The sequence below is a fragment of the Actinomadura parmotrematis genome, assembly GCF_019458805.1.
Classification (GTDB): domain Bacteria; phylum Actinomycetota; class Actinomycetes; order Streptosporangiales; family Streptosporangiaceae; genus Spirillospora; species Spirillospora parmotrematis.
Genome location: NZ_JAIBOA010000018.1, coordinates 55313 through 110382, shown reverse-complemented (window position 1 = coordinate 110382; position 55070 = coordinate 55313). Strand labels below are relative to the sequence as shown.

General features: G+C 74.6%; 54 protein-coding genes and 3 pseudogenes (2 of these 57 running past the window's edge). 35 read left to right on the top strand and 22 right to left on the bottom strand.

Annotated elements, in window-relative coordinates; all coding sequences use genetic code 11:
- Positions 1 to 121, bottom strand: partial view of a GNAT family N-acetyltransferase gene (locus K1Y72_RS25730; protein ID WP_220169036.1) — the 5' portion only. It extends 557 nt beyond the left edge of the window; only the first 121 of its 678 coding nucleotides appear in the window; the start codon lies at positions 119 to 121; its stop codon lies beyond the left edge, outside the window.
- Positions 122 to 250: 129 nt separating this feature from the next.
- Here K1Y72_RS25730 and K1Y72_RS25725 point away from each other — a divergent pair, with 129 nt between their 5' ends.
- The 3 genes from K1Y72_RS25725 to rox all read left to right on the top strand — a co-directional run bounded on the left by K1Y72_RS25725 (position 251) and on the right by rox (position 3542).
- The gene (locus K1Y72_RS25725; RefSeq protein WP_220169035.1) at positions 251 to 808 is read left to right on the top strand and encodes an RNA polymerase sigma factor; all 558 of its coding nucleotides are present in this window, start codon (positions 251 to 253) and stop codon (positions 806 to 808) included.
- Complete coding sequence (locus tag K1Y72_RS25720; RefSeq protein WP_220169034.1) at positions 801 to 1955, top strand: hypothetical protein; 1155 nt, start codon at positions 801 to 803, stop codon at positions 1953 to 1955. Before K1Y72_RS25725 ends, K1Y72_RS25720 begins: the two co-directional genes overlap by 8 nt.
- A 153-nt stretch (positions 1956 to 2108) precedes the next feature.
- Positions 2109 to 3542 (top strand): rifampin monooxygenase, encoded by a 1434-nt coding sequence (gene rox, locus K1Y72_RS25715; protein ID WP_220169033.1) that lies wholly within the window; start codon positions 2109 to 2111, stop codon positions 3540 to 3542.
- Between the two features lie 6 nt (positions 3543 to 3548).
- Here rox and K1Y72_RS25710 read toward each other — a convergent pair whose 3' ends face one another.
- On the bottom strand, positions 3549 to 4028 hold the full coding sequence (locus K1Y72_RS25710) for a hypothetical protein (protein ID WP_220169032.1): 480 nt from the start codon (positions 4026 to 4028) through the stop codon (positions 3549 to 3551).
- A gap of 50 nt (positions 4029 to 4078) precedes the next feature.
- On the opposite strand from K1Y72_RS25710, the pseudogene K1Y72_RS25705 reads away from it, so the two are divergent.
- From K1Y72_RS25705 to K1Y72_RS25665, 9 genes and pseudogenes are all read left to right on the top strand, one after another.
- Positions 4079 to 4870 (top strand): annotated as a pseudogene (locus K1Y72_RS25705) (RNA-guided endonuclease InsQ/TnpB family protein); the annotation flags it as partial.
- Between the two features lie 58 nt (positions 4871 to 4928).
- Positions 4929 to 5210: pseudogene (locus tag K1Y72_RS25700) on the top strand (P-loop NTPase family protein); the annotation flags it as partial.
- A gap of 63 nt (positions 5211 to 5273) precedes the next feature.
- Positions 5274 to 5723 carry a hypothetical protein gene (locus K1Y72_RS25695; protein WP_220169031.1) on the top strand — a complete coding sequence of 150 codons (450 nt, stop codon included), beginning with the start codon at positions 5274 to 5276 and terminating at the stop codon, positions 5721 to 5723.
- Between the two features lie 75 nt (positions 5724 to 5798).
- Positions 5799 to 6716, top strand: coding sequence for an NAD-dependent epimerase/dehydratase family protein (locus K1Y72_RS25690; RefSeq protein ID WP_308287229.1), 918 nt, complete (start codon positions 5799 to 5801; stop codon positions 6714 to 6716).
- Entirely contained in the window at positions 6695 to 7915 is a 1221-nt protein-coding gene (locus K1Y72_RS25685; protein ID WP_308287228.1) for a glycosyltransferase, read from the top strand. The genes K1Y72_RS25690 and K1Y72_RS25685 overlap by 22 nt, the downstream gene beginning before the upstream one ends.
- Positions 7906 to 8628, top strand: coding sequence for a hypothetical protein (locus K1Y72_RS25680; protein ID WP_258573682.1), 723 nt, complete (start codon positions 7906 to 7908; stop codon positions 8626 to 8628). The genes K1Y72_RS25685 and K1Y72_RS25680 overlap by 10 nt, the downstream gene beginning before the upstream one ends.
- A complete protein-coding gene (locus tag K1Y72_RS25675) occupies positions 8625 to 8990 on the top strand; it encodes a hypothetical protein (protein WP_220169030.1) in 366 nt (121 codons plus the stop codon). The genes K1Y72_RS25680 and K1Y72_RS25675 overlap by 4 nt, the downstream gene beginning before the upstream one ends.
- Positions 8987 to 10090: a glycosyltransferase family 4 protein gene (locus K1Y72_RS25670; RefSeq protein ID WP_220169029.1), complete on the top strand. Its 1104-nt coding sequence runs from the start codon at positions 8987 to 8989 to the stop codon at positions 10088 to 10090. The genes K1Y72_RS25675 and K1Y72_RS25670 overlap by 4 nt, the downstream gene beginning before the upstream one ends.
- Entirely contained in the window at positions 10087 to 10860 is a 774-nt protein-coding gene (locus tag K1Y72_RS25665) for a hypothetical protein (RefSeq protein WP_220169028.1), read from the top strand. Before K1Y72_RS25670 ends, K1Y72_RS25665 begins: the two co-directional genes overlap by 4 nt.
- 7 nt (positions 10861 to 10867) lie before the next feature.
- Here the strand turns inward: K1Y72_RS25665 and K1Y72_RS25660 are convergent, their stop codons facing one another.
- The 3 genes from K1Y72_RS25660 to K1Y72_RS25650 all read right to left on the bottom strand — a co-directional run bounded on the left by K1Y72_RS25660 (position 10868) and on the right by K1Y72_RS25650 (position 12686).
- Entirely contained in the window at positions 10868 to 11395 is a 528-nt protein-coding gene (locus K1Y72_RS25660; RefSeq protein WP_220169027.1) for a YceI family protein, read from the bottom strand.
- Positions 11396 to 11432: 37 nt separating this feature from the next.
- On the bottom strand, positions 11433 to 12320 hold the full coding sequence (locus tag K1Y72_RS25655) for a VanW family protein (RefSeq protein ID WP_220169026.1): 888 nt from the start codon (positions 12318 to 12320) through the stop codon (positions 11433 to 11435).
- Positions 12321 to 12461: 141 nt separating this feature from the next.
- Entirely contained in the window at positions 12462 to 12686 is a 225-nt protein-coding gene (locus tag K1Y72_RS25650; RefSeq protein ID WP_220169025.1) for a DUF6158 family protein, read from the bottom strand.
- Between the two features lie 105 nt (positions 12687 to 12791).
- Between K1Y72_RS25650 and K1Y72_RS25645 the strand changes: the two genes are divergently transcribed.
- Positions 12792 to 13235: a 2,4'-dihydroxyacetophenone dioxygenase family protein gene (locus K1Y72_RS25645; RefSeq protein WP_220169024.1), complete on the top strand. Its 444-nt coding sequence runs from the start codon at positions 12792 to 12794 to the stop codon at positions 13233 to 13235.
- Entirely contained in the window at positions 13232 to 14410 is a 1179-nt protein-coding gene (locus K1Y72_RS37350) for a cytochrome P450 (RefSeq protein ID WP_220169023.1), read from the top strand. Before K1Y72_RS25645 ends, K1Y72_RS37350 begins: the two co-directional genes overlap by 4 nt.
- A 96-nt stretch (positions 14411 to 14506) precedes the next feature.
- On the opposite strand, the gene K1Y72_RS25635 is transcribed toward K1Y72_RS37350, so the two are convergent.
- The gene (locus K1Y72_RS25635; protein WP_220169022.1) at positions 14507 to 16090 is read right to left on the bottom strand and encodes a bifunctional phosphatase PAP2/diacylglycerol kinase family protein; all 1584 of its coding nucleotides are present in this window, start codon (positions 16088 to 16090) and stop codon (positions 14507 to 14509) included.
- A gap of 163 nt (positions 16091 to 16253) precedes the next feature.
- Entirely contained in the window at positions 16254 to 16481 is a 228-nt protein-coding gene (locus K1Y72_RS36620; protein WP_258573677.1) for a hypothetical protein, read from the bottom strand.
- On the opposite strand from K1Y72_RS36620, the gene K1Y72_RS25630 reads away from it, so the two are divergent.
- From K1Y72_RS25630 to K1Y72_RS36615, 3 genes are all read left to right on the top strand, one after another.
- Entirely contained in the window at positions 16474 to 17220 is a 747-nt protein-coding gene (locus tag K1Y72_RS25630) for an ABC transporter permease (protein ID WP_258573675.1), read from the top strand. The genes K1Y72_RS36620 and K1Y72_RS25630 overlap by 8 nt on opposite strands.
- Positions 17213 to 18025 (top strand): ABC transporter ATP-binding protein, encoded by an 813-nt coding sequence (locus K1Y72_RS25625; RefSeq protein ID WP_220169020.1) that lies wholly within the window; start codon positions 17213 to 17215, stop codon positions 18023 to 18025. The genes K1Y72_RS25630 and K1Y72_RS25625 overlap by 8 nt, the downstream gene beginning before the upstream one ends.
- Before the next feature lie 131 nt (positions 18026 to 18156).
- Positions 18157 to 18675: a YbhB/YbcL family Raf kinase inhibitor-like protein gene (locus tag K1Y72_RS36615; RefSeq protein WP_258573673.1), complete on the top strand. Its 519-nt coding sequence runs from the start codon at positions 18157 to 18159 to the stop codon at positions 18673 to 18675.
- A 93-nt stretch (positions 18676 to 18768) separates the two neighbouring features.
- On the opposite strand, the pseudogene K1Y72_RS36610 reads toward K1Y72_RS36615, so the two are convergent.
- Positions 18769 to 19395: pseudogene (locus K1Y72_RS36610) on the bottom strand (DUF5937 family protein); the annotation flags it as partial.
- A gap of 340 nt (positions 19396 to 19735) precedes the next feature.
- Between K1Y72_RS36610 and K1Y72_RS25615 the strand changes: the two are divergent.
- On the top strand, positions 19736 to 20932 hold the full coding sequence (locus tag K1Y72_RS25615; protein ID WP_220169018.1) for an MFS transporter: 1197 nt from the start codon (positions 19736 to 19738) through the stop codon (positions 20930 to 20932).
- A 57-nt stretch (positions 20933 to 20989) separates the two neighbouring features.
- On the opposite strand, the gene K1Y72_RS25610 is transcribed toward K1Y72_RS25615, so the two are convergent.
- Entirely contained in the window at positions 20990 to 22297 is a 1308-nt protein-coding gene (locus K1Y72_RS25610) for a KamA family radical SAM protein (RefSeq protein WP_220169080.1), read from the bottom strand.
- A gap of 472 nt (positions 22298 to 22769) precedes the next feature.
- Here K1Y72_RS25610 and K1Y72_RS25605 point away from each other — a divergent pair, with 472 nt between their 5' ends.
- From K1Y72_RS25605 to K1Y72_RS25580, 6 genes are all read left to right on the top strand, one after another.
- On the top strand, positions 22770 to 23486 hold the full coding sequence (locus K1Y72_RS25605) for a DUF998 domain-containing protein (protein WP_308287227.1): 717 nt from the start codon (positions 22770 to 22772) through the stop codon (positions 23484 to 23486).
- Positions 23483 to 24421, top strand: coding sequence for an alpha/beta fold hydrolase (locus tag K1Y72_RS25600; RefSeq protein ID WP_220169017.1), 939 nt, complete (start codon positions 23483 to 23485; stop codon positions 24419 to 24421). The genes K1Y72_RS25605 and K1Y72_RS25600 overlap by 4 nt, the downstream gene beginning before the upstream one ends.
- Positions 24418 to 24804, top strand: coding sequence for a hypothetical protein (locus K1Y72_RS25595; protein WP_220169016.1), 387 nt, complete (start codon positions 24418 to 24420; stop codon positions 24802 to 24804). The genes K1Y72_RS25600 and K1Y72_RS25595 overlap by 4 nt, the downstream gene beginning before the upstream one ends.
- 82 nt (positions 24805 to 24886) lie before the next feature.
- Positions 24887 to 25288 (top strand): hypothetical protein, encoded by a 402-nt coding sequence (locus tag K1Y72_RS25590; RefSeq protein WP_220169015.1) that lies wholly within the window; start codon positions 24887 to 24889, stop codon positions 25286 to 25288.
- Positions 25289 to 25430: 142 nt separating this feature from the next.
- Positions 25431 to 26570: a phosphate acyltransferase PlsX gene (gene plsX, locus K1Y72_RS25585; protein ID WP_220169078.1), complete on the top strand. Its 1140-nt coding sequence runs from the start codon at positions 25431 to 25433 to the stop codon at positions 26568 to 26570.
- Between the two features lie 53 nt (positions 26571 to 26623).
- A complete protein-coding gene (locus K1Y72_RS25580; protein WP_220169014.1) occupies positions 26624 to 29008 on the top strand; it encodes an HAD-IC family P-type ATPase in 2385 nt (794 codons plus the stop codon).
- Between the two features lie 6 nt (positions 29009 to 29014).
- Here K1Y72_RS25580 and K1Y72_RS25575 read toward each other — a convergent pair whose 3' ends face one another.
- Complete coding sequence (locus K1Y72_RS25575; RefSeq protein WP_220169013.1) at positions 29015 to 29416, bottom strand: ATP-binding protein; 402 nt, start codon at positions 29414 to 29416, stop codon at positions 29015 to 29017.
- Positions 29417 to 29516: 100 nt separating this feature from the next.
- On the opposite strand from K1Y72_RS25575, the gene K1Y72_RS25570 reads away from it, so the two are divergent.
- The 3 genes from K1Y72_RS25570 (at position 29517) to K1Y72_RS25560 (ending at position 32314) form a co-directional block, all read left to right on the top strand.
- Positions 29517 to 30335: a helix-turn-helix domain-containing protein gene (locus tag K1Y72_RS25570; protein WP_220169012.1), complete on the top strand. Its 819-nt coding sequence runs from the start codon at positions 29517 to 29519 to the stop codon at positions 30333 to 30335.
- Complete coding sequence (locus tag K1Y72_RS25565; protein ID WP_220169011.1) at positions 30328 to 30513, top strand: DUF397 domain-containing protein; 186 nt, start codon at positions 30328 to 30330, stop codon at positions 30511 to 30513. The genes K1Y72_RS25570 and K1Y72_RS25565 overlap by 8 nt, the downstream gene beginning before the upstream one ends.
- 727 nt (positions 30514 to 31240) lie before the next feature.
- Entirely contained in the window at positions 31241 to 32314 is a 1074-nt protein-coding gene (locus K1Y72_RS25560) for a hypothetical protein (RefSeq protein ID WP_220169010.1), read from the top strand.
- Positions 32315 to 32410: 96 nt separating this feature from the next.
- Here the strand turns inward: K1Y72_RS25560 and K1Y72_RS25555 are convergent, their stop codons facing one another.
- Entirely contained in the window at positions 32411 to 33331 is a 921-nt protein-coding gene (locus K1Y72_RS25555; RefSeq protein ID WP_220169009.1) for a LysR family transcriptional regulator, read from the bottom strand.
- A gap of 91 nt (positions 33332 to 33422) precedes the next feature.
- On the opposite strand from K1Y72_RS25555, the gene K1Y72_RS25550 reads away from it, so the two are divergent.
- Both K1Y72_RS25550 and K1Y72_RS25545 read left to right on the top strand, forming a co-directional pair.
- Positions 33423 to 34670 carry an MFS transporter gene (locus K1Y72_RS25550; RefSeq protein WP_308287226.1) on the top strand — a complete coding sequence of 416 codons (1248 nt, stop codon included), beginning with the start codon at positions 33423 to 33425 and terminating at the stop codon, positions 34668 to 34670.
- Positions 34671 to 34753: 83 nt separating this feature from the next.
- Positions 34754 to 35746, top strand: coding sequence for an alpha/beta hydrolase (locus tag K1Y72_RS25545; RefSeq protein ID WP_220169007.1), 993 nt, complete (start codon positions 34754 to 34756; stop codon positions 35744 to 35746).
- 319 nt (positions 35747 to 36065) lie between these two features.
- Here the strand turns inward: K1Y72_RS25545 and K1Y72_RS25540 are convergent, their stop codons facing one another.
- Positions 36066 to 36302 carry a hypothetical protein gene (locus K1Y72_RS25540; RefSeq protein WP_220169006.1) on the bottom strand — a complete coding sequence of 79 codons (237 nt, stop codon included), beginning with the start codon at positions 36300 to 36302 and terminating at the stop codon, positions 36066 to 36068.
- Between the two features lie 116 nt (positions 36303 to 36418).
- Here K1Y72_RS25540 and argS point away from each other — a divergent pair, with 116 nt between their 5' ends.
- Positions 36419 to 38179, top strand: a complete 1761-nt coding sequence (argS, locus tag K1Y72_RS25535) for an arginine--tRNA ligase (RefSeq protein ID WP_220169005.1) — start codon at positions 36419 to 36421, stop codon at positions 38177 to 38179.
- 64 nt (positions 38180 to 38243) lie between these two features.
- On the opposite strand, the gene K1Y72_RS25530 is transcribed toward argS, so the two are convergent.
- From K1Y72_RS25530 to deoC, 5 genes are all read right to left on the bottom strand, one after another.
- Complete coding sequence (locus K1Y72_RS25530; RefSeq protein WP_220169004.1) at positions 38244 to 38489, bottom strand: DUF2630 family protein; 246 nt, start codon at positions 38487 to 38489, stop codon at positions 38244 to 38246.
- 81 nt (positions 38490 to 38570) lie between these two features.
- On the bottom strand, positions 38571 to 39545 hold the full coding sequence (locus K1Y72_RS25525) for a hypothetical protein (protein WP_220169003.1): 975 nt from the start codon (positions 39543 to 39545) through the stop codon (positions 38571 to 38573).
- A gap of 84 nt (positions 39546 to 39629) precedes the next feature.
- Entirely contained in the window at positions 39630 to 40484 is an 855-nt protein-coding gene (locus K1Y72_RS25520) for an aldehyde dehydrogenase family protein (RefSeq protein ID WP_220169002.1), read from the bottom strand.
- A complete protein-coding gene (locus K1Y72_RS25515) occupies positions 40477 to 41907 on the bottom strand; it encodes an aldehyde dehydrogenase family protein (RefSeq protein ID WP_220169001.1) in 1431 nt (476 codons plus the stop codon). The genes K1Y72_RS25520 and K1Y72_RS25515 overlap by 8 nt, the downstream gene beginning before the upstream one ends.
- A gap of 5 nt (positions 41908 to 41912) precedes the next feature.
- Positions 41913 to 42842, bottom strand: coding sequence for a deoxyribose-phosphate aldolase (gene deoC / locus K1Y72_RS25510; RefSeq protein ID WP_220169000.1), 930 nt, complete (start codon positions 42840 to 42842; stop codon positions 41913 to 41915).
- Positions 42843 to 43051: 209 nt separating this feature from the next.
- On the opposite strand from deoC, the gene K1Y72_RS25505 reads away from it, so the two are divergent.
- Positions 43052 to 43867 (top strand): alpha/beta fold hydrolase, encoded by an 816-nt coding sequence (locus K1Y72_RS25505; protein ID WP_220168999.1) that lies wholly within the window; start codon positions 43052 to 43054, stop codon positions 43865 to 43867.
- A 55-nt stretch (positions 43868 to 43922) separates the two neighbouring features.
- On the opposite strand, the gene K1Y72_RS25500 is transcribed toward K1Y72_RS25505, so the two are convergent.
- Together K1Y72_RS25500 and K1Y72_RS25495 are read right to left on the bottom strand one after the other, a co-directional pair.
- A complete protein-coding gene (locus K1Y72_RS25500; RefSeq protein WP_220168998.1) occupies positions 43923 to 44969 on the bottom strand; it encodes a hypothetical protein in 1047 nt (348 codons plus the stop codon).
- Between the two features lie 274 nt (positions 44970 to 45243).
- Positions 45244 to 46971, bottom strand: a complete 1728-nt coding sequence (locus K1Y72_RS25495) for an LLM class flavin-dependent oxidoreductase (RefSeq protein ID WP_220168997.1) — start codon at positions 46969 to 46971, stop codon at positions 45244 to 45246.
- A gap of 189 nt (positions 46972 to 47160) precedes the next feature.
- On the opposite strand from K1Y72_RS25495, the gene K1Y72_RS25490 reads away from it, so the two are divergent.
- Both K1Y72_RS25490 and K1Y72_RS37345 read left to right on the top strand, forming a co-directional pair.
- On the top strand, positions 47161 to 48180 hold the full coding sequence (locus K1Y72_RS25490; RefSeq protein WP_220168996.1) for a CaiB/BaiF CoA transferase family protein: 1020 nt from the start codon (positions 47161 to 47163) through the stop codon (positions 48178 to 48180).
- A 40-nt stretch (positions 48181 to 48220) separates the two neighbouring features.
- Complete coding sequence (locus K1Y72_RS37345; protein WP_308287225.1) at positions 48221 to 51112, top strand: ATP-binding protein; 2892 nt, start codon at positions 48221 to 48223, stop codon at positions 51110 to 51112.
- 310 nt (positions 51113 to 51422) lie between these two features.
- Here K1Y72_RS37345 and K1Y72_RS25480 read toward each other — a convergent pair whose 3' ends face one another.
- A complete protein-coding gene (locus K1Y72_RS25480; protein ID WP_258573671.1) occupies positions 51423 to 52160 on the bottom strand; it encodes a class I SAM-dependent methyltransferase in 738 nt (245 codons plus the stop codon).
- A gap of 168 nt (positions 52161 to 52328) precedes the next feature.
- Complete coding sequence (locus K1Y72_RS25475) at positions 52329 to 53096, bottom strand: lipoate--protein ligase family protein (protein WP_220168995.1); 768 nt, start codon at positions 53094 to 53096, stop codon at positions 52329 to 52331.
- Between the two features lie 257 nt (positions 53097 to 53353).
- On the opposite strand from K1Y72_RS25475, the gene K1Y72_RS25470 reads away from it, so the two are divergent.
- Positions 53354 to 54115 (top strand): IclR family transcriptional regulator, encoded by a 762-nt coding sequence (locus K1Y72_RS25470; protein WP_220168994.1) that lies wholly within the window; start codon positions 53354 to 53356, stop codon positions 54113 to 54115.
- Between the two features lie 14 nt (positions 54116 to 54129).
- On the opposite strand, the gene K1Y72_RS25465 is transcribed toward K1Y72_RS25470, so the two are convergent.
- Positions 54130 to 54726 carry an HAD family hydrolase gene (locus tag K1Y72_RS25465; RefSeq protein WP_220168993.1) on the bottom strand — a complete coding sequence of 199 codons (597 nt, stop codon included), beginning with the start codon at positions 54724 to 54726 and terminating at the stop codon, positions 54130 to 54132.
- A 66-nt stretch (positions 54727 to 54792) separates the two neighbouring features.
- On the opposite strand from K1Y72_RS25465, the gene K1Y72_RS25460 reads away from it, so the two are divergent.
- Positions 54793 to 55070, top strand: the 5' portion of a protein-coding gene (locus K1Y72_RS25460) for a DeoR/GlpR family DNA-binding transcription regulator (RefSeq protein WP_220168992.1). Its footprint extends 481 nt past the window's final position; the window shows 278 of its 759 coding nt (coding positions 1–278); it begins with the start codon at positions 54793 to 54795; its stop codon lies beyond the right edge, outside the window.

Below are 55070 nucleotides of genomic sequence, written 5' to 3'. Positions count from 1 at the left end.
GCACGGTCGCGAAGGTCGAGACGTCCGGCAGGTAGGTGGCGGCGCGGCCGACGCGGCGGGCGAGGTGGGCGTGGCGGCCGTCGAGGGACGCGCCCACGGGGTCGTCGAGTACGGCCGCCATGCGTTTCCTTCCAGGTCGTGCGGGTCCGGGCGAGGTGGATGCTATCCGGGCGGCGCGGAGCCGCGGAAAGCGGCGCCGGGGTGCGGTTGATATCCGGGTGACCGCCGTCCACGCCACGAAGGGCACCACATGACCGGGGATCCCCCGCCCCATCCCGCCGACCGGTTCGACGAGGTCTTCGACGCGCACTTCGCCGAGATCCACCGGTACGCCGCCCGGCGGCTCGGGCCGGACGCCGCCGACGACGTCGCGGCGCAGACGTTCCTGGAGGCGTTCCGGCACCGGCGCCGCTACGACCCGGCGCGCGCCGACGTCCGCGTCTGGCTGTTCGGGATCGCGACGAACGTCGTCGGCCGGCACCGCCGGTCCGAGACGCGGGCGCTGCGGGCCCGCGCGCGGATCGCGCAGGGGCGCGACACCGGCGAGCCCCTGGAGCTGGTGGACGCGCGCGTCAGCGCCGAGGGGCTGCGCGGCCGGCTCGACGAGGCGATCGCGGCGCTGCCGCGCGGGCAGCGCGACGTGCTGCTGCTCGTCGCGCTCGCCGAGCTCACCCACGAGGAGATCGCGGCGGCGCTGGGGATCTCCTACGGCACGGTCGGCTCCCGGCTGAGCCGGGCGCGGGCCGCGCTGCGCAAGGCGCTGGGCGGGACCAATCCGATGCTCGCTTTGGAGGAACAGCATGGATGAGCTGCAGATGGTCAAGGACCGCTACCCCGAGCCCGCCCCACCGACGGCGCGGGCCGTGGCGCGCGCGCGGGCGCTGGTGGACGACCCGCCGCGACGCCCGCTCCCCCGGCTGTGGATCGGGCTGGCCGGGCTCGCCTCCGCCGGGACGGCGGCGGCCGTCGCGGTCGCGGCCACCGGGAGCGGCGGCGTCCCCGAAAAGAGCGCGCCGCTGACTCTGGACGGGCGCGCGGCCGTCCTCGCCGCCGCAGACCGGGCGGCGGCGCAGCCGTCCGGGAACTACTGGCACGTCGACCAGGTCGAGGCCCAGTCCTACATCGTGCGAGCGCCGTCCGGCGCGTACGCGATCACCGCGGCCGCCGGGGAGACGTTCAGCCTGCGGGGCGCGCGGCGCGGGATGGGCGAGACGTACCACGAGCGGACCCTGCCGGCGCGCCCCGCGTCCGCGCAGGACGCGGCGCTGTGGCGCAAGGCCGGGTCGCCGAAGACCTTCCGCGTCTGGTCGGGCGACCACTACGGCACCTACACGACGAAGGCGACGCCGTGGCGGGCGAAGTCCCCCGACGCCCAGGGCGGCGGCGGGTTCCTGGACGGCGGCGCGACGGCCGACGACCTGCGCAGGCTCCCGACCGATCCGGCCGCGCTCGCCGCGAGGTTCTTCGGCGCGGACGCCGCCGAGCGCGCGCGCTTGCAGCGGGCGGCGGGCATGCCGAGCAGCGGGGACGCGGCCGCTCCCGGCGTCTTCGCGCTGGCGCGGGCGTCGGGGCTGCTGGCGCAGCAGCCGCTGCCGCCGAAGGTCCGCGCGGGCCTGATCCGGGCGGTGGCCGCCCAGCCGGGCGTGCACGCGATCGGCCGGGTCACCGACCCGCTCGGCCGCCGCGGGATCGCGCTCGCCACCGCCGACCGGCCCGTCGAGGTCACCGGCGAGTTCGGGACGCCGGCGGCGGACCGGGGCGCTTACCGGTCCCGCAAGGTGCTCGTCCTGGACGAGCGGACGGGGGCGCTGCTGGCCGACGAGGAGGAGCTGACCGTGGCGGGCGGCCCGTACGCGGGGCGGCGGCCGGGGTTCGTCATCGACTACGTGCTGATCCGCTCGTCGGGCTGGAGCGAGGGGCGGACGCGGGCGCCGGCGGCGCTGCCGTTCGGCTGAGCCGGCGCGAGGGCGCACTCCCTCCATTTTCAATCTATAGCGCATCCGGGGGCTTGCCACAAGCCCCCGGGTGTGCCGCACAATCGTCGGACCGAGCCCGGGACCTGCGGAAACAGCGGGCGGCCGGGTCCTGGTCCATCCGAGGGGGAGCGCATGTCCGACTTCGACGTGACCATCGTCGGCGGGGGTCCGACCGGCATGATGCTGGCGGCCGAGCTGCGGCTGCACGGCGTGCGGGTGGTGGTGCTGGAGCGGGAGGCCGGGCCGACCGAGGTCGTGCGGGCGCTCGGCCTGCACGCCCGCAGCATCGAGATCATGGACCAGCGGGGGCTGCTGGACCGGTTCCTCGCGCTCGGCGAGCGGTACCCGGCGGGCGGCTTCTTCGCCGCGATCCCGGCGCCGGCGCCGCCGAAGCTGGACGGCGCGCACGGCTACGTCCTCGGCCTCCCGCAGCCGGAGATCGACCGGCTGCTCGCCGAGCACGCCGCCGAAGCGGGCGCGGAGATCCGGCGCGGCCGCGAGGTGGTCGGGCTGGAGCAGGACGCCGAGGGCGCGACGGTCGTGCTGGCGGACGGCGAGCGCGTCCGCTCGCGGTACGTCGTCGGGTGCGACGGGGGCCGCAGCACGGTCCGCAAGCTGCTCGGCATCGGCTTCCCGGGCGAGCCGACGCGGCTGGAGACGCTGCTCGGCGAGATGAAGGCGACCGAGGAGCCGGCGAGGCTCGCCGAGATCGTCGCCGAGGTCCGCAAGACGCAGCTGCGGTTCGGGCTCGGCCCCTACGGGACCGGCTACTACCGCGTCGTCGTGCCCGCCGACGGGGTGTCGGAGGACCGCGCGGCCCGGCCGACGCTGGAGGACTTCAAGCGGCAGCTCCGCAAGTACGCCGGCACCGATTTCGGCGTCCACTCGCCGCGCTGGCTGTCGCGGTTCGGCGACGCGACCCGGCAGGCCGAGCGGTACCGCGCCGGGCGCGTGCTGCTCGCCGGGGACGCCGCGCACGTCCATCCGCCGGTCGGCGGGCAGGGCCTCAACCTGGGCGTCCACGACGCGTTCAACCTGGGCTGGAAGCTGGCGGCCGAGGTGGGCGGCCGGGCGCCGGACGGCCTGCTGGACAGCTACGAGGCCGAGCGGCACCCGGCGGCGGCGGACGTGCTGGACAACACCCGCGCGCAGCTCCAGCTCATGGACCCCGCGCCGGGCCCGCAGTCGGTGCGGCGGCTGGTCGGGGAGCTGATGCGGTTCGAGGACGTGAGCCGCCACCTGGCCGAGAAGATCACCGGGACGGGCGTCCGCTACGACCTCGGCGACGACCACCCGCTGGTCGGACGGCGGGTGCCGGACGTGCAGCTCAAGCGGGGCCGCCTCTACGGGCTGATGCACGCGGGCCGCGGGCTGCTGCTCGACCCGTCCGGCGGGCTGTCGGCGGGCGGCCGGTCCGACCGCGTCGACCACGTCGTGGACGGGAGCGACGAGCTGGACGCGCCCGCCGTCCTGATCCGGCCGGACGGCCACATCGCCTGGGTCGGCGACGACCAGGCGTCCCTGAACGGCCCGCTGGCGCGCTGGTTCGGCGCCCCCGCCGCCTGAGCGCGGTCATTCGTACTCGGCGGCCACGTCCCTGATACGGGGATCGCCGGATGCCCTGGCCCGGTCGAGAAGCCGGGCCAGGGCGTCCCACGCCCGAACATGGTCGAGGAGTTCCGCGAGGCGGCGGTACTCGTCGTCGTCGGCGGCGACCAAGCGGTCCAGGACGAGCGGCTCCAGCGCAGGGAGCAGGTCGTCCCGGGGCACTCCCGCGATGGCGGCCCTGACGTCCCCGGCCAGGCCGTGGGACAGGGACAGCTCGACGAGCCTGGGCAGCAGGGGCAGGGTGTCGCCGCCGAATTCGGCCATGTAGGCGAGCGCCGTCGCCCGGTCCCAACCGCCCTGGTCCAGCGCGCGCGCAAGGACGGCGGTCCGGTCGCGGACCTGCTGGTGGAAGGCGGCCTGGTGGCCGTTGTAGTCCTTCTTGGCCGCGACGAAGGCGTTCCACAGCCCGCCGGGCGCCGGATCGTCCATGGAGCCGGTGCGCATGTCCCGCATGATCGCCTCTTGCACGGGTCAGGTCGATAGGTGGCCGCCGCGTGCCGGAACCTTGTCGCGCAGACCACGTGGTCGGGTGCCAGGAGAACGCGGCTCATGTCCGGCACGGAAACCTACCGGTTAGGTCACGTGCCGACACGGTACGGTTACTGTTCGTGCAGCTCCGATACAACTTCCGCGTGTATCCGACTCCCGGCCAGCGGGTCGCGTTGGCACGAGCGTTCGGGTGCGCGCGAGTAGTGTTCAACGACGGGCTGCGCCTGCGGCAGCAAGCGCACGAACAGGGTCTGCCGTACGTCTCGGACGCCGAGCTGTCCAAGCGGATCATCACCGAAGCCAAGTGGACATCTGAGCGGGCGTGGTTTTCCGAGGTGTCCAGCGTGGTGTTGCAGCAGGCTTTGGCGGACCTGAACACCGCCTATCGCAACTTCTTCGCCTCGCTCGCCGGCAAGCGCAAAGGCGGCAAGGTGGCTCCGCCCCGGTTCCGGTCGCGCAAGGACAACCGGCAGACCATCCGGTTCACCAAGAACAGCCGCTTCAAGGTCTTGGGCAACGGGCGGCTGAGGTTGCCGAAGATCGGTGACCTGGCGGTCCGCTGGTCCCGGTCGCTGCCGTCCGAAGCATCGAGCGTGGCGATCATCCGGGATGCGGCGGGGCGGTACTTCGCTTCGTTCGTGGTGCGGACCGCCGAGGGCGAGGCGTTGCCGCCGGTCGACACCGAGGCCGGGATCGATCTTGGACTCACCCATTTCGCGGTCCTGTCCGACGGCCGGAAGATCACCGCGCCCAAGTTCCTGCGGCGGGCGGCGCGCAAGCTCAAGCGGTTGCAGCAGGGGTTGGCGCGCAAGCAGAAGGGCTCGGCCAACCGTCGTAAGGCCGCCGTCAGGGTCCACGCTGTCGGGCGGGCAGCAGGCCCGGTTGCAGATCCTGCTGCTGGAGCTCGGCGGCGCGACCCTGCTGCTGCTGGACGAGCCGACCGACAACCTCGACCTGGCGAGCGCCGAGGCCCTCCAGGAGGGGCTGGAGGGGTACGAGGGGACGGTCCTGGCGGTCACCCACGACCGCTGGTTCGCCCGGTCCTTCGACCGGTTCCTGGTGTTCGGCGCGGACGGCGCCGTCTACGAGGCGCCCGAGCCGGTCTGGGACGAGACGCGCGTCGTCCGCCCCCGGTAGGGCGGGGACGGTCCTCCGTTGTGCTTGGATATGCCCCTTGACGGGTCGGTAAGGGGCGGATGCATGAAGCGGCTGTTCGAGGGGCGCGCGCTGTTCGGCGCGGTGGCCTGCGCGGCCGCCGGCTGGGTCGCCTTCTCGGTGGCCGTGCGGCTGGCGGAGGGAACCCGGACGGGCTTGGCGGTGGCGGCCTTCGTCGCGGGCATCGCCGGAACGCAGTTCCTGTTCTTCCGCTGGCGCGACCGGGGCGACGTCCTCGCGGGAGGGCTCTGCGCCGCGGCGTTCGTGACCTGGGCGCTGGCGGCCCTGGCGGGCTTCTTCCAGGACGACGTGCTGGCCGCCGACCGTCCCGCCCTCTGGATCGCGGTCCTCGCCCTGCTCGTCGGCTTCGCCGGAGCCCTCGCCGTCGCGCTCCGCGTCCTCCTGCTCCGCCGCCGCCACGCCCGCGCGCCGGCGGACCTCCCCGAGACCGCGCCGGGCCTCATCGCCGGGCTGCCGGACGGCCCGCGCCCCTGACGGCCGCCGGTCCCCGTGACCGCTGTTGGACAAAAGCCCTGACCAGGAAGGTTCCGGTCCGAGTACTGTGCTCGGGTGCGGATCGTGGTGACGGGGGCGGCCGGGTTCATCGGGAGCCATGTGGCCGAGGCGCTGGCGCTGGACGGCCACGAGGTGATCGCCGTGGACGCGCTGGAGCGCGCGGCGGCGCCGGGCGCCGCCCGCCGCAACTGGGCGGGCCTCGCCGACCGCGCCGGGATCACGCTGGTGGAGGCCGACCTGGCCGCCGACGACCTCGCCAAGCTCGCCGAGTCCGACGCGGTCGTGCACCTCGCCGGGCGGCCGGGCGTGCGGACGTCGTGGGGCGCGGGGCGCGCGCTCGCCGAGCGCGACAACGTGACGGCGACGCGGCGGCTGCTCGCGGCGTGCCGGGAGCGCGGCACGAAGGTGGTGGTCGCGTCCAGCTCGTCGGTGTACGGGTCGGCGGGGACGCGCCCGCACCGCGAGGACGACCCGCCCGCTCCCGAGAGCCCCTACGCGGCCAGCAAGCTGGAGGTGGAGCGGCTCGCCGCCGCGTCCGGGCTGCCGGTCACGGTGCTGCGCTACTTCTCGGTGTACGGGCCGCGGCAGCGCCCCGACATGGCCTTCCACCGGTTCATCGAGGCCGCGCTCGAAGGGCGCCCGCTGCCGGTGTTCGGGGACGGGACGCGGGCCCGGTCGTTCACGCACGTGCGGGACGTGGTGGCGGCGACGGCCGCCGCGGTCGCGCTGCCCGGCGGCGCCACCGTCAACGTCGGGCACCCCGAGCCGGTGACCGTCCGGGACGCGATCGGCGTGCTCGGCCGCGTCCTCGGGGTCGCGCCGCGCGTCCGCGGCGAGGAGCCGGTGGCGGGCGACGCGGTGAAGACCTGGGCGGACGCGGGCCGGGCCGCGCGGCTGCTCGGCTGGACGGCGCGGATCGGCCTCGCCGAGGGGCTGCGCGAGCAGGTCGAGTGGCAGCGGAGCACCCGGTGACGGCCGGGTCGCCCGCACAGCCCGCGCACCGGGCCGCCTACCTGGCCTTCGACCGGTTCCCCTCCAGCAAGGGCTCGGCCGTGCACATCGCGCAGATGGCCGACGAGCTGTTCGCGGCGTTCGGCGGCGGCCTGCTCGGCGTCCTCGGCGGCGGCGGGCTGCCCGGGTACCAGCGCGAGGGCGACCGGGAGATCGTCCGGTTCGGCGAGCAGGTCCCGAACCTCATCGACCGGGCCGAGGCGTTCTCGGCGTGGGCCGCGGACCGGCTGCGGCCGCATCTGGCCACGCTGGAGGTCTGCCACGTCCGCGACCCGTGGAGCGCGCTGCCCGTCGTCGCCCGCGACGACCGCCGGTACCGGGTCGTGTACGAGGTGAACGGGCTGCCGTCGATCGAGATGGCGCACACCTGGCCGTGGGCGTCCCCGGCCGCCCTCGCCAAGATCGCCGAGCTGGAGCGGTACTGCCTGGCGCGCAGCGACGCGGTCGTCGTCCCGTCCCGGGTGATCGCCGGGGCGCTGGAGCGGCGCGGCGTGCCCGCCGGGAAGATCGCGCTGGTGCCGAACGGGGCGCCCGTCCCCGGGCCCGCGCCGCGTCCCGCCGGCGCCCCGGACCGCTACCTGGTCTACGTCGGGGCGATGCAGCCGTGGCAGGGCGTGGACGTGCTGCTGCGGGCCTTCGCGCGCCTCGCCGACCTGCCCGGCCTGCGGCTCGTCGTGTGCGCGTCGGTGCCCGAGCGGCGCGCCAAGCCGGTCCGCCGCCTCGCCGAGCGGCTCGGCGTCGCGGACCGGGTCGACTGGCGGTTCACGCTGCCGCACCACGAGGTCGCGGCCTGGCTCGCGCACGCGCAGGTGTCGGTGGCGCCGCTCACCGGCTGCGCCCGCAACCTCGACCAGGGCTGCGCGCCGCTGAAGGTGATCGAGTCGATGGCGGCCGGCGTCCCCGTCGTCGCCTCGGACCTGCCGGCCGTCCGCGAGCTGCTGGACGACCGCGTGCACGGCCGGCTCGTCCCGGCGGACCGGCCCGCCGAGCTGGCGCGCGCGATCCGGATCCTGCTGGAGTACCCGGACGAGGCGCGGGCCCTGGCCGCCCGCGCGCGGGACCGGATCGCGGCGGGCCTCACTTGGGGGCACTCGCGGGCGGCGCTCGCGGAGGTCTACCGTACGATCACCCGGCGCGACGACGAGGGACGGTGGTGCTAGCCGTGTTCTGGCGGAAGCAGCGGGCGGCCATCGAGGGGTTCCACCCCCTCCATCAGGCGCTCGTGCACCAGCAGGGGTTCAGCGTGTCGCTGCCGCCCGCCGACTGGCGGGCGCTGGTGGCGAGCCTCGCCCAGCACCAGGCGCACGTGAAGCGCCGCAAGTGGCGGCTGCCCGAGCGGGTGCCGCTGGTGCTCGTCCCGCTGATCCAGGTGCTGACCGAGGACATGCGCGGCAAGGCGACGCTGTCGATCGCCGCCGACCTGCGCGGCCCGGACGCGCCCGGCAAGGCCGGGCCGCAGCAGCGGCTCCCGGCGCGCCGCCCGGTCCGGTCGGTCGCCCAGTGGTACGCCGTCGACCCGTGGCTGCGGATCCGCGCCGAACTGCGCGACGGCAGCGTCCTCGACGTGGAGGTGGTGGACCGGGTCCGCTACCGCAAGATCCACAAGGTGAACTCGCGCGGCAAGCACAAGTGGAAGACCAAGACCAAGACGGTGCGGCGCATCGCGGTGACCCGGCGGATCGCCAAGGGCGCCGCCGTGGCGCGACCGTCCGCGCCGCCGCCGCGGTGGATCCGGACGCGGGTGAAGAGCGGCGAGCGGACCGTCGTCCAGGCCACCGCGAAGGTGCTCGCCAACTACCCCGAGGCGCAGCTCCCCCAGCAGATCCTGCAAGTGTCCACGGAGACGTTCCGGTGGACGAGGAGGACCGCGTGACCCCCTGCGACGTGACGACCGGCTTCTTCGTCCTCGGCCACTGCGGCCGCCCGGCCGTGGCGGGCTGCCCGAGCTGCGGCAAGCCGGTGTGCGCGCACCACGCCGGGCCCGACGGCCTCTGCCCCGAGTGCGCCGACCGGCTCGCGGGCGGCCCGGCCTCGCCGTACGACCCGCGCTGGGCGCGCGGCTACCGGCGCACCTACTACTCCGAGAGCTCGCGCGCCTACAACGACACGACCTGGTACTCCTCGTTCGACGACTACGACCGGGGCGGCTTCGACGCGGGCGGCGACTACTCCTTCGGCGGCGGCGACTTCGGCGACGGCGACGGGGACTTCGGAGGGGACTTCGTGGATTCATGACCGCCCACCGCGTCCTCTGGCTGACCGAGCACTACCCGCCGAGCAAGGGCGGCATGGCCGAGTCGTGCGACCGGATCGTGCGGGGCCTGCGCCGTGCGGGCGTGGAGGTGGACGTCGCGCACTTGACGCGCCGCGACCGGCCGTTCCGCGCCGAGCGCGAGGTCGGCGGGCGGCTGCTCACCGCGCCGCTCGGCGACGACCCCGAGCACGCGCTGCGCCGCCTGCTGACGATGCTGGAGCCCGGCTACACGCGGATCGTCGCGTTCGGCGGCGCCTACGCGATGCTCGCCGCGCCCGTCCTGGCGGCGCTGCTGGACGCGCCGCTGATCACGCTGCTGCGCGGCAACGACATCGACGTCGGGGTGTTCTCGATCCGCCGCCGCGCCGTCCTCGCCGACGCGCTGCGCGCCTCGCGGCGGGTGTGCGTGGTGGCGCGGTCGCACGCGCCGCTCGTGCGGGCGCTCGCGCCGGACGCGGCGGTCGTGCACGTCGCCAACAGCGTGGACACCGAGCACTGGCGGGTGCTGCCGTCCGAGCGGGACCGGGCCGCCGCGTGGCGGGCGGCGAACGTCGAGCCGGGACGGCGGACGGTCGGGCTCGTCGGGCAGCTGAAGAGCAAGAAGGGCGTCGGGTTCCTGCTGGACGCGCTGCGCGCCTCCGGCCGCGCCGCCGACTTCCACCTGGTGCTCGTCGGCGAGGTCGAGGAGCGGGTGCGCGAGCGGCTCGCGGCGGGCGCGGTCGCGCACTCGGCGCTGCCGTTCCTGGAGCGCTACGACCTGCCGGCGGTGTACGCGGCGTGCGACCTCGTCGCGCTGCCGTCGTTCTACGACGGGATGCCGAACGTCGCGCTGGAGGGCGCCGCGCTCGGCGTCCCGCTGCTCGCCTCGGACGCGGGCGGCCTCGCCGACGTCGCCGACGACGCGGTCGGGTTCACCTTCCGGGCGGGCGACGAGCACGGCTGCCGGGACGCGCTCGTCCGCGCCGCCCACGCCGACGAGGCGACGCTCGCCAAGCTCGGCGCGGCGGCCGCCGAGCGGATCGCCCGCGACTTCACGCCCGCCGCCGAGACGGCCGGCTACCTCGCCGTCCTCGACGCGTGATCGCCTGCTACGCGCGCGGGGGTGGCCTCGGCCACCTCACCCGCCTCCGCGCCTACCTGCACACCGTGCGCGCGGCCGGACCGGTGGCGGTGGTGTCGTCGTCGCCGTTCACCGCCGACCCGCGCGTGGCGGGCGGCTGGGACGCCGCGACGCTCGACGCGCTGCCGCGCCTCGCGCCGGACGAGGTGATCGTGGACGCCTTCCCCGCCGGGCTGCACGGCGAGCTGTCGGCCGCGTCCGTGCCGCCCGGCACGCCGGTGACGCACCTCGCGCGGCTGCTCCGCTGGGACGTCTACCGGGCCCGGCTGCCCGCCCGGCCGCTCCGCTTCGCCCGCACCTACCTGATGGAGGAGCTGGAACCCGAGCACGAGGCGTGGCTGCGGACGGTGTCGGACACCGTCGCGCCGCTGGAGCTGGTCGAGCCGCCCGCGCCGCCCGCCCGCCTGGACGGATGGCTCGTCGTCCACTCCGGCCCGGACGCCGAGATCCGCGAGCTGGTCGCCTACGCCCTCGACATGGCCGCGACCGAGGGCGTCCATCCGCCGCTCACCCTCGTCGCCCCGCACCGCCCGGACGGCCTGCCGCCGGAGGTCGCGCACCGCGACGCCTACCCGGCGTGGCCGCTCGGCGAGCACGCCGCCCGGATCGTCACCGGCGCCGGGTTCAACGCCGTCCGCCAGTTCGCGCCCTGGCGCGACCGGCACCGCGTCCTGCCCTTCCCCCGCACCCTCGACGACCAGTACGCGCGGGCCGCCCGCCTCCGCCGCTAGCGGCGCCTCATTCCGCCGGGTAGGCGAGGTCGAAGACGACCTCGACGTCGTCGGCGAGGCGGAGCGCGCCGAGCAGCGCCGAGTAGGGCTTGATCCCCCACCGGGTCTGGCGGACGGTCGCGCCCCCGCGCACCCGCCCGTGCTCGGCGTTCGCCCGCACGGTGAGCGGCTCGGTGCGGCCCGCGACGGTGAGCTCGCCCTCGACCTCGCAGGCGTCCCGGTCGGCCCGCAGCGAGCGGAAGACGATCTCGGGGTGCTCGCCGGCGCGCAGCACCTTCCGCAGGTTCCTGGTGATCTCGCCGATGTCGTCGCCGGACAGCGGCAGCACGCCGCCCGCGCCCTCGCGGACGGTGAGGCCGGCGGTCTCCACGACGACGCTGACGGCGGGCCCGGCGCCGTCCGCGCCGCCGGGCTCGACGGTGGCGCGCCAGCGCGTCGCCTCCAGCGTCAGGTCGTGGCCCGCGCGGCGGCCGAGACCGCTCCGGCCGGTCTTGAGGAGGAGCAGTCCGTCGCGGGGGCCGAGTTCATGCGCCATACCGACACCCTAGGACGGGTCGCCGCGGCCCGCACGATCAGACGCAGGACGCCTTCGGTTGCGCCTGGTAGACGGTGTGGTAGCGCTCGCGGCGCACCCGCCGGCCGTCCTCGTACAGCGACCGCCACACGTCGATCGAGAAGCCGCGGCCGCCCGGCATCGGCACGCAGCGGGCGCCGCGGCCGGGCGCGGCGGTGCCCGCGCGGGTGATCCGGTAGGGGCGGGAGATGTCGGAGCGGACCCGGTAGCGGCGCGTCCCCCACAGGGTGACGGTGAGCGTCGTCGGGGTGAGCGCGGTGCGGATCGTCACCGGGTGGCCGGAGTCGTTGCGCCAGACGAAGTCCAGCCCGGGGTAGGCGACCGCGGCCTCGCGGCCCTGCGGGTACTCGGGCATCCACTGCGTGTGCGCGCGGGCCCGGCGGATCTTCAGGCCGGCGTCGAAGACGGCGTTGAACAGCGTGGTGGACACCTGGCAGATGCCGCCGCCGACGTCGTTGACCAGGCGCGCGCCGACGATCGTCGGGGCGGGCACGTAGCCGCGCCGCGCGGTCCGCGGGCCCACGGCGCCGTTGAAGGAGAACCGGGCGCCGGCGGCGACGGTGCGGCCGTCGAGGGCGCGCGCGGCGAGGCTGATGTTGCGGACCCGTGCCTCACCCGGCCGGAACCCCGTCGTGTAGGTGCCGATGGGCGCCGCGCGGCCGGTCGCGGCCCGGTCGGCGACGCGCCGCGCCTCCGGCGGCGGGCCCGTGCCCGGCTCGGCGGCGGCGGCGCCGGGCTCGGGCCCGCCGCCGCCGGAGATCAGGTAGGCGCCGACGAGCGAGACCGTCACCGCCGTCGTCCCGGCCACGCACGGCCACCACCGGCGGACGCACACGCCCAGCCCCGGCTCGTCGAACCGGATGCGCCCGGTCATGCGCACGGTCATCGGCACCTCCCCGGTCGAGCTCCACCGCGCCCTCGACGATGATCATTACAGTGCGTGACCGGGCGGGAGCGCGGCTTCACCGATCCTTGCCGCAATCCTGGAAGTGCCGTCCGGCCGCCCCCGGCGGGGGCGGCCGGGCGGTCAGCGGCTGCGCGCGCCGTCGCGGAGGCGGTCGGGGTCGATCTCGCGGGACGGGAACCGCCGCAGGTACTCGGCCTCCAGCTGGGCGGTGCGGCGGGTGTGCTCGGCGAACGCGGGGTCGGACGCGTGGCGCAGCGCCTCCATGCGCGTCTCGTACAAGTGGCCGAGCTCGCGGAACAGGTCCCGCTCGTCGAGCTGCGCCGGGTCGACGCCGATGGTGTCCATGGGCACCCCTCTTCTCGTGATCTCCTCGCCGCCGCACCTACCCCGCCAGGACCGGGCGAACCGACCGCCCTTGCACCCGGCGGCGAACCTACCTAGCGTTTGCTCATGACCGAGATCCTCGGGCCGCCCGTCGGCCACGTGCACTCCGACGACCTCCCCTGGGTGACCGCCGGCCCCGTCGGCCTCCAGGTGCTGCGCGTCTCCCCCGACACCTGGGTGGTCCGCAACCGCTTCGAGGCAGGGTTCCAGCTGCCCACCCACAAGCACACCGGGAGCGTGCACGCCTACACCTTCGCCGGGCGCTGGAAGTACGCCGAGTACGGCGTGGACTACGTCGCCGGGACGTTCATCCACGAGCCGCCCGGCTCGATCCACACGCTGACCATCACCGAGGACAGCGACATCCTGTTCATCATCGAGGGCGCCTTCATCGAGTTCGACGCCGAGGGGAACATCTCGGGGATCGTGGACGGCGAGTCGACGCTCGCCGCCTACTACGCGCTCTGCGACGCGGCCGGCATCGCCCGCCCCGACGGCATCCTCGCGTGACCGTCCCGCCGGGCTTCCCCGACGGCTGCTTCGGCGCCGGCCACCCGGGCGCGCTGTACGAGGAGATCCGGGCGCACGGCGCGCCCGTCCGCCACCCCGAGCTGCCGCTCTGGCTCGTCGGCACCTACGCCGAGGTGCACGAGGCCGCCGCCGACCCCGCGGCGTTCCGGTCCGGCGACGGCATCCTGATCTCCGAGATCGGGCACGCCTACGACGCGCCGCCGACGATGATGCACACCGACCCGCCCGACCACACCCGCTACCGCCGCCTCGTCGCGCCGGCGTTCCGGCCGAAGGTGATGCGGGCGCTGGAGGGCCCGGTCCGCGACCGCGTCCGCGCCCTGCTGGACGCGCTGCCGGCGGGCGCGCCCGCCGACGTCGTGGGCGGCCTCGCCGTCCCGCTGCCGCTCCAGGTGATCTGCCTGCTGCTCGGCGTCCCCGAGGACGACTGGCCGCGCTTCCACGCCTGGTCGGAGGCCATCGTGCCGGGCGCCGCCGAGGGCCTGGACGACGCCGAGCGCGACCGGCTGCGGATCGAGTGCGGCACCTACCTGGTGCGGACCGCGCACGAGCGCCGCGACGCCCCGCGCGACGACGTCATCTCCCAGCTCGCGACGCTGACGGCGGACGGCGACTCGCTGACCGACCTGGAGCTGGTCATGTTCCTCATCCAGCTCCTCGTCGCCGGCAACGAGACGACCCGGCACGCGATCTCCGGCGGCCTGCACGCGCTCGCCGCCGCCCCCGGCCAGTGGGCGGCGCTCCGGGCGCGCCCGGCCGCCCTGCTGGACGGCGCGGTCGCCGAGATCCTGCGCTGGACGGCGCCGGTCGTCTACTTCCTGCGCACCGCGACGCGGGACGTGACGCTCGGCGGCGCGAAGATCGCCGCGGGCGAGCGGGTGATGCTGCTGTACGGGTCGGCCAACCGCGACCCGGCCGCCTACGGGCCGGACGCGGGCCGCTTCGACATCGCCCGCGCGCCCGAGCCGGCCGGGCTCGCCTTCGGCTTCGGGCCGCACTACTGCCTGGGCGCGGCCCTCGCCCGCTTGGAGCTGCGCATCCTGCTGGAGGAGACCGCCGCCCGCCACGAGCGCCTCGTCCCGGCGGGCGACCCCGTCTGGAACGCCTCGCCGCTCGTCACCGGCCTCCGCCGCCTCCCCCTCGCCCTCTCCTGACCGGATGGTCACCCAAAGTTGAGATGCGGCGTGTTGGCCACTTTCGATCGCGAAAGTGGCCAACACGCCGCATCTCGACGAGTCGTGACCGGGCGGTCAGCGCTTGGGGCGGGCCTCGTTGGCGTCGGCGGGCGGGCCGGGCGGGCAGAACACCGCGAGCGCGCCGCTGTGCTTGCCGAAGCTCAGCGTCGCCGGGACGGTGCCGACCTCGCCGTCGCGGGCGAGGCGCAGCGCGCCGTCCAGGGACCGCAGGTCCAGCCGGCCGCCCGCCCAGTGCCGGTAGCCGGGCATCAGGTGCAGGTGCCCGATCAGCACGGCGGCGACGGCGCGGGCGCGCGGCACCCGGCGCGTGCCGGTGGTGACCATCCGCACGTCCAGCCGGCCGTCGTCGAGCCGGTCCCGCCAGGTGGGGGCGGGGCCGCGCGCCCCGTACAGGCCGTTGCCGACGAAGCCGAGCCACACCTTGCGGGTGCGGCCGTCCACGACCATGTCGATGGGCTCGGAGTGGCGGAGCGTCCGGACCGCCGCGACGGCGAGCGCGGGCCACTTGCCGAGCCGCTTCTCCAGCCGCTCGCGGCGGTCCACCATCTCGGTGTAGGCGCCGAAGCTGGCGGTGTTGAGGAACGGCTGCTCGGGCCCGCCCGGCGACGCCACGTACGCCACGTCCGACCGGCCGAGGCAGCCCTGCCGGTAGGCGCGGATCGCGTCCTGCACGTCGTCGATGCCGAGCGTGCGGGCGAAGTGGTTGAAGGTGCCGCCGGGCACCGGCAGCAGCGGCACGCCGTGCTTCACGGCGGCCTGCGCGCCCAGGTTGATCGTGCCGTCGCCGCCGATGACGGCGAGCACCTCGGCGCGCCCCGCCGCCTCGTCGATCGCCGCGGCCAGGTCGCCGTCGGGGTCGACCTCGACGACCTCGGCGGCCGGCAGCTCGCGGCGGAGCAGCGCGACCGCCGCCTCCGCCGAACTCTTGATCAGCTTGACGTTCTCGGCGGTGTTGTCGCCCGAGCCGCTGTTGACGACGGCGACCATGCCGCGCCCGTCGTCGGTGACCGTGACGCTCTCGGTGCCGGTCGGGCGGACCTGCGCCGCCGGCGGGCGCGGCGGCATGAACAGGCGGGTGCCGAGCCCGGCGGCGACGCCGACGCCGAGGCCGGCGAGGACGTCCCCGGGGTAGTGGGCGCCGGTGTACACGCGGGAGAACGCGACGGTGAGGGCGGTCGCGGCGACCGGGACGGCGACGGCGGCGGGCGCCTCCAGCGCCACGCCGGTCGCGAACGCCGCGGCCGACGCCGAGTGCCCGGAGGGGAAGGCGTGCGAGGTCGGCAGCTTCCAGCGGATGCGCACCGGGGGGACGAGGTCGACGACGGGCCGCTTGCGCCGGAACGCCTGCTTGCCGAGGACGTTGACGGCCGGGCTCGCGACCGCGATGCCGAGCGCGCCGCGCAGCGCGGCGCGCCGCAGCCGCGTCCGGCGGGTGGCGGCGAGGCCGGCGGCCGTGGCGAACCACAACACGCCGTGGTCGGCGGAGTGCGACAGCCGCGGCAGCACGTACTCCAGGCCCGGGAGCCGCGCCGAGGCGACGAGATCGAAGGCCTTGCGGTCGATCCGGCCGAGCCGCCGCAGCACCGCCGGGCCCCGCTCGGTGCGGCGGCCGGCGTTGTCGCGGGGCAGGACGCGCATGCGTACGGCCTGCGCACCGGCCGTCCGCCGAGGGTGAGAGTCATGCATGTCCGGGGTATCCCCACGGACACGGACATGATGCCGCCAAGATCTCGAATCGGTGCTCACATGCGGGCGAACGTCCCTCACACAAGGCGGACTGCAATAGGCTTCCCGGCATGAGTCACCCGGAACGGCTCAGCACCTCGGGTGGCGAGCCGGTCGCCACGATCGCGGAGCCTCCTCGCTTGAACGGGTCGGGCAGCAGCGAATCCTTGGCGACCTTCGCCGCCCGGCACGGTCTGACCCAGAGTTCGGCGCGCCCCCCGCTGCGCCAGTACGTCCAGGACGTCTGGAACAGGCGCAACTTCATCTGGAGTTTCGCGTCGGCCAAGACGTCGTCGATGTACACCAGTTCCCGCCTCGGCCAGGTGTGGCAGGTCCTCACGCCGCTGCTGAACGTCGGGGTCTACTACCTGATCTTCGGTGTGCTGCTGAACACCAAGCGCGGCGTCACCGACTTCATGCCGTTCCTGGTGACGGGCGTCTTCATCTTCACCTTCACCCAGCGGTCGCTGCAGGCGGGCGCCAAGTCGGTGAGCGCGAACCTGTCGCTGATCAGGGCGCTGCACTTCCCGCGGGCGTCGCTGCCGTTCGCCTACGTGATCGTCGAGCTGCAGCAGCTGCTGATCTCGATGGTGGTGCTGTTCGGCATCATCTTCGCCTTCGGCGAGCGGCCGTCGCTGCAGATGCTGTTGATCGTGCCGATGCTGGCACTGCAGCTCTGCTTCAACATGGGGCTCAGCCTGGCGCTCGCCCGGGTCGGCGCGTTCACCCCCGACGTGCAGCAGCTCCTGCCGTTCATCATGCGGACCTGGCTGTACGCCTCCGGCGTGATCTTCTTCCTGCCGTCGCTGGCGCACCGGCTGGAGCAGCACCACTGGCTGCTGGAGCTGCTGAAGGCCAACCCGGGGTCGGTGTACGTCGAGCTCGCCCGCACCTCGCTGCTCGCCTCCTACCGGGACGACCTGCACAGGATCCACTGGGGGGACGACCACCTCTGGTGGTACGCGATCTTCTGGGCGGTCGCGGCGATGATCGTGGGCTTCTGGTACTTCCAGCGCGCCGAGGAGAGGTACGGCCGTGGCTAACTCGCTGAAGGACAAGGCCACCGGGCCGCAGCCCGAGGTCACCCTCGACGACGACCGCGACCCGATCGTGGTCGTGGACGGCCTGCACATCGTCTACCGCGTGTACGGCGGCGGGGGCGGCAAGGGCAACGCCGCGTCCGCGCTGATGCGCGTGGTGAAGCGCGAGGGCCGGCCGCAGATGAAGGAGGTGCACGCCGTCAAGGGCGTGTCCTTCGTGGCCTACCGGGGCGACGCCATCGGCGTCATCGGCACCAACGGGTCGGGCAAGTCGACGCTGCTGAAGGCGATCGCCGGCCTGCTGCCGCCCGCCCGCGGCGCCGTCTACACGGCCGGGCAGCCGTCGCTGCTCGGTGTGAACGCCGCGCTGATGAAGGACCTCACCGGCTCGCGCAACATCATCCTCGGCTGCCTCGCGATGGGCATGACGCCCGAGGAGACCAGGGAGAAGTACGACGAGATCGTCAAGTTCGCCGATCTGAAGCCGGGCTTCATCGACTACCCGATGAACACCTACTCCTCCGGCATGGGCGCCCGGCTGCGGTTCGCGATCGCCGCGGCCCGCACCCACGACGTGCTCTTGATCGACGAGGCGCTCGCCACCGGCGACGCCAAGTTCAAGCGGCGCAGCAAGGCCAAGATCGACGAGCTGCGCAAGGACGCCGGCGCGGTGTTCCTGGTCGCCCACAACCTCGACGTCATCGAGGAGACCTGCAACCGGGTCATCTGGCTGGACGACGGCCGGATGCGCATGGACGGCGACCCCGACACCGTCCTCGGCGCCTACACCGAGGCCACCGGCAAGTAGCGGGACGCGCGGAGCGGCGCCCGCCGGGAGCGATCCCGGCGGGCGCCGCCGCGTTGCGGCGCGGCGCTGATAGGTATGGGGTGGGGATCATCGCGTCCCCGCGCAGCCGTCCGCCGACAAGGAGGTCATCCATGGCCAAGGCGCCGCTCCCGTACGAGTTCCTGCCCGAGGTGCCGTCGTTCACCGTCACCAGCACCGACATCGCCGACGGCGAGACGCTGTCCGACCGGCACGTCTTCGACGACTGGGGCTTCTCCGGCGGGAACCTGTCACCCCAGCTGTCCTGGTCGGGGTTCCCCGAGGGCACGCGGAGCTTCGCGGTCACCTGCTTCGACCCCGACGCGCCGACCGGCAGCGGGTTCTGGCACTGGTCGCTGTTCGACGTCCCCGCCTCGGTCACCGAGCTGCCGACCGGCGCCGGGACCGCCGGTGCCGAGGTCGGCGTGCAGGCCCGTTCGGACTACGGGATCAAGGCGTTCGGCGGCGCCGCCCCGCCCCCCGGCGACCCGCACCGCTACGTGTTCGCCGTGCACGCCCTGGACGTCGAGACGCTCGGCGTTGACGCCGAAGCCTCGCCCGCCGTCGTGGGCTTCAACGTCACGGCCCACACGCTGGCCCGCGCGGTGATCGTCCCCGTCTACGGGAGCTGACGCCGGGGCCCCCGAGGGGGCCAGCAGCGCGTCGCCGAGGGCGGTCCGCCGGTAGCGGACGGACCGCCCCTGGCGGTCGCGGGCGACGAGGCCGGCGTCCCGCAGCACCGCCAGGTGGTCGCCCGCGCCGCCGAGGCTGAGCCGCAGCTGCGCGGCGAGGTGCGTCGTGGTGGCGGGGCCGTCGAGCGCGCGCAGCAGCGCGGCGCGGGTGCGGCCGAGGAGCCGCCCGAGCGCGTCGGGGCCGGCGGTGCGGGCGTCGCCGCGCTCCCAGAGCGCCGCGACGCCGCGCGCCGGGTAGGAGATCGTGACGGGCCAGTCGGGCTCGGCCTGGACGCCGAGCCCGGGGAAGATCGTCGGGACGAGCAGGACGGCGTCCGCGGTCCGCCGGGTCGCGAAGCGCTCGAACCCGGCCAGCTCGATGGCGCCGCCCGTCCCGTCCGGGCGCCAGCGCACCCGGTCCGACAGCCCCGTCAGCGCCTCGGCCCACCCGTAGGCCGTGAGGCGGCCCGCGCGGTGCACGATGTCCTGCTCCAAGATCGACCGCAGGACGGGCCACTCGGGCTCGATGAGGGCCGTCCAGGCCCGTTCCAGGCCCCGCGCGAGGCGCTCGACGACGTCGGGGGCGGCGTAGAGGGCGGCGAGCTCGGGCCCGGGGTCGGGCAGCGCGGCGAGGTTGCGGTCCAGCTCGGCGCGGGCCAGCGCGAGCGGCGTGGCCCGCATGACGGCGAGCTGGCTCGCGATGGTCTCGTGCGGGCCGGCCGGGGGCGGGGCGACGAAGTCGGCCATGTAGGCGTGGCGGCGGCGCAGGAAGGCCAGGGCGCGGACGGCGGGGTCGGCGCTCGCCTCCCGGTAGCGGTCGCGCATCCGGGCGACCCAGGGCGTGATCGTGCCGGCCTCCACGTGGCCCGCGAGCGGGCCGAGCAGGCTGTTGACCTCGTACAGCGGCGCGATCGCGAAGCGGCAGGCGACGACGGCCGCGCCGGACAGCTCGATCCGGATCATCTTTCGTCCATGGCCGAAAGGTTAGCCGCGGCGGCGCCCGTCGCCCAGGGTCGTCCTCATGAGCGAGATCGCAGTGGACCAGGCCCCGCCCGGCTTCCGGCGGCTGTTCGCCGTCGGCGAGTTCCGCGCGCTGTTCGGCCTGCAGGCCCTCCAGGCGGGCGGCGACCAGGTGCGGGTGCTGGCCCTGTCGGTGCTGGTGTACGGGCGGACCGGCTCGCCCTTCCAGGCGGCGCTGGTGCTCTGCGCCGGGATGCTGCCCTACGTGCTCGGCGGCGCGCTGCTGCTGTCGCTGGCCGACCGGTGGCCGGCGCGGCGGCTGCTGACCGGCGTGCACGGGGCGCGGGCGGTCGTCGCGGCGCTGCTGGCGCTGACCCTGCCGCCGCTGCCGGTGGCGCTCGCGCTCGTCCTGCTGCTCGGGCTGGTCGCGCCGCTCGGCGCGGCGGCGTCGCAGGCGGTGCTGCCGGAGGTGCTGCCCGGCGGCGGGTTCGTCCTCGGCCGGTCGCTGTTCATCATGTCGGCGGGCGCGGCGCAGATCGTCGGGCAGGGCGGCGGCGGGGCGCTGCTGGTGCTGATCGGGCCGCGCGGCGCGCTCTGGACGGCCGCCGCGCTCGGCGTGATCGGGACCGTCCTCGCGCGGTTCGGGCTGCGCGGGCGGCCGGCGCGGGCCGCCGGGACGGGCGGGACGGTGCGCGGGACCTGGCGGGGCAACCGGGAGGTGCTCGGCGACCCGGCGCTGCGCGGGGCGCTGCTGGCGGCGGTGCTGCCGATCTCCCTCGCGGTCGCCGCGGAGGGCGTGGTGATCCCCTACACGGCCGGGGCGGGGCACCCGGCGGCGGCCGGGCCGATCTTCGCGGCGGCGGCGGGCGGGATGCTGCTCGGCAACCTGCTCGTCGGCCGGTTCGCGAAGGGCGCGCGGCTGTCGCGGCTGGCGCTGCCGCTCGCCGTCCTCACCGGCGTCGCGCTGCTGCCGCTCACGCTGGCGCCCGGGACGCCCGTCGCGGCGGCGCTGATGGGGCTGTCGGCCGTGGGGCTCTCCTACGAGCTGGCCGTCCAGAACCGCTTCGTCGACCTCGTCCCCGAGCGGCTGCGCGGGCAGGGGCTCGGGCTCGTCGGGACGGGCCAGATGACCGGCCAGGCGCTCGGCATGGCCGCCGCGGGCGCCCTCGCCGAGGTGTGGTCGCCGGGGACGGTGATGGCGCTCTGCGGGGCCGGGGCGGTCGCGGTGTCCCTGGCGCTCGCGCGGCACGTGCGCTGAGGGCGGGCCGGCGGCCCGCCCCCAGCGTCAGGACGCTACTCCTCGAACGGGCTGTGCTTACTCGAACGGAAAACGATCGGCGAAGGCCGGCTTGAGCTCGTCCAGCCAGATCGCCTCCGGGTCGTACTTCGCGAAGAACGGCTTGCCGACCAGGTCGTCGTTGCGGGCCTGGATGAAGTGCAGCGCGAACACCTTCTCGCCGGCGATCTCCAGGACGCCGTCCACGCAGACCTTGCCCGGCGTCGCCGACATCGACGGCCCGCGGACCGTGCGGGACAGCCCCGACACGTTCTTGTAGGCGTCGCGGAACACCTCGTAGGCGCGGGCGAGCGGGACGGCGAAGTAGTCGCGCGGACCGGTGTCGCGCTCGACGAACATGTAGTACGGCACCATCCCCATGCGGGTCTGGGTCCGCCACATGCCCTCCCACACCTCCGGGTCGTCGTTGATCGAGCGGATCAGCGGCGCCTGGGTGCGGAGGACGGCGCCGGTGTCGCGGATGCGCCGGACCGCCTCGGCCAGCACGAGCGGCTCCAGCTCGCGCGGGTGGGTGAAGTGCGCCATGAACGCCAGGTTCTTGCCGGACTCGACGACCTGCTCGAACATGCGCAGCATGGCGTCGGCGTCGGGGTCGGTGACGAACTTCTGCGGCCAGTACGCGAGCGACTTCGTGCCGATCCGGATGGACTCCAGCTGCTCCAGGTCCAGCAGCGGCTCCAGGTAGCGGCGGAGCACCGGCTCCCCCATGATCATGGCGTCGCCGCCGGTGAACAGCACGCTGGTCACCTCGGGGTGCGCGAGCAGGTACTCGCGCAGCCGCGCCGGCTCGTCCCCGGCCATCTTCAGGTCCGGCTCGCCGACGAACTGCGCCCAGCGGAAGCAGTACGTGCAGTAGGCGTGGCACGTCTGGCCCTGCTTGGGGAAGTACAGCACCGTCTCGTCGTACTTGTGCTGCATGCCGGGGATCCTGCCGTCGCCGAAGCTCGGCACGTTCAGTTCGAGCTGCCCCGCCGGGTGCGGGTTCAGCCGCATCCGCACGGCGTGCGCGGCCGCCTCCACCTCGGCCGCCGGCGCCTCCCGCCGCAGCAGGTCCGACAGGTGCGCCACGTCCTCGGCGGGGAGCATGTCCGGCTGCGGGAACACCAGCCGGTAGATGGGGTCGTCCGGCGCGGCCGACCAGTCGATGAGCTCCTCGATGACGTAGGCGTTGGTGCGGAACGGCAGGACGGCGGCGACCGCTCGGGTCGCGAGCCGCTGGTCCGGCGTGAGCCCCGCACGAGCGGTCAGCTCGTCCAGGTGCTTCGCCGTGAAGGCGCGGAACTTGCGACCGGCGGGCCGCGTCGCGGGAGCCGCGTCGTTCACCATGGTCACGTGTCGGTACTCCTTGGAGTTCGGGGCGGGAAACACGCCGCAGCGGACGTCACGGAACGTGGCCGCTATGGGCCGGAGCACCCCCATTCAACCGGTGATTTCCGGTGCATGACGAATAGTTACCCCTTTCACATTACAAAGATGCTGGTCAACCATAAGTCGCGTTCCTGGCAAACGTCTGAATGGGCGGAAGGAGGGCGGGAACGCGATTACGCACCGTCAGCGGGCGCCTCTGGCGCGTTCCACCCGATGTTTCACCGGAGGCGCCCAGGGCAGGGGGTCCGGTTTCGGCGGGACCGGACGCCGGAGCGGGCGCCGCGCCGGACGCCCGGGGCGACGTGGCGCGCGGGCGGGCCGTCTCTATGCTTGGGGGCACGGTCCACCCCCCGGAACCGAGGCTGCGCGGGCGGCGTTCGAGAGGACGGGTGTGGACAGGCAGGCGCAGCGTCGAGGCGAGGGGGCCCGCGTGGAGCGTGACGGAGGCGGCCCGGGGCGGGTGCCCCTGTTCGCCGTGGTGCTGGCCCTCGTCGCCGCGGTCAGCTACGCGTCGTTCTTCCTGGAGAACGTGCTGAGCCCGGACCTGGACGTCATCAACGGCTACGTCAGCGAGCTGTCGGCGATCGACCAGCCCTTCCACACCGTCTACAGCGCCGGCGACCTGATCACCGGGGTGCTGTCGATCGTGGTCGCGGTGACCGCGCTGCTCACCCTGCGCCGCCGCCCCTGGTCGGTCGCGGGCTGGACGCTGCAGGGGCTTTTCGGCCTCTGGGCGATGGGCGACGCGCTGTTCCCGCTGGACTGCGCGCCGAGCCTGGAGACCTGGTGCGCGCTCCGCGAGCGCGCCGACCAGGTGTCGTTCTCCCACCAGTTCCACTCGGTGACCAGCACGACCGTCGTCTGCTTCGGCGTCGCGTCGCTGTTCACCCTGTCGATGGCGGCCCGCCGGTACGGCTGGTGGCCCGCGCTCGCGCGCTGGGGCTGGCCGCTCGCCATGCTGGAGATCGTCGCGGGCACCGGCACGCTGGTCGCCATGCTGCTCGGCCGGTGGCTCGGCATCGTGCAGCGCGTGCAGATCGCCATCCTCTGCCTCGGCCTGCTCACCATCGCCTGGGCGCTCTACACCGACCAGCGGGCCGGCCGGACGACCCCCTCCGAACCCGAACGAGAGGGAGTGCTGCCATGACCGAGCCCACCGGCGACCTGGACGCCGCCGCCGGCGCCACCGGCGCCACCGCGCTGTCGGCCGTCCCGGCCGGCCTGGAGGCCGTCGTGGAGGCGGGCGGCGAGCGCGTCCACCTCACCGACACCGGCCGCCCGGACGGCCCCACCCTGCTGATCACCAACGGTCTCGGGGGCGCCGGCTTCGACTGGCGCGCCGTCGTCGAGCGGCTGTCCGGCGCCTACCGGATCGTGCTGCTGGACCGGCCCGGCCTCGGCCTCAGCCCCGCCGCGCAGGCGCCGCCGAGCCTCCGCCGCGACGTCGCCGTCCTCGCCGACGTCGCCGCCTGGACGGGCGGGCCCGTCACCGTCCTCGCCCACTCCATGGGCGGCTTCCACGCCGAGGCCCTGGCCCGCCAGTGGCCCGCCCTCGTGTCCGCGCTCGTCCTCGTCGACCCGAGCTACGAGGCGGACGCCAGGCCGCCCGCCGTCCGGTTCGCCACGCTCGCCGCGCCCGTCGCGCAGGCCGCCGGGAGCGCGCTCGGCGCGACCGGGCTGCTCCGCCTCGCGGGCCCGGCCGGGCGCCGCTTCGCGATGCGCTTCACCAGCAGCGTCCCCGACGCCACGCCCGACGCGGAGGTCCGCGCGGTGTACGGGCGCGGCACCGTCCTCGGCACCATGCTGACCGAGAACATCGCCTACCGGGAGATGGCCGCCGACCTCGCCGGGCTGCGCGAGCGGCTCCCGTTCCCGCCGGTCCCGCTCGTCGTGCTCACCGCCCTCGGCGACGTCGACGGCGACAAGGCCCGCCGCGAGTGGGCGTCCGGGCACGCGCGGCTCGCCGCGATGACGCCGCTCGGCCGCCAGGTCGAGCTCACCGACTCGCTGCACATGGTGCAGATCGACCGCCCGGACGCCGTCGCCGACGCCGTCGCGGCCGTCCACGAGGGGCGCGCGTGAGGCGGGGGCGGGCGGCGGCCGCGCTCGCGCTGGCGCTGCTCGTCGGCGCCTCGTCGAGCGGCTGCCGCGTCATGCAGCGCATCTCCGAGGGCGCCTACCGCAACGCCGTCACCGACGGGACGATCGCCGAGCTGTCCGCGCGCGGCGTGCGGCTCGCCGGGCGGCCCGCCTGCGCGATGCCGGCGGCGCGGCCCGGCGACCGGATGACGATCTCCTGCACCGCGTCCACCGCGACCGGCGAGCCGGTGCGGGTGAGCGGGACCGCGGCCGAGGTCGGCACCCGGCACCCCCGCGAGCTGTACGTGATCACGGTCGCGGGGCGCGAGCTGCTCCGCAAGGACTGCCTCGGGCTCGGCTGCGCGCACCGCTCCGCCGATTCTTGATCTTGTAATGGATCGGCCCGGGGGACGGAAAACCCGCCGCCGGTCGCGCGTGGCGCGGCGGCCGGGCGGTGATGCTGCGATCGTGAAGATCACCCGCAAGAAGGCCCTGGTCATCGGGTCGGCCACCGTCCTGCTGACGGGCGCCGCCGCCTCCGCGTCCTACGTCGCCCTCGCCCACACCAAAGAGCTCCGCTACGACACGCAGAGCGCGCTCCGGGCGGCGCTCCCGGCCGCCGCCACCGCGGAGCTGGCCGCCCGCGGCGTCACCCTCGGCCGCGGCCTGACCTGCACCGACATGCGGGGCTGGACCAAGAAGAAGATGCGGGTGAGCTGCACCGGCCGGACCGCCGACCGGCACGACGTCCGCGTCCTCGGCTCCGGCGAGGACGCCACCCAGGACCAGTGGTACACGATCCTCATCGCCGGCAAGCCCGTCGTCCAGAACGCCGGCTGCCTCGGCAAGGACTGCGGCAAGCGGGAGTGAGGCCGGGACGGAGCTGCCGAGGCGACGCCCTACCATCGACAGGACCGCCCCGGCCCGCCGGGGCACCGTCCCGTCCCACCCTGGAGCACCCGTGTCCGCAGCCGTCCCGGCACGCCCGACCGCGCCGGTGGCGGTGGACACCATGGGCGGCGACCACGCCCCCGCCGCCGTCATCGCGGGGGCGGTCGCGGCCGTCCGCGACCACGGCGTCCGCCTCGTCCTCGTCGGCCAGGCGCCGCGCATCCGCCGCGAGCTCGACCGGCACGGCGTCGCCGGCGAGATCCCCATCGTGCACGCCGACGAGGCCCTCGACATGGGCGAGGGCGCGCTCGCGAGCTGGCGGAAGCCCCGCTCGTCGGTCGCCATCGCCTGCCACCTGATCAAGCAGGGGCGGGCGTCGGCGCTCGTGTCGGCGGGCAGCACCGCCGGCGTCGTCGCCACCTCCCGGCTCCGCCTGAAGGGGCAGCAGGGCGTCATGCGGCCCGCGATCGCCGTCACCCTGCCGACCGAGCCGCGCCCGACGGTGCTCCTGGACGCGGGCGCGACCGCCGACGTCAAGCCCGAGACGCTCGTGCAGTTCGCCGCGCTCGGCACCGCCTACGCGCAGGTCCGCCTCGGGCTGGAGCGGCCCCGCGTCGGCCTGCTGACGATCGGCGCCGAGCCCGGCAAGGGCAACAAGCTCGCCAAGCGCGCGCACGAGCTGCTCGCCGCCGGCCACCACGACGTGGAGTTCGCCGGCAACGTCGAGGGCCACGACCTGCTGACCGGCGCCGTCGACGTCGTCGTCACCGACGGATTCACCGGCAACGTCGCCCTGAAGACGATGGAGGGCACCGTCCGGATGGCGTTCGGGGAGCTGCGCGCGGCCATGACGGCGTCCCGCACGGCCAAGGTCGGCGCGCTGCTCCAGCGCCGCCGCCTCCAGGCGCTCCGCGACCGCCTCGACTCCGACACCTACGGCGGCGGGGTGCTGCTCGGCCTGAACGGCACCGTCGTCATCGCGCACGGCGCCGCCGAGGAGCGGGCCGTCACCGCCGCCTGCCGGCTCGCCCACGACCTCGCGGCGGGCCGCATCGTCGACCGCGTCCGCGACCAGATCGCCGCGACCCGCACGTCCCGGTTCGGGCGCTGGACGCACGGCGAGCGCGACCACGCCGACGCCGAACACGAGGACGGCGCCGCGCCGCCGCCCGGACCGGTCGCCGAGGAGCCCGCCGAGCCGGTCCCGAACCCGGCCGTCCCGCCCGTCGCCGAGGTGCTGGAGCGGCCCGAGCAGCCGTGATTGGCCCCCTCCCGACCGGGGGACGATGATCTTCGGGGGCTCTTGTGACGGATGTGGAGACCACCGCGGCGCGCGGGCTGACCGCGGCCGAGGTGCGCGAGCGGGTGGCGGCCGGGCAGGCCAACGACGTGCCGCGGCGGTCCAGCCGGTCGGTCGGCGAGATCGTCCGGGCGAACGTGCTGACCCGCTTCAACGCGCTCATCGGCACGCTGTTCGTGCTGGTCCTGGCGTTCGGGCAGTGGCAGGACGGGCTGTTCGGCGGCATCATCGTCGCGAACTCGGCCATCGGCGTGATCCAGGAGCTGCGCGCCAAGCGCACCCTGGACCGGCTCGCCGTCATCGGCGAGACGCCCGTCACGGTCCGCCGCGACGGGGCGGAGGAGACCGTCGCGCAGCACGAGGTCGTCCTCGGCGACCTCATCGTCCTCGGCACCGGCGACCGGATCCCGGTGGACGGCGCGGTCGCGTCCGCGCGCGGCCTGGAGGTCGACGAGTCGCTGCTCACCGGCGAGGCCGACCCCGTCCACAAGGCGCCCGGCGACCAGGTCCAGTCGGGCAGCTTCGTCGTCGCGGGCGGCGGCGCCTTCACCGCCGAGAAGGTCGGCCGCGACGCCTACGCGGCGCGGCTCGTCGAGGAGGCCAGCAGGTTCACGCTGGCGCGCTCGGAGCTCATGTCGGGCATCGACCGGTTCCTCAAGTGGATCACCTGGCTGATCGTGCCGACGGCGGTGCTGCTGTTCGTGTCGCAGTGGAACTCCGCGGGCAGCGTGCCCGCGGCCGTCGTCGGCGCCGTCGCCGGCGTCGTCACCATGATCCCCGAGGGCCTGGTGCTGATGACCAGCATCGCCTTCGCCGTCGGCGTCGTCCGCCTCGGCCGCCGCAGGTGCCTGGTGCAGGAGCTGCCCGCCATCGAGGGCCTCGCCCGCGTCGACGTCCTCTGCGTCGACAAGACCGGCACCCTCACCGAGCCCGGCATGGACCTCGACCGCGTCGTCGCGCTGTCGGACGCCCTGCCCGGCCGGGCCGCGCTCGCCGCCCTCGCCGCCGGCGACGACGACCCGAACGCGACGATGCGCGCCGTCCAGGAGGGCCTCGGCGAGCCCGACCCGCACTGGACGATCACCGGGACGGTGCCGTTCTCGTCCGCCCGCAAGTGGAGCGGCGCCGCCTTCGACGGCCACGGGAGCTGGGCGTTCGGCGCCGCCGACGTCCTCCTCGGCCCCGCCGACCCCGCCCGCGCCGAGGCCGAGCGGCTCGGCTCCACCGGCCTCCGCGTCCTCGCCCTCGCCCGCGTCCCGGACGGCTCGTTCGCCGATCCCGACGGCCTCGACGCCACGGCGAGCGCCGAACCCGCCGCCCTCGTCGTCCTCCGCCAGCGCGTCCGCCCCGACGCCGCCGAGACGCTGCGGTACTTCGCCGACCAGGACGTCACCGTCAAGGTCATCTCGGGTGACAACCCGGTGTCGGTCGGCGCCATCGCCGCCGACCTCGGTTTGCCGGGCGCTTCACACCCGGTGGACGCGCGGACGCTGCCGGACGGCGCCGGCGCGATGGGCGAGGTGCTGGAGGCCAACTCGGTGTTCGGGCGCGTCAGCCCGCAGCAGAAGCGCGCGATGGTGAAGGCCCTGCAATCGCGGGGCCACACGGTCGCGATGACCGGCGACGGCGTCAACGACGTCCTCGCCCTCAAGGACGCCGACCTCGGCATCTCGATGGGCTCGGGCTCGGGCGCCACCCGCGCCGTCGCGCAGATCGTCCTGCTGGACAACCGCTTCGCGACGCTCCCCCACGTCGTCGGCGAGGGCCGCCGCGTCCTCGGCAACATCGAGCGCGTCGCGAACCTGTTCCTGACCAAGACGGTGTACTCGATCCTGCTGTCGGTCCTGGTCGGCCTCGTCGGCGTCCGGTTCCCGTTCCTGCCGCGCCACCTGACCCTGATCAGCAGCCTGACGATCGGCATCCCGGCGTTCTTCCTCGCCCTCGCCCCCAACACCGAACGCGCCCGCGCGGGCTTCGTCCCCCGCGTCCTCCGCTTCGCCGTCCCCGCCGGCATCGCCTGCGGCGCCGCGACCTTCGCCGGCTACCGCCTGGCGACCGAGAACCCCGCCACCGGGTTCGAGGACGACAGCACGACGGCGTCCCTGGCCCTGTTCGTCCTGGCCCTGTGGGTCCTGCTGCTGATCGCGCGGCCGTGGAACTGGTGGCGCCTGTCGCTGGTCGCCGCGATGGCGGCGGCGTTCCTCGTCGTCCTGGCCGTCCCGTGGCTGCGCGACTTCTTCGCCCTGCACCCGGACAACCTGCAGAACGACCTGACGGCCCTGGCCATCGCGGTGGGCGCGTCCGTCCTGCTCACCCTGTCGCTGCGCTGGGACACCTGGTACCAGCGCTTCCGCCGCCCCCGCAAACCCGAGGCCGAGACCACGGACCCGCAGCGGTAGCCCGCCTCACCCCCCGACAGCGGCCCACACGCACTTCCCTCCGCCCGCGACGGGATTCACACCCCACTCGCTCGCAAGCGCGTCCGTGATCAAAAGCCCCCGTCCGCACTCGGCGAGTTCCCCGGGCGCCCGCAGCACCAAAGCGTGATCGCCCTTGTCCCGCACCTCGACCACGAACCCGCCTTCGCCCCGCAGCGACAACCGCACGGTCACCGGCCCGACCCCATGGACGACGGCGTTGGTCACCAGCTCCGACAGCACCAGCGCCCCACTGTCGATCGCCTCACCCCTCACACCCCACCCCCGCAACACGCCCCGCGCCCACCCCCGCACCTCCGGGACGCCCTCGCGCCCCGCCAGCGGGCCGGCCACGGCCTCGCTGCCTGCATGGACCACCGAGATCTCCATTCGCGCCTCCCTGCGCATTCGCCGTTCCGCTGCCACCCTGCAACGCGACGACTACGCTAGGTACACTGCGCCCATTGATCCCACCCCCAAGGATCTCCACATGCCGACGGCCGAGACACTGGACCCCGACCACTCACGCTGGCACTGGCTTGCTGTCGACCTGCGCGTATGGCGCTTGGAACGCAACCTCTCGCAGGCGGATGTGGCACGCATACTGAAGATCGATACTTCTACGGTTTCGAACTATGAATCGGCCCGCGCTAAAATCCCCAAACACCACACCGAAACCCTCGATGAGCGATGGCGCACCCGAGGCCACTTCACGAGACTCCGCAGGCTGGCGGAGAACAGCCACAATCCAGACTGGGGCCGCCAGCACGCCGAGTACGAGGATTCCTCCTCGCTCATCAGAACCTTCGAATCATCGACCGTGCCTGGCCTGCTGCAAACCGAGGAGTATGCCCGCTCCTGCTTCACCGCCGCGGGGGTGGAGGACGTCGACCACGCCTGGGCAAGGCGCGCCGCTCGCCAGCAGCTCCTCAGCAGGGCCGACTCCCCGAAGGTGTCCGCGATACTCGACCAAGCCGTCATCTCCCGCACCGCAGGCGGTGCCAGGATCATGAAAGTGCAGCTCGCCCGGCTGGTCGAATTCTCGCTGTCACCCATGGGCCTGTTGCGAGTGGTTCCGTGGTCGGCGGGCGCGTACATCGGGCAGGACGGATCGTTCAAAATCATGCATCGCGCCCGCTCGAACGATGCGGTCGTCTATATCGAGGCCCAGGAGGGCGGTCGCTTGATCAACGACCCTACAAAGATCCGCGAGTTCGACGTACGTTGGGAGCGCGTCAGTTCCTGCGCCCTGTCACTGAGCACCTCCCGACAGTTGATCATTGACACGATGGAGTCCCTCAATGAGTGACGCGCCGCGTTGGCGGAAGAGCAGCAAGAGCAACACCACAGGCACCGGCGACTGCGTGGAACTGGCACGCCTCCCCCTCGGCATCGGCGTCCGCGACAGCAAAGCACCTTCGGCCGGTCACCTCGTCCTCACGCCCACCGCGCTTGTGGCCCTGGCCGAGCACCTCAAGAACACCTGACGCCGCCTCGCCGCTGTACACGGCCGCCAAGGCCCTACCCGCCGACCAGCTCGGCGCCGAGTGGCTCGCTGAGTACCGCGCCGCCCGCCAGGAAACCCACGCCCGCCGCTGATCAGAGCACGCCCGCAATAGCGGCCGAGAGGCAAGCAACCCGCCCCGGCCGCCCCGCCGCCGCCGAGACGATGCGATCGCCCAAAGCCCAAGCGTGGCGCGTCCGGCACCTCCGATTCCCGCCAAGCCCATCCCACCGCAGCCACCAGTGACCAGGTGGTCGTCGAGCGTTGACTTGCGGCGTGTTGCGCTTTTGAAACGTTTCAAACGCGCAACACGCCGCAAGTCAACGCAGGGTGACCGGTGGGTCATGGGCGGCGCGATTCGGGGATTCCCGGAGCGTCGGCCGGGGACGGCGAACGCCCGGGTGGTCGCGTCGGTCGCGTCGGTCGCGCCGACCACGACGACAGGCGGCGTCCGCGAGCGCGGCAGGTGGGTGAGCGGTCCGGTGAGATGCCCGTGCCGGCGGTAGCGGGCGAGGGCGCCCGGTCCGGCGACCACGTTGAACAGCAGGTTCGTCGGGGTGACCGCCGGGCTCGGCACGCCGAGGACGCTGAGCCGGACCGGCGCCGTCACCAGCGCGATCAGCGTCCCCGCGCCGAGTGCGAGGGCGGCCGGGCCGACCGAGTCGATCATTCGGGCGGCCTGCCCCGGCGCGCGGTGCTTGGATGGCGGCGTGATCTCCCCTGAGGCGGCGGACGCCCCCGAATCCGACGACTGGAATGCGTGGCGCGCCTACGCCGAAGCGCTGGCCGAGGCGGACGACCCGCGCGGCGCGGCGATCCTGACGGAGGCCGACGGCGCCGACTACCGCGAGGTCGAGCGGCAGTGGGGGCTGGACGGCCTACGCGACGACGGCTCCTGGCACTTCACCTGGGCGCGCGGGTTCATCGACCGGGCCCGGTTCCGGCTGGCGCCGGAGACGGCGCCGCAGCGGCGGGAGCTGGTGGAGCGGTTCGCGGCGGGGGCGGACGTCGACGATCCCGAGCGGTGGGAGTCGGTGCTGATCGAGGCCCTGCTGTCCCATCCCGCCGCCGCCAGGCTGCGCGGGCTGGAGCTGCACCTGACCGACGTCCACCACTCCGCCCGGCGCGCCGCCGAGGCCCTGGCCGCCCGGCGGCGCGAGCGGCTCACCGATCTGCGCTTCGGCTACGGCTTCACCTACCTCTACGAGGACGTCCGGACCTCCACCGGCGGCCGCGTCGACCCCATGGACCACTACGACGCGGGCTTCGTCGGCGACGCGACCGACGCCCTGTGGCGGGCGTTGCCCGCGCTGCGGACGCTGGCGGTCGAGGGCGCGCTCCTGTTCCACTGGATCGCCGGCGACGCCCTCACCGACCTGCGGCTGCGCGGCGCCGTCCTGTCGGACGGGGCGGTGTTCCCCGGCTCCCGGCCGGGCACCGTCACGCTCCCGAACCTGGCCGCCCTGACGCTGGAGATCGGGACGGACGTGCACGGCACCGCCTGCCCCGTCGAGCAGCTCGACGAGCTGGACGCGGCGGGCTATCCCGCCCTGCGCAGCCTCGACCTCGGCGCGGCCGAGTTCGACGCGAGCGACGACGACGTCCTCGCCGCGCTCGCCGCGTCGTCCGTCCTGCCCCAGCTGGAGCGCCTGCGCGTCCGGAGCCTGGACGTCGAGGACGCCGCGGAGCTCGCCCCGCGCTTCGCCCACCTGGACCTGTCGGCGGCCGGCCCGGTCTCTGACGACGCCGCGGACGTCCTGCCCATCGTCCCCTGGACGCGCTGACCCCCCGGTCACTCAAAGTTGAGATGCGGCGTGTTGGCCTCTTGGAGCGCTCCAAGAGGCCAACACGCCGCATCTCGACGAGGGGTGACCGGGGGGTCAGTGGGTCCAGGCGGGGGTCCAGGACGGGACGGGCGAGGGTGTGCGGGGGGTCAGGTAGGCGCGGAGGGCGGCCAGGGTGGGGTGGGGGTTGTCCTCGCGCCAGACCAGGGAGTGCGGGTAGACGGGGGTCGGGTCGCGGAGGGGGACGCGGCGGAGGTCCAGGCCGGGCGGCGGGAAGAGCTGGGTGCCTTCGCCGATGAGGGTGGCCAGGGCCGGGTCGCGGGCGACGGTTTCGAGCAGCGGCTCGGCGCCGAAGTCGGCGCCGGCCGTCTCGATGGTGAACCCGAACGCGGCGGCGAGATCGTCGTAGTAGGCCGCCCATTCGGTGCCCGGGACGATGCCGGGCAGCCAGACGCGGTGCGCGGCGAGGTCGGCGGGCCGCGCGGCGGGCGCGGTCGCGAGCGGGTGGGAGGCGCCGACGAGGAGCTGCACGGGCTCGTCGTGGACGCGGGCGGACGCGACGCCGTCCGGCAGCCGCGCGGGTGCGGTGACGGCGCGGAGCGCGGCGTCCAGCGTGCCCGCCGCGACGGCGGCGACGGCCGCGGCGGCGTCGGGCGGCGTCGCGACGTCGATCCGGGCGTCCGGATACGCGGCGTGGAAGCCGCGCACCAGCTCGGCGGGCGCGAGCTTGCGGCCGACGACGTCGATCCGCAGCGCGCGGCCGCCCGGCCGGACGGCCGCCTCGGCGCGCTCGGCGGCCCGCAGGAGCGCGCGGGCGTGCGGCAGGAACGCGAGCCCGTCGGCGGTGAGCTGCGCGCCGCGCGCGGTGCGGGCGAACAGCCGGACGCCGAGGTCGCGCTCCAGCCCGGCGACGCGCTTGGAGACGGCCTGCTGGCTGATCTCCAGGTCGTCGGCGGCGTCCTGGAAGCTGCTCGCGTCCGCGATGGCGGCGAACGTCCGCACGGCGTCGATCTGCACGCCCCCAACCTAGGCCACAACCTCTGGTTGTGGCCGGGGACTCCGGGAGGTTGTTTGCGGGCGTGCCCGCCGGGTCGTTTGGATGGCGCGGGTGACAGACGAAACGGTACGGCTCGGCCGGGACTTCGGGTGGCTGTGGGCGGCGTTCGCGACCAGCTCGGCCGGCACGTGGCTGGCGTTCGACGCCTTCCCGCTCATCGCGATCAAGGTGCTGGACGCCGGGCCGGCGCGGGTCTCGGCGCTCGCCGCGGCGGGCCTCGCGGCGGGGACGGTGCTGGCGCTCCCGCTCGGGCCGTGGGTGGAGGGCCGCCGCAAGCGGCCCGTGATGATCGCGATGGACCTGGTGCGGTGCGCGGCGCTGCTCAGCGTCCCCGCCGCCTACGCCCTCGGCGTCCTGACGTTCGCGCAGCTCCTCGCCGTCTCCATGGTCGTCGCCGCGGCCGACATCGCCTTCACGGCCGCGAGCGGCGCCTGCCTGAAGGCGCTCGTCCCGCGCGCGGGCCTGCTCACCGCGAGCTCCCGCTTCGAGGCGACCACCTGGACGACGACCGCGCTCGGCCCGCCGCTCGGCGGCCTCGCGATCGGCGCGCTCGGCCCGGTCGCGACGGTGCTGGCGAACGCCGCGAGCTTCCTGCTGTCGGCCCTCGGCATCCGCGCGATCCGCGGGGACGAGCCGCGCCCCGCCCGCGCCGCGTCCCGGCCGCGCGCCCGCGACCTGGCGGACGGCTGGCGGTTCATCTGGGCGGACCCGACGCTCCGCGCGCTGTTCCTGAACGGCGTCCTGGTGAACGGCCTGATCATGGCGGTGGCGCCGCCGCTCGCCGTCCTGATGCTCGGCGACCTCGGCTTCGCGCCCTGGCAGTACGGGCTGGCGTTCGCGCTGCCCTGCCTCGGCGGCCTCGCCGGGGCGCGGGTGGCGCGGCCGCTCGCCGCCCGGTTCGGGCGGCACCGGGTGATGCTGGCGACCGGGACGGTCCGCACGCTCTGGCCGGTCGGCCTGGCGCTCGTCGGCCCCGGCGCGGCCGGGCTCGCGCTCGTCATGGGCGTCGAGCTGGCGCTGATCACCTGTATGGGGATCTTCACTCCGCTGCTCGCCGCCGCGCGCCTGGAGCGGACGCCGCAGGACCGCGTCGCCCGGACGATGGCGGCCTGGTCGGTGACGAGCAAGGCGTCGATCGCGGCGATGACCGCGCTGTGGGGCGTGTTCGGCGCGGTCCTCGGCACGCGGGCGGCGATCGCGCTCGCGGGCGTCCTGCTCATCGCGACACCGCTGCTGCTGCCCCGGCGCGAGGCGCCCGAACCCCTCCCCGAGCCGGCGCCCGAACCGTCGGCCGCCTGATTGTCCGCAGGGCGGCGGACGGGCCGGCGGCCGGGCGTCGCACAATGGTGATCGCGGTTACCCCCCCCGCACGAGGAGGACTCATGAACGCTCCGGCCAGCGGCGCCGTCGGCCCGCCCCCGCCCTTCGACCCGGAGGTCGCGGCCGTGCTCGCCGCGATCGACGTCCCGCCCCTGCCGTTCACCCTGGAGAACCTGCCGAAGCTGCGCGAGCAGCGCGCCGTCCTCCCGCCGCCGTCCCTGGCGGAGCTGGCCCGGGACGGCGCCTACCGCGTCGAGGAGCGCGCCGTCCCCGGCCCGGCGGGCGCCCCGGACGTCACGCTGCTCATCTGCGTCCCCACGGACGCCGAGGGCCCCGTTCCCGTGCTCTACCACGCCCACGGCGGCGGGATGATCTTCGGGGACGAGCGGACCATGGTCACCGAGGTGCAGGACTGGACCGAGCGCCGCACCGCGATCGTGTCGGTCGGCTACCGGCTCGCGCCCGAGACCCCGCACCCCGGCCCCGTCGAGGACTGCTACGCCGGGCTCCTCTGGACGGCCGCGCACGCCGCCGAACTCGGCCTGGATCCGGAGCGGATCATCGTCGGCGGCGTCAGCGCGGGCGGTGGCCTCGCCGCCGCGCTCGCGCTCATGGCCCGCGACCGGGGCGGCCCCGCGCTGCTCGGGCAGCTCCTGGTCTGCCCGATGCTCGACGACCGCAACGACACGCCGTCGGCCGTCCAGATGGCCGGGCTCGGCATCTGGGACCGCACCGCCAACGACACCGGCTGGACGGCGCTGCTCGGCGACGCCCGCGGCGGCCCGGACGTGTCGCCGTACGCGGCCCCGGCCCGCGCGGCCGACCTGTCGGGCCTGCCGCCCGCGTTCATCGACGCCGGCAGCGCCGAGACCTTCCGCGACGAGGACGTCGCCTACGCGACCCGCATCTGGCAGGCGGGCGGCGTCGCCGAGCTGCACGTCTGGCCGGGCGGCTGCCACGCCTTCGACATGTTCGTCCCGCACGCCCCTATCGCCGCCGGCGCCCGCGAGGCCCGCACCCGCTGGCTCCGCCGCCTCCTCGCCGCCACCGACTGACCGCCCCCGCCCCACCCTGCCCCGCCGCGACCACCCGTTCACCCCTCGTTGACTTGCGGCCACGAGGGCGCGGCGTACGCGCTGACCGGGGGGCGAGTTGCTGACCGTCGCCGAGCAGGCCGCCCTGATCGGGAAGGCGATCGGGCGCGACGTCGAGGTCCGCGCGACCACGACGCCCGAGGAGGCCGTCGCGTCCCGCTTCCCGCGCGGCGCTCCCCCCGAGCTCGCCGCCGCGCTCCTGGAGGGCCACGCGCTGATGCGGGACGGCGCCGCCGCGCGCCTTCGCCGGCTGGTGCGCCCGCAACGCGGACGCCTTCCGCTAGGCGCCCCGCAGCCGCTCGGCGGCGGCGCGCCAGGGCTCGGCGACGTCCTCGGGGACCTGGAAGCGCAGCACCTCGCCGCTCGGCGCCCGCCCGCACCACCAGCCGCCGCCCTCGGCGTAGAGGGTGCCGACGACGCGGCCCGTCCCGGGGTCGACGAACAGGTGGACGTCGTTGCCGACGTCCTTCACCACGAGGTCCTCGACCCTGGGGCCCTCGGCGCCGGTGCCGCTCATCGCCGCCACTGTCCCACGCCGGGGCGCCGGGCGTCAGCCGGACCGCTCCCCGGGCGACGGCATGCCCGGGACAAAGGATTACCCGCCTCCCAGGGGCGCGCCGATAACCTTGGACCATGCCCGATCCGCAGCTCGTACTCGCGGCCCGCGTCCAGGACGCGCTGGCCGCCGCCTTCGGCCCGTCCCACGCGGACACCGACCCGGTCATCCGGCCCTCGCAGTTCGCCGACCTGCAGGCCAACGTGGCCCTGCCGCTCGCCAAGAAGCTGCAGGCCGAGCGAGGCGAGAAGCAGAACCCGCGCGCGGTCGCCGAAGAGATCGTCGCGCACCTCGACGTGGCCGACATCGTGTCGGACGTGCAGGTCAGCGGGCCGGGCTTCATCAACCTGACCTTCGCCGACGCCTGGATCGCCGGGCAGGCACAGCACATGCTGGCGGACGAGCGGCTCGGCGTGCCCGCCGCCGACTACGCGCAGACCGTCGTCGTCGACTACTCCGCGCCGAACGTGGCCAAGGAGATGCACGTCGGCCACCTGCGCACCACCATCGTCGGCGACTCGCTCGTGCGGATGATGGAGTTCCTCGGCCACAAGCCCGTGCGGCAGAACCACATCGGCGACTGGGGCACCCAGTTCGGCCTGCTCATCGAGCACCTGCTCGACATCGGCGAGGACGCCGCCCGCGAGGAGCTGTCCCGCGGCGACATCAACGAGTTCTACCAGGCCGCCCGCGCCAAGTTCGACGGCGATCCCGGCTTCGCCGAGCGGTCCCGGCGCCGCGTCGTCGCCCTCCAGGCCGGCGACCCCGAGACGCTGCGGATCTGGCAGAAGTTCATCGACGACACCGTCGTCTACATCAACAAGGTGTACGAGCGGCTCGACGTCACCCTCACCGACGACGACCTCGCCGGCGAGAGCAAGTACAACGACATGCTCGCCGACGTCAGCGCCGACCTGGAGGCGAGCGGCGTCGCGGTCATCAGCGACGGCGCGCTCTGCGTGTTCCCGCCCGGGTTCACCGGCCGCGACGACCAGCCCGTCCCGCTGATCATCCGCAAGAGCGACGGCGGCTACGGCTACGCCACCACCGACATGGCCGCCATCCGGTACCGGGTCAACGACGTCAAGGCCGACCGGATCATCTACGTCGTCGGCGCCGACCAGGCGCTGCACTTCCAGATGGTGTTCGCCGCCGCCCGCCAGGCGGGCTGGCTGCCCGACTCGGTGCGCGCCGAGCACGCCCAGATCGGCATGGTCCTCGGCACCGACGGCAAGCGGTTCCGCACCCGCTCGGGCGCGTCGGTGAAGCTGACCGAGCTGCTGGACGAGGCCGTCGAGCGCGCCGGGCACGCCTACGACGAGGTCAACCACGACGACTCGTTCGACGCCGCCACCCGCGACGACATCGCCCGCAAGGTCGGCATCGGCGCCGTCAAGTACGCCGACCTGTCGGTGGCGCGCGACAGCGAGTACATCTTCGACTTCGACCGGATGCTGGCGTTCAAGGGCAACACCGGCCCCTACCTCCAGTACGCGACCGCGCGGATCCGCTCCATCTTCCGCAAGGGCGGCCTCGCACCCGAGGACGCCACCGGCCCGATCGTCCTCGGCGACCCGGCCGAACGCGCCCTCGCGCTGGAGCTGCTCGGCTTCGGCGCCGCGGTCGAGCAGGCCTTCGACCTCGCCGAGCCCCACAAGCTGGCCGCCTACCTGTACTCGGTGGCCGACGCCTTCACCACCTTCTTCGAGAACTGCCCGGTGCTGAAGGCGCCCGACGAGGCGACCAAGGCGTCCCGGCTCGCGCTCTGCGCCGTGACGCTGCGGACCCTGGACACCGGCCTCGGCCTCCTCGGCGTCCAGACCCCCGAACGCATGTAGCGCGTCCCGGACGCGCTTGAGGGCCGGCTCCCACACGGTGGGGTCCGGCCCTCGGCATTGCGGATTATTGGATGTAGCCCTCGACCTCGCTGGCCGGGCGGACGTGCGCCTCGCCGGGGTTCTCCCCGGCGTCCTCGCGCGCGCGCCGCTGGCGCAGCAGGTCCCAGCACTGGTCCAGGGCGACCTCGATGCGCTTCAGCCGCTCCTGCTCCTCGGCCTGCGACAGCTCGCCGCGCTGCAGCTTGCCGCGCAGGTCCTTCTCCTCGGTCACGTAACCGCTGATCTGGGACAGGATCTGCTCGTCGTCCATGGACCCTCCTGCTGTGGTGTCGGATGCCGGAAGAGCCCCGTCCCGTCACCGGGCTGGGGCTCCACCGCCGTCGCGGGACCGTCAGCGGGCGCTGTTCGCGCCCGACATCAGGCCGCTGCTGGTGCTCGGCACCGAGCCTACGTCGGTCTTGGCCTCGACCAGCGCGGCGGGCCTGGCCGCCGAGCGGGACGCGGTCGTCGAGCGGGACGCGGTCGTCGAGCGGGACGCGGTCGTCGAGCGGGACGCGGTGCGGCGCGCGGGCGAGGCCTTCTTCGCCCCCGCCATCGCGGCCTTCTTGTCCGCCGCCGACTTCGGCGCCGCCCGGCGGGCGCCGACGCCGCGCGGGCGGGTCGACGAGGCCGCGCTGGTGGACTTGCGAGAACCGCTCGACGACGCGGGCTTGCGCGCCGAGGACGTGGACGCCTTCGTGCCGGACGCCGCGGTCTTGCGGGCCGACGACGTCGGCTTCTTCGCCGTAGCGGCCTTCGCCGTGCTCCTGGAGCCGGTGCTCTTCGCGGCCGACGTCGACTTCTTCGCCGTGCCGCTCTTGGCGGCCGTGCTCCGCGACGACGTGCTGCGCGACGAGGACGCCTTCGGCGCGGCCTTCGCGCCGGTCGTGATGACCTTGGCGGCGGCGTTCATCGCCTTGGCGGCGTCCGCCATCGCCTTGGTCGCGCCGTCCATCGCCTTGGTCATGGCCGTCATGGCCTTGACCGAGGTGTTGGCCTTGGTCGCCACCGACTTCATCTGCGTGGCGGCGGCCTTGGCCTGGGTCGCGGCGGCGGTCACCTTGGTCGCCGCCCCCGTGCTGCTCCGGCCGGACGACGCGGCGGTCTTCTTGGCCGCCGTCGTGGTCTTCTTGGCCGCGGGCTTCTTCGCGGTCGACGCCTTGGTGGTGCGGGCGCTGACCGTGGACCGCGCCGCCGTCGTCTTGGCGGCGGCGCTGGTCCGCTTGGCGGCCGGCTTCTTGGCCGTGCTCCGGGCCGCCGTCGACTTGCCGCCCGTGCCCTTCTTGGCGCGACTGGGCGTCGCGCGGTTCGTGGTCGTGGTCGCCACTGATCTACCCCCCGTACATGATCAGTTACGGGTGACCTATTCCACTCCCCGCACCTCTTTACACACTCCGTGGTACATCCGTCATCAGACGCCCACCGGGTGCCACACCGTCTTGGTCTCCAGGAACGCCGTCAACCGGGCGGTTCCCGGCTCGCCGGACCAGTCGTCGCCGGCCGGCCGCAGCACCCGCTTGAGGTTGCCCGCGGCGGCCTCCTCCAGCGCCGCGACGCCGTCCGCCGGGACGCCCGCGAGGTCGATCGCGTCGACGTCCATGTGCGAGGCGAGCCAGGGCGCGAGCTCGTCGCGGCGGCCGGTGAGCAGGTTGACGACGCCGCCCGGCAGGTCGGAGGTCGCGAGCACCTCCGCGAGGGTGATCGCGGGCAGCGGGGCGGGCTCGGACGCGACGACGACGGCGGTGCCGCCCGTCGCGACGACCGGCGCGAGCACCGACACGAGGCCGAGCAGCGGCGCGTCCGGCGCGACGACGCCGACGACGCCGACCGGTTCGGGCGTGGAGAAGTTGAAGAACGGCCCGGACACCGGGTTCGCCGACCCCGCCACGGCGGCGATCTTGTCGGTCCAGCCGGCGTACCAGACCCACCGGTCCACGGCGGCGTCCACCTCGTCGGACGCGGCGGACTTGCCGAGGCCGGTCGCGCGCAGCTCGTCGACGAACTGGGCGCGGCGGCCCTCCAGCATCTCGGCGATCCGGTAGAGGATCTGGCCGCGGTTGTGGGCGGTGCGGCCGGACCAGCCGCCGAACGCCTTGCGCGCCGCGCCGACCGCGTCGCGCACGTCCTTGCGGGACGCCTGCGAGGCGTTGGCGAGGAACGCGCCCCTGCCGTCGTTCACCACGTAGGACCTGCCCGACTCCGACCGGGGGAACGCGCCCCCGATGAACAGCTTGTAGGTCTTGCGGACGGTCAGTCGCTCAGACATTCAGGTACGCCTCCAGCCCGTGCCGCCCGCCCTCGCGGCCGTGGCCGGACTCCTTGTAGCCGCCGAACGGCGACGCCGGATCGAACTTGTTGAAGGTGTTGGCCCACACCACGCCGGCCCGCAGGCGCTCGGCCGTCCACAGGATGCGCGAGCCCTTCTCGGTCCAGACGCCCGCCGACAGCCCGTAGGGGGTGTTGTTGGCCTTCTCCACGGCCTCGGCGGGGGTGCGGAAGGTCAGCACCGACAGCACCGGACCGAAGATCTCCTCGCGGGCGATGCGGTGCGACTGGGCGACGCCGGTGAACACCGTCGGCGCGAACCAGAACCCGCGCTGCGGCAGGGCGCAGTCGGGCGCCCAGCGCTCGGCGCCCTCGTCCTCGCCGGCCTGCGACAGCTCGCGGATCTTGGCGAGCTGCTCGGCCGAGTTGATCGCGCCGACGTCGGTGTTCTTGTCCAGCGGGTCGCCGACGCGCAGCGTCGCCATCCGCGCCTTCAGCCGCTCCAGCAGCTCGTCCGCGACCGACTCCTGGACGAGCAGCCGCGACCCGGCGCAGCAGACGTGCCCCTGGTTGAAGAAGATCCCGTTGACGATGCCCTCGACGGCCTGGTCGAGCGGCGCGTCGTCGAACACGATGTTGGCGGCCTTGCCGCCGAGCTCCAGCGTCAGCCGCTTATCGGTGCCCGCGACGCTCCGGGCGATCTGCCGGCCGACGTCGGTGGAGCCGGTGAAGGCGACCTTGTCGACGCCCGGGTGCGCGACGAGCAGCCGTCCCGTCTCGCCCGCACCGGTGACGATGTTGACGACGCCGGGCGGCAGCTCGGCCTGCCGGCAGATGTCGGCGAACAGCAGCGCGGTCAGCGGGGTCGTCTCGGCGGGCTTCAGGACGACGGTGTTGCCGCAGGCCAGCGCCGGGGCGATCTTCCAGGCGAGCATGAGCAGCGGGAAGTTCCACGGGATGACCTGGCCGGCGACGCCGAGCGGCCTCGGGTCGGCGCCGAAGCCCGCGTGGCCGAGCTTGTCGGCCCAGCCCGCGTAGTAGAAGAAGTGCGCGGCGGCGAGCGGCACGTCGACGTCGCGGGACTCGCGGATCGGCTTGCCGTTGTCGATCGACTCCAGCACGGCCAGCTCGCGCGCCCGCTCCTGGACGATGCGGGCGATGCGGAACAGGTACTTGGCGCGCTCGCGGCCCGGCATCGGGCCCCACACGTTCTCGAACGCGGCGCGGGCGGCGGCGACGGCGCGGTCGACATCGGCGCCGTCGGCGGTGGCGATCTCGGCGAGGGTGTCCTCGCTGGCCGGCTCGATGGTCTTGAACGGCTCGCCGTGCCCGTCGGTGAAGGCGCCGTCGATGAACAGCCCGTAGGACGGGCGGATGTCGACGACGGACCGGGACTCGGGCGCCGGTGCGTACTCGAAGTCCATGGGGGTCAGTCCAAGGTGAAGTAGTCGGGACCGGAGTAGACCCCGGTGGTGAGCTTGCGGCGCTGCATCAGCAGGTCGTTGAGCAGGCTGGACGCGCCGAGCCGGAACCACTGCGGATCCAGCCAGTCGGGGCCGGCGGTCTCGTTGACCAGCACCAGGTACTTGATCGCGTCCTTGGTGGTGCGGATGCCGCCGGCCGGCTTCACGCCGACCTGCCGGCCGGTGGCGGCGCGGTAGTCGCGGACGGCCTCCAGCATGACCAGCGTCACCGGCAGCGTCGCGGCGGGCGCCACCTTGCCGGTGGAGGTCTTGATGAAGTCGGCGCCCGCCTCCATCGCCAGCCACGAGGCGCGGCGGACGTTGTCGTAGGTGACCAGCTCGCCGGTCTCGAAGATGACCTTCAGGTGGGCGTCGCCGCACGCCTCCTTGGTGGCGACGATCTCCTCGTGCACCTTGCGGTAGTCGCCGGCGAGGAACGCGCCGCGGTCGATGACCATGTCGATCTCGCTCGCGCCCGCCGCGACGGCGGCGCGGGTGTCGGCGAGCTTGGCCTCCATCGGCGCCCGCCCGGACGGGAACGCGGTCGCGACGCTGGCGACGCCGATCCCGGTGCCGCGCAGCGCGGCCACGGCCGTCTCGACCATGTCGGGGTAGACGCAGATCGCGGCGACGCGCGGCACCGACGCGTCCCCGGGGTCGGGGCGCGCGCCCTTGGCGCAGAGCGCCCGGACCTTGCCGGGGGTGTCGGCGCCCTCCAGGGTGGTGAGGTCGACCATGGTGATGGCCAGGTCGATGGCCTGCGCCTTCGCCGTGGTCTTGATGGATCGGGTGGCCAGCCGGGCGGCCCGCTCGTCGACGCCGACCTGGTCGACGCCGGGCAGGCCGTGCAGGAAGGCCCGCAGCTGCGGCCCGCTGGGAAGAGTCTCCGTTGACACCTCCCCAGGATCACCCACGCGCGGCACTGGAACAAACCGGCCGAATCCCGTTTGGGTCACATCGTCCGTTCCGCCCGGCGCCGCCGGGGCCCGCCGGACGCCGCCCCGGCGCGTGCGGGCGGGCCGTTACCCCGCACGTAATGGATCTTGGTACGGCGGGCCGCGAAGCTGGATTCATCAGCACGGAGACCGGCCGAAGGAGCGCCCCCATGTTCTTCCAGACCCACGACGGCACCCGGCTCGCCTACGAGGATCACGGACAGGGCGAGGTCGTCGTCCTCGCGGCGAGCGCGATGCTGAGCGCGGACATGTGGGAGTACCAGATTCCCTTCCTCGTCCGGAACGGGTACCGCTGCGTCGCCCTCGACCGGCGCGGCCACGGCCGCTCGGACCGCCCGAGCGGCGGCTACGACCTCGACACCTGCGCCGACGACCTCGCCGCGCTGATCGAGCACCTGGACCTGCGCGACGTCACCCTGGCCGGGCACTCGATGGGCGGCGCCGAGACCGTCCGGTACCTCGCCCGGCACGGCGCGGACCGCGTCCGGCGCGCCGCGCTGATCTCCGCGACGGTGCCCTGCCTGCTGCGCCGCGACGACAACCCGCAGGGCCTCCCGCCGGAGGCGGCGGAGGCGTCCCTGGCCGCGCTGGACGACGACCGGCCCGGCTGGCTGGCCCGGCAGGCGCAGGCGTTCTTCGCCACCCACCTCGGCAACGCCGTCTCGCCCGCGATGATCGAGCACACCGTCCGGATGTGCCTGGCGACCTCGCCCTGGGCGGTCCGCGAGTGCCAGCGGTCGGTGCTGGCCGCCGACCTGCGCCCCGATCTCGCCACCCTCGCCCTCCCCCTGCTCGTCGTGCACGGCGCCGCCGACATGTCGGCGCCCGTCCACCTCACCGGCCGCCGCATCGCCGAGCTCGTCCCCCACGCCGACTACCGCGAGTACCCGACCGCCGGGCACGGCCTCTACTACAGCCACCGCGCCGAACTGAACGCCGAGCTGCTGGCCTTCCTGAAGGGCTGACGGCGGACGCGCGAGGGCGGGCCGCCGGGTGGCGGCCCGCCCTCGTCGGCGGCCTCTAGTGGAACTTCAGGACCAGGTTGTAGCGGTGGATCCAGTCGCTGTCGTCCAGCGCGCCGACGCCCCAGGTCGAGGTGGTCTTCGGGACGTGGGCGAGCGTCGCCACCTGCGTCGTCAGGCCGCTCCGGGCCGGGATCGCAGTCGCGGTCCAGGCTCCGTTGCGGTAATGGAAGAAGTGCTTGCTCCCCTTCGCCCACAGGCCGCCGGCGCCGTCGTCCACCAGCGTGCCGAGGGCCTCGGTGCTGTTGGGGGCGGCGAACTTCTTCCAGGTCTTGCCGTCCCAGTGCACGACCGCGGACTTGGAGCCGAGGTAGCCGACCGCCCACACGTTCTTGGAGCCTCGCGCCAGGATCCCGTTCAGGGCGCTCTGCCCTTCCGTACCGAACGGCTGCGCCTGCTTCTTCCAGGTCTTGCCGTCCCAGCGCAGCACCGCCGGGACGAGGCTCTGCGGCCCCTTCACCCAGGCGGTCGCCCACAGGTCCTTGCCGGTGCCCGGGGAGACCTCGCGGATGATGCCCGGCGAGGCGACCTTGGACCACTTCTTGCCGTTGTAGTGCCGCACGTCCGGCTTGGACGCGTCCCAGCCGCCGGTCTGCGCGAACGACCACACGTCCGTGGCGCTGCGCGCGTACAGGTCCGGCGCCGACGGGTCGGAGTTCGACGGGAGCGTCCCGGCGACCCACTTCCACTTCTTGCCGTTCCAGTGCAGCCAGTACTGCTTGAGATGGCCGTCGGTGCCACCGATCCACACGTCCTTGGACGAGGTGGCGCTGACGCTCTCCAGGTAGGCCGCCTTGGCGACCGCCGGGACCGCGACGTTCTTCCAGGTCGTGCCGTTCCAGTGGCGGATGAGCGCCCCGGTGCCCGACTTGTACCCGACGGCCCAGGCGTCCTTGGCGCTCAGCGCCACGATGTCGCGGAGATCGGCCTTCGCGTCCGGCGTGGCGGTGATACGCCAGCCCGTGGCGGCGTCGGCGACGCCGCCCGTCGCGAGGACGGCCGCGACGGCCAGCCCCGCGACTCCCCCGCGCAGCATTCTGCCCACTGACTCTCCCTTGTCTCTCGTCTGTCAGAGCGGAGGAAACAGTAGCGGTACAGAACGACACAAGTAATACCAACTACCTCTCCCGCCGGAGCACAGTGCGGGCCGGGCGGTCAAGAGGACATGCTTCACATCGGTCCGGGACAGGCCGGGGCGAACCCGGAGGAGGTTTCGCTCGTCACACCTATCGGGTACCTGCGTCCATCGGGGGGACACAGGTACCCCGCCCGGCCCGTGCCAACGACGTCACGGGCCGGGCTTCCGCGTTCCCGGCGGCCTAGTAGGGCGACGGGCCGCCGAACATCTCGCTGACGCGCGGCGCGACCTCCACGTCGCCGCGCAGCCTCAGCTTCCCGTCCATGAGCAGCGACGCGGGGTTGCCGTCGCCCGCCAGGACCCGCACGAAGTCGGCCGTCGACGCCGCGATCGTGAGCCGCGCGTCGTCCGCGGCGCCCTCGCGTGCCCGCGCGCGGCCGTCGCGGACGCGGATCGTCCAGGCGGTCTCGGTTCCGTCGGAGCGGCCGAGGCGGAACGCCAGGTCGCCCTCGAAGCCGCCCGCCGCTGACGGATCGTAGGCGCGGGCCATGCCGGCGAAGAACACCCGCTGCGCCCGCTCCCCGAACGCCCGCTCGATCTGCCGGTCGCTCCGCCCCTTCACCAGGCGGTGGAAGCCCTGCAACGCGCGGCGGCGCCCGGCGCCCCGGACCTCCGCGCGCACCGCGCCGGGAGTCACGCGGGGCCGGCGCGCCCGGCGGGCGCGGGCGACCTCGGCGTCCTCGTCGATGCGGTAGCCGGCGGGCAGCGTCCGGGCGGGCTCGCGGCGGGCGAGCGCCGCCTCGATCGCGGGCGCGAGCCGCGCGGCCTTCGCCGCCTCCCGCTCCTCGCGGCCCTCGGTGAAGCGCGGCAGCACCGCCTTGCCGAACAGCTCCAGCGCCTCGCAGATGTGCTCGTGCCGGTTCGGCCCGGCCTGGAGCACGAACGAGATCTGGTCGACGCCGACCTCCTCGTACTTGCGGATCAGCTCGCTGACCTGGTCGGGCGTCCCGACCGCGCCCCGCAGCGACCCGACGTTGACGTTCAATGCCTCCGCGTTGGCGATGATGCGGTCGCGGTCGAAGCCCTGCTGGGCGCGGCGTGCCTGGAACTCGTCCCAGACGCTCGTGCGGCCGGGGTCGTGCGGCGTCGTCCCGTAGTAGTGCGCGAGCGCGAACCCGAAGAAGTGCGCGCCGTCGATGCCCCGCTCGATCGCGGTCGCCTCGTCCTCGTGCAGCATCATCGGCAGCACCACGCACACGTTCGGGTTGACCGAGAACCCCGCCGGGACGCACTCCTCCGACTCGATGATCCGGTAGTACTCCTGCACCCACCTGCCCGCGTCGGCGGGCTCGACGAACGAGAACGACAGCGCGCCGATGCCGTTGCGGGCGGCGAACTCGATCGTCTCGCGCCGCGAGCACGCCACCCACAGGGGCGGATGCGGCTTCTGCACGGTCTTCGGGATGACGTTGCGCGGCGGCATCCGCAGGTGCGGGGAGTCCCACCCGGCGAACGGCTCCTCGACGAACATGCGGGTGACGGCGTCGACCGCGTCCTCCCACTCGCCCCGTTTCGCCGACCGCCGGATCCCGAACCCGCCGAGCTCGGCGCTGGAGCTGGACTCCCCCGTCCCGAACTCGACGCGCCCGCCCGACACCAGGTCCAGCGTCGCGATCCGCTCGGCGACCCGCGCCGGATGGTTCACCTCCGGCGGCAGCTGCACGATCCCGTGCCCGAGCCGGATCCGCTTCGTCCGCTGCGACGCGGCCGCGAGGAACACCTCGGGCGCCGACGAGTGCGAGTACTCCTCCAGGAAGTGGTGCTCGACCTCCCAGACGATGTCGAACCCGATCCGGTCCGCGATCTCGATCTGGTCCAGCGCGTCCCGGTAGAGCCGCGCCTCCTGCCCGTCGTCCCAGGGCCGCGGCAGCTGGTGCTCGTAGAAGAGCGAGAATCGGATGGCACCCACCTCCACCTGTCCGACCAGGGCGGATAACGGGACGCCCCGGCATCACCCGGCCAGCCTCACCCGAATTGGACTCCACGTCAATAGATCCCCGCCCCTCCCCCGGATTCGTTTTGACCAAGCGCTCGCTTGACGAGGCGGGCCGGGGGCGGGCACGGTGGGGGCGGTCTTCTCGGGGCGGAGGGGTGGGCGATGGGGCTGCTGGACGGGCTGCGGGTGCTCGATCTGACGATGTGGCGGCCCGGTCCCTACGCGACGCAGCTGCTCGCGCAGCACGGCGCCGACGTGCTGAAGGTGGAGCCGCCCGGCGGCGAGCCGATGCGCATGTTCCGCGGCCATTTCGACCTGCTCAACCGGCACAAGCGCAGCATCGCGCTCGACCTGAAGAGCGAGGCGGGACGGGCGCGGGCGCTGGAGCTCGCGGCGGGCGCCGAGGTGTTCGTGGAGGGGTTCCGGCCCGGCGTCGCCGACCGGCTCGGCGTCGGGTACGGGGCGCTGCGCGCCGCGAACCCCGCGCTCGTCTACTGCTCGATCTCCGGGTACGGCGCGCGCGGCCCGCTCGCCGACGTACCGGGCCACGACGTCAACTACCGCGCCTACACCGCCGCGCTCCCGCCGGGCACCGGGTCGCCCGACGCCGACGAGCTGCCGCTCGCCGACATGGCCGCCGCGACGATGGCCGCGTTCGCGATCGCCGCGGCCGTCGTGCAGGCCCGCGCGAGCGGCGAGGGCGACCGCATCGACCTCGGCATGGCCGACGTGCTCGCCAACTGGACCGGCACGGTCCCCGAGGCGACGCGGCGCGGCACCGTCCCCGGGTACGGGGTGTACGCGGCGGCGGACGGCGGCCGCGTCACGCTCGGCGTCGTCTCCGAGGACCGGCTGTGGACGGCCGTCTGCGCAGCCCTCGGCCTCGACGACATCGCCCACGTCGACTTCCTCGGGCGGATGCGGGACGTGCCGGCGCTGGACGCCCGGGTCGCCGCCGCCGTCGCGGCGCTGCCCGCCGCCGAGGCCGTCCGGCGGCTGACGGCGGCGGGCGCGCCCGTCGCGCCCGTCCTGGACCGCGCCGCGATGATCGAGCACCCGCATTTCCGGGCCCGCGACGCGGTGTTCGGCAGCCCCGTCCGCACCGCGGCGCACCCGCCGCTGACCGGGGGGACGGTCGCGGAGCTGGACGCGCACGCGGGCCAGGGCTGGGCCGCCGGATAACGATGAGCGTTTTGTCCGGTCCGTTTGGCATCATGGGGGCGTGACCTCCCGCGTGATGAGCCCCGTCCTCGTCGGCCGCACCGCCGAGATCACCGTCCTGGACGACGCGCTCCGCGACATCCCCGGCGCCGTCCTGCTCGGCGGCGAGGCCGGGCTCGGCAAGACGCGGCTGATGCGCGAGTTCGCCGCGCGCGCCCGGGCGGCGGGCGCCCGGCTGCTCGCCGGCGGCTGCCTGGAGCTCGGCTCGGACGGCCTGCCGTTCGCGCCGTTCACCACGATCCTGCGCGGCCTGGTCCGCGACATCGGCACCGACGGCGTCGCGGCGCTGCTGCCGCGCGGCGACACCTCCGGCCTCGCCCGGCTGCTGCCGGAGTTCGGCGAGCCCGAGAGCGACGCCGCGACCGCCGAGGAGCGCGCGCGGCTGTTCGAGCTGGTGCTCGTGCTGCTGGAGCGCCTCGCCGCCGAGCGGCCGGTGGCGCTCATCATCGAGGACGCCCACTGGGCGGACCGCTCCACCCGCGACCTGCTGGCCTTCCTCGTCCGCAACCTCAGCGGCGCGCCGCTGCTCATCGTCGTCACGCACCGCTCGGACGAGCTGCACCGCACGCACCCGCTGCGGGCGCTGCTCGCCGAGCTCGGCCGGGTCGAGCGGGTGCGGCGCCTGGACCTGGCCCCGCTCGGCGTCCGCGAGGTCGGCGAGCTCGCCGCGCAGCTCCTCGGCCACGACCCGGGCCCCGGTCTCGCGCTGCGGCTGCACGAGCGGAGCGGCGGCAACCCGCTGTTCGTCGAGGCGCTCCTGGACGCCGACGGGACGCTCGCCTGCGAGCTGCCCGAGTCGCTGCGCGACCTGCTGCTCGCCGGCATCCAGCGCCTGCCCGAGGACACCCAGGAGCTGCTGCGCGTCGCCGCCGTCGGCGGCGTGCACGTCGACCACGCCCTGCTCGCCGCCGTGTCCGGCGAGGACGACGCCGCGCTCAGCCGCCTGCTGCGGCCCGCCGTCGCCGCCAACGCGCTGCTGGTGAGCGGCGACGGCTACGCGTTCCGGCACGCGCTCATCCGCGAGGCCGTCCACGACGACCTGCTGCCCGGCGAGCACACCCGCCTGCACGCCCGCTTCGCCGAGGCGCTGGAGGCCGACGCCGCGCTCATGCCGGCCGGCCGCCGCTGGGTGGCGATCAGCCACCACTGGCACGCCGCGCACGACGCCCTGTGGGCGCTGGTGAGCGCCTGGCGGGCCGCCGCCGAGTCGCGGCGCGCCCTCGCCTACGCCGAGAGCCTGACGATGCTCTCGCGCGTCATGGAGCTGTGGGACCAGGTGCCGGACGCCGAGGGGCGCATCGAGGCGCCCTACGCCGAGGTGCTGCGGCAGGCCGCGGCCGCCGCCGAGATCGCCGGCGAGTACGGGCGCGGCATCACGATCGCCAAGCGGGCGCTGCGCGAGCTGCCCGAGGACGGCACGGCCGACCGGCGCCGGCTGCGCGCCGCCCTGCTGGAGATGTCGGGCCGGATGCGCCACCAGCTCGCCAAGCCCGGCTTCCTGGAGGACCTCCGCGAGGCGGTGCGGCTGCTGCCGGACGAGGCGACGGCGCAGCGGGCCCGCGCGCTCACCGCGCTCGCCACCTACGGCCGCCTCACCACCGACATCCGCTCCGCGCAGGACGCCGCCGCCGAGGCGCTGCGGATCGCCGTCGACATCGGCGACGCGACCGCCGAGGCCGACGCCCGCATCACCCTGCTCTGCGCCGACATGGACTACGAGCACGGCCTCGCGCAGCTCGCCGACGCCGAGGAGGCGGTGCTCCGCTCGGGCGCGCACCGGATCGTCATGCGGTTCGCGGTGATCAAGTCGCACTTCCTGGAGGGCGCCGGCCGGCACGCCGAGGCCGCCGAGGTGGCCCGCAAGGGCGCCGTGCGGGCCGCCGAGTTCGGCGTGCAGCGCACCCAGGGCGCGTTCCTGACCATCAACGTCGCCGAGCCGCTGCTGTCGCTCGGCCGCTGGGACGAGGCCGCCGAGATGCTGGAGCGCGGCCTGGAGCTCGACCCGCCGATCACCACCCGCACCTCGCTGCAGGTGCTGTCGGGGGAGCTCGCGCTCGCCCGCGGCGACCTCGCCGCCGCCCGCGCCCGCCTCGCCTCGTCCCGCGGCATCCTCGCGCCGCAGAAGCGGTGGACCAAGTCCCAGGACACCTTCGCGGTGCTCCGCCTGGAGATGGGGGTGCTGCTCGCCGAGGACCGCCCCCGCGAGGCGCTGGAGGCGGCGTACGGGCTCTGCGACCAGGCCGGGCTGCCCGACGGCGCCCGCTACGCCTGGCCGGTGCTGGTGCTCGGGACCGACGCCGCCGTCCGGGCCGGCGACCCGGGCGCCGCCGCCGAGCTGGAGCGGCACGCCGCGGCGATCCAGGTCCGCGGCTCCGCGCAGGAGGCCTGGCACCGCACCTTCCGCGCCGGGATCGCCCGCCTGCGCGGCGAGGACGACGTGTGCGCCTGGGACGAGGTCGCGGCGTCCTGGGAGAAGCTCGGCTGCCCCTACCCGCGCGCCGAGGCGCTGCTGCACGCCGCGCAGGCCGCGCTCTCCGCCGGCGACCACGACGCCGCGCACGACCGGCTCACCGAGGCCCTGGAGCTCACCGGGACGCTCCGCGCCGCGCTGCTGCACGAGCGCCTCGCCGACCTGGCCCGCCGCGTCCGGCGGCCGCGCCGGGCGGGCGGCGGCGCCGCGGCCGCGCCGCTCGGCCTCACGCCGCGCGAGCTGGAGGTGCTGCGGCTGGTCGCCGACGGGCACGGCAACCGCGACATCGCGGCGGCGCTGTTCATCTCGGCGAAGACCGCGAGCGTGCACGTGTCGAACATCCTCGGCAAGCTCGGCGTGGCGAACCGCGGCGAGGCCGCCGCGACCGCGCACCGCCTCGGCCTGTTCGACGAGCCCGCCTGACACCCGCCCGGCGTCCGCCCGGCGTCCGGCGGCGGGCGCGTGGATCCGGCGCCGGGGGCCTCCCCTCCCGGGCACCCGGCGCCGGATCGTCGGACCACACGGGAACTTCAGTGGCTGGCCTTCCCGACCGCGATCCGCGGAGTACGCGGTACTGCTCCGCTCGGAGAGGCGGTCCGCGGCCCGTCCGGCCACTGCCCAGTCTCGGGCCTCCGCGCGCCGCGGGGCATCGGGAGACATCCCGATCGGCATACCTAAATCGGGGCCGGACCCCCACCGATCCCCGGCCGGGCCCGCCCCTCGGTCCCGCCGGTCAGGAGGGGACGCGCGCCACGCAGAACACGCTCTGCCCGAACGGCGGGCGGACGAAGCGCTCCACCGTCTCGGTGATCGGGATGACCGTCCGGTCGTAGATCTTCACCAGGCCGGGCCGCGGGTAGGACGCGCCGCCGCGGCGGACCGCGGCCCACCAGGCGAGGCCGCCCAGGAAGTTGATCGGCTTCAGCACCTCGGGGGTGAGGCCGGCGGCGCGGACGGCGGCGCCGAGCGTCTTCGGGGTGTAGCGCTGCACGTGCCCGACCTTGCGGTCGAAGTCGCTGTAGAGCTGCTGGTAGCCGGGCACCCAGATGATGATGCGGCCGCCCGGGACGGTCGCGGCGGCGAGGTCGCGGAGCGCCTGCGCGTCGTCGGTGATGTGCTCCAGCACGTTCATCATGAGCACGGTGTCGACCGGCTGCCGCAGCTTGACCTCGCAGGGCAGCTCCAGCGACAGGACGTCCACGTCCACGTCGCCGGCGTGCCGCTGGGCGAGCTGCTCCAGGCAGTAGGGGTCGCCGTCGCTGACGGCGAGGTAGTCCAGGTTCGGGGCGAGCTCCGCCGACAGGTGGCCGAGCCCCGCGCCGATCTCCAGCAGGGACTTCCCGACGTGCGGGGAGACCAGGTTGTACTGGTAGCGGCGGTAGTTGCGTGCCTCGTCGCCGCCGAGGTGGTTCTCCAGCGCGCCTTCACCGGCCGCAGGCTGAACGATGTCTTGCTGATTGGTTGTCTGCATGATTCCCGCTCGCGTGGCCATGCCGGAGCGCAGGCCGTCGGCCTGGGTCCAGCGCTCGGATCGGGCAAGTGTAACCACGCGCGGCAAGGCTGACAGAATTCGACCGCACATTTGAAGGAAGGCCCGCCGCGTCCCTGGAGGCCACCCGAGCCCCAGGTGAACGTCCGCTCAGCGCCGGGCGGACGGGTATGCCCCGATCCGGTGCGGGCGGCCGCCGGACGGGCCGCCGGACGGGCCGTCGCGCGCCTCGACGCCGTTCAGCTGCCAGCCCGGATCGCCGTAGCGGCGGGCGTGCAGGCGCCGCTGGAGGTCCAGCTCGTGCCGGTCGGGGCGCCGGGCGGCGGCGATGCCGTACTCCTCGACGGCGCCGCAGAGCACCGCGGCGCGCACCGCGTCCAGCGACACCGGCGGGCCGTGCCCGGCGAGCGTCGGCTGCGGGCCGGCCGCCAGGTGGGCGGCGCCGGACGCGACGTCGGAGACGTGCACGGCGACCTGGACGAGCTCGGCGTGGCGGGTGCGCATGCGGGCGGTGGCGATGGTCCCGTCCCCGAGCGCGGCGGCCGGGGGCCCGAGGGTGGCGACGGCCGCGGCCACGAGCGCGTCGAGCGGGGGCCGCGCGTCGCGCGGGGCGGCGGGGCGCACCAGGGAGAACAGCAGGGTGCCGGGGCCGGTGTGGACGGCGCCGCCGCCGCTGCCCCGGCGCACCACGGGGACGCCGTCGCGGGCGCAGGCGGCGAGGTCGACGGCGCGCGTCAGGTTCTGGAAGCGGCCGATGAGCACGCTGGGCGCGTTCTGCCAGACCCGCAGCAGCGGGCCCGTCCCGGCCCGGTCCCAGGCGCCGCGGCCCGGCGGCGCCGCGGCCGAGCGCAGCAGCGCCTCGTCCAGGGCCAGGTTCCAGGCCGGGTCGGCGCCGTCCTCGACGATCACTGTCAGCATGCGCGGCTCTCCCCCCGCGCCGGGTCCTCCGCGGTAAGGCCCGGCGGTTCCGTCATACCTCCGGGGTCCGGCGCCGCGACCGGTGGTCCGCCCAGATCGCCGGCGCCGAGTTTTCAGATGGTGACACGCCGCGGCGGAACGCCTGCTCGGAGGGGTCGCCGGTCGCGGGCGCGCCGGGCCGCCGCGGGGCGGCCGGGCGGGACGGCCTCACCGATTCGCGCACGCGCGGCCACGGAAAGTGATCCAATGGTGCCAGTATGGACGGGACTCCGAAGCCGACCCTCATCGCCTCGGTACAGCGCGCGCTGCGCCTGATGGAGATCGTGGCGGCGCACCCGAACGGCGCGCCCGCCAAGCAGATCTCCCGCGAGGCCGGGCTGCCGCTCGCCACCACCTACCACCTGCTCCGCACGCTCGGCCACGAGGGCTACGCGATGCGCCTGTCGGACGGCGCGTGGGTGCTCGGGCCGCAGGTGGAGAGCCTGCACGGGCAGAGCCGGGCGCAGCAGCTGCTGGCGCGCATCCGCCCGACGCTCGTCGCGCTCCGCGACGAGCTCGGCGTCGCGTCCTACTTCGGCGTGCACGAGGACGACCAGATCCGCATCATCGACGTGGCGGACGGGCCGCGCACCCCGCGCGTGGACACCTGGGTCGGCTTCGACGACGCCGCGCACGCCACCGCGATCGGCAAGTGCATCCTCGCGCAGATGGACGCCGACACCCGCCGCGAGTACCTGCTCCAGCACCCGCTGGTCGACCTCACCCCGCACACCATCACCGAGCAGCGCCGGCTGTTCCACCTGCTGGACGCCTCCCCGCACCTGTCGCTCGACCACGAGGAGTACACCCTCGGCACGGGCTGCGCGGCGGTGCCGGTGACCGACGCGACGGGCAGCGTGCTCGGCGCGCTCGCGATCTCCTGCCGGTCCGCCAAGCTGCCCAAGATCGAGGCGGAGGCGGACCGGATGAAGGCGACCGCGGCCCGCATCCAGCGCACCCTCGCGCTCACCGCCACCTGAGCGGCGGGCGCCCGTCAGGCCGCCGCGGCGAGCTCGGCGCGCAGCCGGTCGACGCCCGTGAAGCGCAGGGCCCGGATGCCGAGGGCGCGCGCGGCGTCGATGTTGTCGGCGCGGTCGTCGACGAACGTCACCTCGCCCGGCTGCGCGCCGAGGCGCTCGCAGAGCCGCCGGTAGATGCGCGGGTCGGGTTTGGCGAGCCCGAGGTCGGCGCTGAACACCCGGTGCCGGAACACCGACGCCCAGGGCGCGGCGTCCACCCGGCGGGCCAACTCGGCGGGGGCGTTGGACAGCAGCGCGAGGTCGGCGCCGCCCGCGGCGAGCTCCTCCAGCAGGGCCAGCGTCCCGGGGTTGAGGTGGGACCAGGCGCGCAGGTCCAGCTCGACGAGGACGGCGACGAGGTCGTCGTCCAGGGCGCGGCCGATGCGGCCGAACACCCCGGCCCAGAACTCCGCCGCGGTGACGGCGCCCTCGTCGTAGGGGCGGCGCCCGGCCCAGTAGGCGGGCCAGAAGGCGTCCGCGGGCGCCCCGGCGGCCTCGCGGAGCAGCACGCCGGCGCCCTCGGGCGGGGCGAGGCTGATGACCTCGCCGTAGTCGAACACGATCCAGCCCATGACGCTCCCCGGAGGCTCGGCGACCTTTCGTTGACTTTCTAACACAGAATCTGTTCAAATGAACATATGGAAAGTTCGGAACGTCAGCTGGCGCTCATCGAGCGGTTCCGCACCGCCGAGCACGTCACGGTCGCCGAGCTCGCCGAGCTGACCGGCTCGTCGGAGATGACGATCCGCCGCGACCTCGACCAGCTCGCCGCGCGCGGCGTGGTCCGCCGGGTCCGCGGCGGCGCCGTCAGCCTGCTGCTGCGCGGCGAGGCGCCCCCGTACGCGGTGCGCGCGCACGAGAACGCCGAGGTCAAGGCGCGGCTCGCCGCCGAGGTCGCCGGGCTGCTCGCCGACGG

Excerpts from the sequence above, each read along its gene's own strand:
- K1Y72_RS25725 (WP_220169035.1), top strand. The coding sequence starts at position 251 with ATGACCGGGGATCCCCCGCCCCATCCCGCCGACCGGTTCGACGAGGTC.
- K1Y72_RS25720 (WP_220169034.1), top strand. The coding sequence starts at position 801 with ATGGATGAGCTGCAGATGGTCAAGGACCGCTACCCCGAGCCCGCCCCA.
- rox (WP_220169033.1), top strand. The coding sequence starts at position 2,109 with ATGTCCGACTTCGACGTGACCATCGTCGGCGGGGGTCCGACCGGCATG.
- K1Y72_RS25710 (WP_220169032.1), bottom strand. The coding sequence starts at position 4,028 with ATGCGCACCGGCTCCATGGACGATCCGGCGCCCGGCGGGCTGTGGAAC.
- K1Y72_RS25695 (WP_220169031.1), top strand. The coding sequence starts at position 5,274 with ATGAAGCGGCTGTTCGAGGGGCGCGCGCTGTTCGGCGCGGTGGCCTGC.
- K1Y72_RS25670 (WP_220169029.1), top strand. The coding sequence starts at position 8,987 with ATGACCGCCCACCGCGTCCTCTGGCTGACCGAGCACTACCCGCCGAGC.
- K1Y72_RS25660 (WP_220169027.1), bottom strand. The coding sequence starts at position 11,395 with ATGGCGCATGAACTCGGCCCCCGCGACGGACTGCTCCTCCTCAAGACC.
- K1Y72_RS25655 (WP_220169026.1), bottom strand. The coding sequence starts at position 12,320 with ATGACCGTGCGCATGACCGGGCGCATCCGGTTCGACGAGCCGGGGCTG.
- K1Y72_RS25650 (WP_220169025.1), bottom strand. The coding sequence starts at position 12,686 with ATGGACACCATCGGCGTCGACCCGGCGCAGCTCGACGAGCGGGACCTG.
- K1Y72_RS25645 (WP_220169024.1), top strand. The coding sequence starts at position 12,792 with ATGACCGAGATCCTCGGGCCGCCCGTCGGCCACGTGCACTCCGACGAC.
- K1Y72_RS25635 (WP_220169022.1), bottom strand. The coding sequence starts at position 16,090 with ATGCGCGTCCTGCCCCGCGACAACGCCGGCCGCCGCACCGAGCGGGGC.
- K1Y72_RS25630 (WP_258573675.1), top strand. The coding sequence starts at position 16,474 with ATGTACACCAGTTCCCGCCTCGGCCAGGTGTGGCAGGTCCTCACGCCG.
- K1Y72_RS36615 (WP_258573673.1), top strand. The coding sequence starts at position 18,157 with ATGGCCAAGGCGCCGCTCCCGTACGAGTTCCTGCCCGAGGTGCCGTCG.
- K1Y72_RS25615 (WP_220169018.1), top strand. The coding sequence starts at position 19,736 with ATGAGCGAGATCGCAGTGGACCAGGCCCCGCCCGGCTTCCGGCGGCTG.
- K1Y72_RS25610 (WP_220169080.1), bottom strand. The coding sequence starts at position 22,297 with ATGGTGAACGACGCGGCTCCCGCGACGCGGCCCGCCGGTCGCAAGTTC.
- K1Y72_RS25600 (WP_220169017.1), top strand. The coding sequence starts at position 23,483 with ATGACCGAGCCCACCGGCGACCTGGACGCCGCCGCCGGCGCCACCGGC.
- plsX (WP_220169078.1), top strand. The coding sequence starts at position 25,431 with ATGGGCGGCGACCACGCCCCCGCCGCCGTCATCGCGGGGGCGGTCGCG.
- K1Y72_RS25575 (WP_220169013.1), bottom strand. The coding sequence starts at position 29,416 with ATGGAGATCTCGGTGGTCCATGCAGGCAGCGAGGCCGTGGCCGGCCCG.
- K1Y72_RS25570 (WP_220169012.1), top strand. The coding sequence starts at position 29,517 with ATGCCGACGGCCGAGACACTGGACCCCGACCACTCACGCTGGCACTGG.
- K1Y72_RS25565 (WP_220169011.1), top strand. The coding sequence starts at position 30,328 with ATGAGTGACGCGCCGCGTTGGCGGAAGAGCAGCAAGAGCAACACCACA.
- K1Y72_RS25545 (WP_220169007.1), top strand. The coding sequence starts at position 34,754 with ATGAACGCTCCGGCCAGCGGCGCCGTCGGCCCGCCCCCGCCCTTCGAC.
- K1Y72_RS25540 (WP_220169006.1), bottom strand. The coding sequence starts at position 36,302 with ATGAGCGGCACCGGCGCCGAGGGCCCCAGGGTCGAGGACCTCGTGGTG.
- argS (WP_220169005.1), top strand. The coding sequence starts at position 36,419 with ATGCCCGATCCGCAGCTCGTACTCGCGGCCCGCGTCCAGGACGCGCTG.
- K1Y72_RS25530 (WP_220169004.1), bottom strand. The coding sequence starts at position 38,489 with ATGGACGACGAGCAGATCCTGTCCCAGATCAGCGGTTACGTGACCGAG.
- K1Y72_RS25520 (WP_220169002.1), bottom strand. The coding sequence starts at position 40,484 with ATGTCTGAGCGACTGACCGTCCGCAAGACCTACAAGCTGTTCATCGGG.
- K1Y72_RS25515 (WP_220169001.1), bottom strand. The coding sequence starts at position 41,907 with ATGGACTTCGAGTACGCACCGGCGCCCGAGTCCCGGTCCGTCGTCGAC.
- K1Y72_RS25505 (WP_220168999.1), top strand. The coding sequence starts at position 43,052 with ATGTTCTTCCAGACCCACGACGGCACCCGGCTCGCCTACGAGGATCAC.
- K1Y72_RS25490 (WP_220168996.1), top strand. The coding sequence starts at position 47,161 with ATGGGGCTGCTGGACGGGCTGCGGGTGCTCGATCTGACGATGTGGCGG.
- K1Y72_RS25480 (WP_258573671.1), bottom strand. The coding sequence starts at position 52,160 with ATGCAGACAACCAATCAGCAAGACATCGTTCAGCCTGCGGCCGGTGAA.
- K1Y72_RS25475 (WP_220168995.1), bottom strand. The coding sequence starts at position 53,096 with ATGCTGACAGTGATCGTCGAGGACGGCGCCGACCCGGCCTGGAACCTG.
- K1Y72_RS25470 (WP_220168994.1), top strand. The coding sequence starts at position 53,354 with ATGGACGGGACTCCGAAGCCGACCCTCATCGCCTCGGTACAGCGCGCG.
- K1Y72_RS25465 (WP_220168993.1), bottom strand. The coding sequence starts at position 54,726 with ATGGGCTGGATCGTGTTCGACTACGGCGAGGTCATCAGCCTCGCCCCG.